A 57,671-nucleotide genomic window follows, 5' to 3' on the forward strand; every position below is an offset into this window, starting at 1 on the left:
TTCCTGCACCGCAGGACTACCCCTTGCACACCGACGTGGTGAGCACCACGTTCTGGGTTGGCGAGATCTTCGATGATTCCCTCGAGGATGGTTCCCAGGTGTGCTCCACCTATGATGGCCAGTGGGCGTTCAACCACACCGGCACCAAGCTCGGCACCAGGCAGCCCAGCGCTGAGGGTTGCCCCGGCAGCGTCTTTGGTGGCTGCGACGGTGTCAGCTGATCCCCTGGGCCGAGGTGGACAATGCTGCCACCGGCGTGAACCACTGCTCCGACTCCAACTACAGCTGAACGGCTGTCTTGGCTTCGCCGATCTCGACGGCGACAACGACCACGTCTCGTGGCGGTTCATCGACAGCGGCAGCGTTCCCGCCGGTCCTTGGCGGAACGTTGCCACCTCCTCGGGTGTGGCTTCTTAACGCGCGCAACCATCACGCATCGATGGAGGCTTTGCTTTGCGCCCGGCGCACCGGGCTGACCCACACACCGGTTGACTTTGAGGAAAACGCGGTGGGAAGTGCCCGAAGACAAATGGCGGCATCAACGATCCGCATGATCGGGAAGAACGGAGCCATGAGCAGATACATCGGCTTGCGCACCGTGGCAGCGGCCAGCAGCGTCAATATCAGGTCGGGGATGAACACGCCGAGCAGGAGGTCCTGTGGGCGAAGAATCCCGGCAAGGAAGACAAGCTCCGGGGCACTCTCGCCGAAAGACACCAAAAGCGTGCTGATCAGTGAGAGCAGGAACGCAGGCACCAACAAAATAAAGAACAAGCAGCTGAGCACCAGCTCCAGGATGTAGAAACCCATCACTACCCAAAAACGGCTCATCCGCACGTTGTGCCGCCGGACCGTTTGCCAGAAGCCAAGAATCCACCGGTGCACTTGTTTGCTGTAATCCCGGAAAGTGTCCGGATCCTGGGTGTAGGCAATGGCGGCTTTGGGGTGGAAGGCTATCCGACCCAAGCGCTTGGCATGGATTTCAAAAGTCATGTTGAAGTCTTCAATGACCAAGCCAGGGGCCACGATGTCGATCTGGCGCAGCGCCCTGGTGCGGTACATGCTGGCGAAGCCGGGAACAATGGGCACCACGTTGGCAAAACGCGCGGCCTGGCCGTACTTCAGCATCAGCTGCACCACTACATAGAGCCGTTCCCGGTAGTACACCAGGAACCGTCCCAACCACGTGGATGCCGGCGGGTCCATGATTGACTTGGCCCGCCCGGCCACTGCAGCAACATCCGGATCGTCAAAGAGCGGCAGCCCCGTCTCGAGATAGTCGGCTGCCGGTTGCGTATCCGCATCAAGCAGCATGACGGCGTCAAAGCTGTCACAAAGCTTGAAATGCTCGATGCCCGCGGCCAGCGCCGCTGCCTTCCCCCTATTGGGATCCAGCTCGAGGACGTTGACCCCCGCCCCCCGCGCAATAGCCGCGGTGGCGTCGGTGGATTTGTCCGAGATGATGTGGATGTTGTGGAGCGGAACGAGGGCCGACACCGTTCGGATGGTGTCCCGAATAACCAATTCCTCGTTGTGGGCGGCGATCAACACCGCAACTTGGGACGGCTTCATCCTCGTCGAGACGGCACGGTGCACCGGTTCCCTGGTGGCGATCTGAGATTTCCTGTTCTTGCCCCCCGGATTCCCTGCGGCCAAGCGGGGACGGTGTCCGCGCGCAGGCATCCGGGGGATGACCCTGCCCAGCCAGTCCGCCGCGTCTCCGGCCTTCTCCGAAGAAGCCCGCGCCAAGCCAATGAGCGACCAGAATATGGTGCTGACACCAAGGACTAAAACTATGTAAACAAAAATCATGGCGCAGGGACTCCCGTGGTGTCGATCATGCTGTAGTTGTCGGTAACCAAGCTGCCGTCGGCGAAGAGGTTGAATCCGAAGCTCAGCGCCTCGGCCCCCTTGGGGATGGGCGGAGTGGCCCAGGAATATTGGACAGCCGCTTCGCTGGGCGCAAACCAGGGACTTGCCGTCCAATAAGTCCATTGGCCCGCCGCGTCCCTGAGGTAAACCTCGATTTGGGTGACGGCGGTGGAGGTTAGCGTGGCACCCAGGGAGTAGCTGTGCCCGGGTACGACGGCGGGCGAGCATTGGCCCAGGTCAAGGGTGGGAAGAATCTTGGCGTCGCCTGAGACAAAGTCCAAGACATCCAAGCGCGCTGCGGTTTCCCCGTCAATGCCCGGAGACAAAATGCCCGCAGACACGGTGCTGAAGATGGACGAGTTCTTGCCGTACGAGGATTTTTGCCAGCACTGGGGCAGATTCCATTCGCCGGGGGTTTCCAGGCCCGGGTTCACCAAGGCGTTCACCCCTGGGGGCGCGGGGGCCCTGGTGGGTCCGGAGACAGCGGGAGCGGAGCGGTTTCCAATGATCTCGTGGACGGTCCGGACCGTGACGCCTCGGTCCGACTGGTCCGCCAGCCAGGCGCAGAACTCCTCAAACACATTCGTGGGAATGGCTTTTTCGCCATGGATTTCGTCGCCGGAACCAAAGACCAGCTGCAGCCAGCTTCCCTTCGCTTCGCTGTCCCTGACGGCGGCCTGCAAGTCGGCCAGGGTCCACCGCGAGTCAATGCTGGCCGTGGCCCGGGTTGCATACACATCCTGGGGAATGACAGTCTCGGCCGCGGCACAAGTGTCGCAGCCGAACTTTCCACCCACCGTTCCCGAACTGCGTGCACTGTTGTATCCGCAGTCCGCCGCCATTTTCTCAATGGCGGCGTTTGTGGCACCAAACGGGTAGGAGAAAGACGTGGCCTTGAATCCCCAGCCTGTCAGCTTGACTCGATCATGGCATATCTGGCGTTTGGCTTCATCTGCGCCCAAGGCGGGCAGGTTCCCCAGCGTGAACGTGTGTCCGCCGACTTCCTGGCCGTCGTTGGCCAACTCCTGCAGATCATCTCGGCCCATGTAGCCGTTCGCCCCGACGAACCCGCTGTTAATGAAAAACGTTCCGCGCAGGCCATGGGCGGCCATGATCTGCGCCTGCTCCATCTGGCTGGCGGTGCCGGAATCAAAGGTCAGGCTGACATTAAAAACGGCCGAGGCCTGGGGCACCGCCACCGGGACGGGTTCTTCGGATGCGGCCAGGGTGGCCCCGCCGCCCACCAAACAGGCGATCACGGCCACAACGGCGGCTCCCCATGGCCATTTCCTGCGCCCGGTCCTCACGTTTCCGCTTTGCGTGCTTGTTCCAGCACTGTCTTCATGCCATGGCTCCACGCTTGCCCCCCAGGGTGATTCGTTCTGCTGATTCAGGCCACAGCCAGCGACCCCACGTCGCGGACCACACTGGCGGTCGATGAGAGACCCGGCCTTCCGCTACGGACCATGTCGGTAGTCGGCTTGGCCAGTCTATGAAGCATGCAGGCACAGGACACGAGTGCTCACTACTCGCTTTTCGAGGGACGCCGGCAACCGTCGTTTCAGGAACACGCGCATCCACCTGTGCAGCTACCTGTCCACACTTGTTTCACCACCCGAGAAACGTTTGCTGCTGCGTCCGCCGCCCGTGTCGGCGTCGACCATGCCTATACAATGCAAGGTAAGTCTCCTGGCCCGTGGTTGGAACGGGAACTTCCACAACGACTACCGGGCCGGGGTGAAACACAGCTGAGACCTGAGGGGATGCTTTGACTGATGGCAAGCACAGCTTCAGGCTGCCGGACCCGCGGAACAGGCTCCCTTTCCGCCTGGTTTCCGGCCTCATGTTGGTGGTTGTGCTGACGGTCCTTGGAATCTCCGCGTTCCGAACCACACTGCCCCAGGCCGAGCCTTGGTTTGCAGGCTATGTGGATGTCACGGTGTCGCCGGCGTACCCGTTCGAGACCCCCGCGTCCGACGCCGCCAAGAACGTCATTCTGTCCTTCATAGTGGCCGGGGCGGCCAACCCTTGTGAACCGCGTTGGGGACCCCACCACACACTGGATGAAGCAGGTACATTGCTGGGCCTTGATGCCAAACTGGCCACCCTGCGCGAGAACGGAGGGCAAGCAGCCATCTCCTTCGGCGGGGCCGCGAACACGGAACTGGCCACGTCCTGCACCGACCTTCCCTCCTTGGAGGATGCGTACCAGGGCGTTGTGGACCGCTATGGAGCATCAACACTGGACTTTGACATTGAAGGCGCGAACTTGGGGCATCCCGGGGCGGGCGCTCGCCGGGCCAAGGCCATCGCGGCCGTGCAGGAACACCAGCGGAGCCACGGCAAGCAGCTGGAGGTTTGGCTCACCCTTCCCGTCTCACCGCGCGGCCTAACGGACGACGGCGTTGCCGAAGTCGAAGCCATGCTCCAGGCCGGCATCGAGCTGGCGGGCGTAAACATCATGACCATGAACTACGGCGAAAGCCGGAGTTCCGGGCAGGGCATGCTCGAGGCCTCCGAGACTGCGGCGGCCACCGTCCATTCGCAGCTGGGCATCATCTATCAAAGGGCAGGGCAGGAGTTGGACAGCCAGGCACTCTGGGCCAAGCTTGGCTTGACGCCGATGATTGGGCTCAATGAAATTTCCACCGATGTCTTTGACCTTGAAACTGCCAGGCAATTCGCAGAATTTGCTTCGGAAAACAAGGTGGCCCGCCTGTCCATGTGGTCCCACAACCGGGACAAGCGCTGCCAGCCCGGCAGCCCGGACCCCACAGTGGCGTCCCATATTTGCAGCGGAACGGCCCAGACCCCAGGAGCTTTTGCCCAAGTACTGGGCGCGCCGTTTGCCGGCACGTTCAGGTAACTGCCTCAGTGGTTGACCTGGCTGGTGGTGACGATGGTCCGCCACGGCCCGTCCGGGACCTCCGACTCATCCACAAATTGCCAGTCCACACGGTCATTTTGCCCGTTGAGATCGCTGAATCCCAGGCAGCCGTTGATGGCGGGTGAGACGTCCATGCCCGCCCCGTTGAACTTCTTGTTTGCCGGCCGGGCGTCATCGGAGCCGAAAACGTAGGCCGAGTCGTGGTACTGGCCGGGGCCCGCGTCCTGGATCTGCCCGTAACAAACACGATCCTTGATCGCTATGCGTACCCAGCGGTTCTTCATGTAGCTGAAATTGCCGTTCGTCGCCTGGCCTGCATAGCCCGGATCGTTCGCCCACGGTATGACCTTGGCGCGCTCGGCGAACGCCGCAGGGTCGTTGATGTCGTCATAAGGCAAGTCAAGGTAAAACGGGTTTTCCATAGGCGTCATGGAACTTGGCATGTAGCCGTTCGCCGCAGTTCTGGGCTCGGTCTGGCACGCGGGCGTGAGAACTCCGTCGCAACCCCCGTAACGGGCCTGCCAATCGTCGTCGTAGGTTGAATACACTTGACTGCCGTCGGCGGCCGACGGATCAAAGACCTCACCAACCCAAAAAGTGGTGGCCACAATGTCCGTGTGCCACGGGTACTTGCCGCCCTCCCGGGCAGGGCCCCTGCCCGAACAGCCCGAGGTCACCACGAGCACCAACACCAGCACCGCAGCGTGCCACGGCATGGCCCGCCACCGGCGGGGTGCGGGCCCGGCCCTGTCCATACGCTCATTCACAAAGTCCCGTTTCTGGTTAATCCCGAACAACGGGGCGCGCTTGCCGCCCCGGGAAAAATCCCGTGGCACCAAACACACCCCGTTGCTGATTGACGCAATCCTGCTAGTTTACTGAGGCGCCAACCATTATGCCGGCGCCCTGCTCCTGCGCCGCTCGGCGTTGGTCATCAGCCACGTTGATGATGATCTCATCAAGGGTTGTTTGAGGATCAAAGCCGACAAATGCATGCGCCTTGCCATTGTTGGGCACACGCCGGCGCATGTCCTCATATCCTTCCGCGTAGGCCTCCTCGTAGGGAACGAAGATGATCTCGCTCGTGCTGTCCAGCAGTTCAATGATCCGCTGGGCCAGCGACAAGATGGAAATCTCGTAGCTGCCGCCCAAGTTGAAGACGTCGCCATACGCTTGGGGTTTTTCCGCAATTTTGGTCATCGCCGGCACCACATCGGCGACATAGGAAAAGCAACGCGTCTGCAGGCCGTCCCCGAACACTGTCAAGGGCTCACCAGCCAGGGCCTGCTTGATCAGCCGCGGCACCACCATGCCGTAGCGGCCTGTCTGGCGGGGACCAACGGTGTTGAAGAGCCTGACGATCGCCACGCGCAAACCAAATTCTTTCCAGTACGAGTGAGCAAAGGCTTCGTCTATTCCCTTGGCTGCGGCGTAGGTCCACCTGGATTTCAATGCCGACCCGAGGATGCGGTCTGCTTCTTCATCCAGGCTGTCCGAGGTGTTTTTGCCGTAAACCTCGCTGGTGGACGCCAGGAGCAGGCTCGCCCCCGCATCAAGAACCGCGTCCAGCACTACCTCCGTGCCGTGAATGTTGGTGCGCAGGCTCTCCAACGGGTTCTCCACGATCAGGTTCACGCCAACGGCGGCAGCCAGGTGGAACACCCTGTCGGTTCCCTTGACCAGCTGGTCCACGGCCGCACGGTCCAGGATGTTCCCCTCGATGAACCTAAAACGAGGATGGTCCATCACACGGTCCAGGTTCTCGATCCGCCCCGTGGACAGATTGTCCAAGACTGTCACTTCATCACCTTGGGCGAGCAAGTGCTCCACCAGGTGCCCGCCAATGAAACCGGCACCGCCGGTAATAGCTGACTTCATAATAAATCCTACTTTCCATTGATTCAAAAAATTGTGGAACCGCCTGGGAACGCCTAGAGCCTGAAGACGTTCGCTGCGCTTGGCAGCCGGTATGTGGTGTCCAGGACCACGGGAACGTCCTTAAGCCAGGAGAGGTCCACGCCGTCGTGGCGGGTGTGGACAATCACCAGGTCCGGACGCCAGCCAACTGGATCCTCCAGCGTGGTCAGGACCCCGCCATTGCCGTCCGGCGCCGTGCGGCACCAATGGTCCATATAGGCCACGTCGGCGTTTTCTACTGTGAGTGCGGAAATGATTTCCAGGGCCGGCGACTCGCGGAGGTCCTCGACGTCGGGCTTGTAGGCCACCCCGACAATCAAGACCCGCGCTGAACAAAGGCCGTGGTCACGGTCGGAGAGGATGCGCCGGGACCGCTCGATGACCTGCTGCGGCCGTGCTGCGATGCCGGCCATGGCGCTCTCGATGACCGGGCTGGCAAGCCGGGACTTGCGCAATTGCCACAGCAGGTAGTGCGGGTCGCAGGGGATGCAGTGGCCGCCCACTCCGGGGCCGGGAGTGAAAGCCATGAACCCGTAGGGCTTGGTATCGGCGGCGGTGACAACGTCCATGACCTCAATGTTCAGGACACGGCAAATGTCGGCGAACTCATTGGCCAGGGCAATGTTGACAGCACGGAAGGTGTTTTCCACCAGCTTGGTCATCTCGGCGGCGTCTGCCGTCGGAACCACGTGGACTTCCTTCGTCAGCGTCTTCAAGAAGTCCTCGGCCCTCCGGCCGCATGTCTCGGTGACACCCCCAACCACCCGGGGGACTTCTTCATGCGTGTGTGTTTCCACACCAGGGTTGATTCGTTCCGGGGAAAAGGCCACGAAGATGTCTTCTCCCGCAACGAGCCCGCGTTCGGCCAAGGGCCCCGACAACATGTCCCGTGTCGATCCCACATACGTGGTGGAAGTCAACACGAGCAGCTGCCCGGCAACCGCATTCTCAACGACGGAGGCGCAGGCGGAGCGCAGAATGCTCAACTCCGGCACCAGGTGGGAGTCCACGGGCGTCGGGACGCAGACCACCACGGCGGCGGCTTGGGAAATGAGGGAGAGATCAGAGGTGATCACGAAGTTGGGATCATCCAGTGCACTGCGCAGGCGGGCCTTGTCGGACTCCAAAAGGTCCGCTCGAAGCGACTCGATCACGGCCAGTCTGCGCTCTGAAACGTCCAGACCCAGGACCTTGTGTCCTGAGGCATTGACTGCGAGCGCCGTGGGAAGCCCCACATAGCCAAGTCCCACAATGGCCACATCGTAGGTGAACTGTTTGTCGGTCTGCAGCGGCAGGACCTGGCCGCCCAACAGGTCGTTCATCCACTCCGTTTCGACAATTGAGGCCTGGACAACCGGCCCGTGTGCTGCCGACACCCTGCTGTGGGTCTTCTCCTTGGTGTTGTATGCCATTGCTCTCTGAACTCCCCTAAAGTTTGTGAATTGTTTCGATTAATGCAGCCGGCCGGTCATCTGTCATGTCCCAGCGAGGTACTTCGCGACATTGGACATGCATGCAAGCCAGGCTGGCGGCCGCACCCGCTGATTTTCAGCAAAGGGCGCCCTGAACTGCCTTGGTCTTTCAAAGGTTTGCTTCGGTGGCAAATAACGGGAAGCGGCGGTTCCTTGATTCCGGTCGCCCCGAGATTGCAGTGGTGGCTGGCGCGGTCATCCCTCTACGGAGACGCTGTCCTTCCACACTCTTTCCAAGACCGTTCCATCCCCATGCGATTCATTGCTAAGACCAATAAATTCAGCCTAGGAAATGAATCCCTTCCGGGCACGAGTGCGGCTTACCCGTCTTTGAATTGCAGCTCTCCGGTTTTTCCCAGGCATACGCGACCTCCGCCTTCGCAGCACTCGTTTTCTACTTGGGCCGGTGAATTGTAGTGGCTTGAAGCAAGTCATTTCGTTGAATTTCTTGGTCCACCCTGCTGCACGAGAAAGGACCCGGCGGTTTCAAACCGCCGGGTCCTTCATGGCACCGTAAATGTGTCAAATAGAAATGTGGTTTTGACGCGAATCAAATCAAAACTGCCACGAATCCAGTCCCGTATTTGCTATTTCTGTTCTGTCGGATATTCCAAGCTTGGCAAATATGCGGTAAAGGTGGCCTTCGACCGTCCGCAGCGAAAGGCCAAAGGCCGCGGCGATATCCCTGTTGCTGGCGCCTCCATGGACCAATGCCGCCACTTTCCGTTCGCGCCGGGTCAACTGCGGCCCACTGCCCAACCGTTCCGACAGAGGAATGTGCCCGTGGACCAACCCGGCCAGGCGGCGTTTGGCCAGCCGCTGGGCGTTGTGGAGGCGGTTTCGGTCCCCCCGTCGACTCAGGAGGGTCACCGCGTTGGCCGCGCTCCAGGCGGCCTCCAGTTCCCGACCCTGGCCCTGTGCCTCATCGCTGAAAGCCAAAAGTGCCGTGGCGTCCCTGTCTGAGATTGCCATGGCGTAGGCAGCTGCATATTTCGCGGCCTGGCCTTCGCACCGCAGCGCAACTGCTTTCAGGCGCAGGGCCAAACCCAGGTCGCCGGCATGAATACCCAGCCTCAACACCTCCATTTCCACATGGAGCATGCCCAGGGCTGCAGCTTCATCTGCGACCCGGCGCAGACTCGGGCGCGGATTTCCCTCGAACATGCCTCGCGCTGCAAGCAGGTAGGCACGGGATCGCAGGCGCGTCGCAACGTCACGCCCCGGGGCGGCAGCCTCATACAACGTCGCGTACTTCTCCGCGACCGATTCCCTCCCCAGCACCGACGCAGTGTAGGCCGTGGCAGCCAGCCCCAAGGGCAAATCGTTTCCCGGATCTGAGACCTGCAACGCAGCGACCGCCTGCATGAGTTTGTGCAGGCCGTCATTCATGGCTCCTTGGCCAATATCGCCAAGTCCTTTTGCCAAGTGAATGGTTCCACCGTAAACAAGCAGCGACAGCGAGTGGCGCTCCGCCTCTTGGTTGACGAAGCGGCACAGTTCATCGAATTGTCCTGCATGCCACAGGGCCGAAAGGTGGCGGCGGGTCACAAATTCGTGCAACTGGGCCAATCGCCCGTCGCCCTGTGCCAACAGCTGTGTGGCGAGGGCTGATGATTTGAGTGCCTCAACCGCCCGTCCGGTTGCCGTCCTCGCCTCGCACAGAAGCGTTGCCGAGACAACGCCGTTCACAGTTCCGGCAACTGCGGAGTTCTGGAGCTCCACCAGCTCCTGTTCCGTGCCTTGGTAGTTTCCCTGCGTGTGCATTCCCTGGATTTCAAGCAGGCGAAGACCCGTGTGATGTTCTGCGCGCTCGGAGTCTCCATGGAAGGCTCCGCTGCGCTCAAGCCTGTGCACGGCCTCCCGCCAGGAGACAACCAGCTCGGCGATGGCAGCGGTTTCCAGCCCGGGGCGCAATCCCACATGCCCGCAGACCCCGGCAGCCAGTTGGACAGTCTCAGGATCCGAGGACTGCTCCAGTATCTCGGTGATCATAAGGGAGAAACGCCTGCGATCGCCGCGCCACAGCATGGCTTTGGCCGTCTCCAGCCGGGCACCGCCGCTCAGCCCCGGCGACGTCACCGCGGCAGCCGCCCGTTCGGCCACATCGGACAAGAAATGCTCGTTGCCCTGTTGGGCCGCCAGCAAGGCAACACTGTCAGGGATCTGAAGCCCCGCTTCCAGCGCCCAGCCCACGTGGCGGACAAGGCTCTCTCCACGTTCGCGGTTTAGATCCACCTTCGCAAGCAGGCGACGCCGCAAGAACAGGCTTCTGGCCGTCGGGAGGAGTTGGGCAGCAACCGCGCCCATGCGCGGGCTGGAGAAGCAGACGCGACGCGAGGGTACCTTGGAAATGACAATGAGCCGGGCTTCCTCCAAGTCATCGACGGCGGCCCTGTCCGCCACTTGGTAGAGCGTTTCCAAATCAAGGCTTCCCGCCAACGCAACATGCTCCAAGGCGTCTCGTGACGTTCCGGCAAGCTGCTGCAGCTGCGTCCCGACCGAGTCCCTCATCCGAGAAGTTGAGCCACTCGGGATCCGGGCAAGAAGCCAGACGCCGTCGACTTCAACCAGGTCACCACTGTTGCGTGCGTGGCTGATGAGTTCCAGCAAGTACAACGGGTTCCCGTCCGCGAGGCGACATAACATGGCGTTCGTCCCGGGAAACACCTGTTGCCCCAGGACGCGCAAGCAAAGTTCGTGCATGGTTTCCGGGGACAGCGGCGTCATTTCAAGGAACTTGAGCAGTCCGTCGGAACACATCGCCCACAGTTCGGCGGGGGCAGCCGGAAAGGGCGAGCAAAGGAAGATGAACTTTGTTCCACTGGCCACCGCCAATTGGGCCAAAAGGGCGGCGCTGTGTTCGTCAAGGAACTGGGCGTCTTCAATCACGAGCACGGCGCATTCATTGGCCTCGGTCCGGAGTGCAGCAGCCAGGGTTTTCAGGACCGCCTTTGGCGAGTCCCCGTGCTCCATCGGCAGCCCTGCAAGAAAGGGTGCCAGCGCTCCATACGGTTCGCCCGAGAGCACCGGGGAGGCAAAAGCATGAAAACCCCGCAGTCTCCCCTGGCCAAGCTCCAGCACAGCCGCAGCCACGGTGGTCTTGCCCATTCCGGGATCGGCCATGATCAAAGAGCCGTGCCAGTCCGGGCCCCGAAGTGAATTCATCACTTCGTCGATGATGTCGCGCCGGCCAAGGAGCGCTTCCGGCAATTCGCTGTTTCTCATGACCTGTCCCCCACAACCTGCTCAAGAACGACTGCCAGGTCAGAACGGTCGGAAATGCGCAACTTCCCAAAAATCTGGTACAAATGTCCTTCGACAGTTCGGATGGACACGTGGAGACTGATGGCGATTTCCTTGTTGCTCGCACCGCTCGCCGCCAATTTGGCGATTTCCAATTGTCGAGCCGTGAGCGGCTGTTTGTCACCTGCCCGCAGGCTGCTGATATCCATGTTCCGCCGACTCGTTTCCAAACGGGCGGCCAGACTGCGGCGTTGATACAGATCCAAGGTCCCCAGCGCCAGGCCCATTTCAGCCGCGTCGACGACGGCTGCATCGTTGCCCGCATCCGCGGCGAGCTCCGCAGCAAGGGCGAGAAGTCCGGCGTCGCCCTTCAGGGTACCCTCGGCCAGTGCACGGTAAAACGAACACGGGCCATCAACGAATTGCTCGGTCGCAGCCAACAACTTCCCGGCCACGCCGACCGCACCGAGCCTCAAGGCAAGACCCAACGACACCATTTCCCAATGGTTCCGCCCGGAGTCCCTGTCGGCCTCGGACAGGGACAGCAATTGGGTGACGCTGCCGTCGCGGTCCCCTGACATTCCCCTGGCCGCCAGTTCAAAGTGGCGCCCCATCCGCTCCACAAGCCACGGTGCGGCAGCGCCGCAGCCGCCCAATTCCGCAAGGTACCTGCGGCACGAATCGACGTCGCCGGACAGCGCAGACGCGTAGGCCGCCGCAGAGAGAGCCAGCGCCAGAGCCCCGCACTGGTCTTTCAGGCGCAACTGCGCAAGCTCTGGCCTCAGGAGAGACAGGCAATGCTCGCCGTGCCCCCTGGCAGCGGCGAGTATTGGCAGGGCCAGATCAGCGAAGACCGTGCCATGGACCGCGACTTCCTGGGCCATGCTCCGGCCATGGAACCCACGGGCCGATTCTTCTGCAGCGTCAAGCCTTCCCGCTATCAAGTAGGTGAAGAACAGAAGCTCCCGAACCTGTTCCGTTCCTGCCGGCGCGGCATCGACTTGGTCCAGTGCCGCCGTCAGCCCGTCGGCGAGCTCGAGAGCCTTGTCGATGTGGCCTGCTGCAGCCGTGGCCAGGCTCAGCTGGCCGCCAAGCATCAGGGCGTTGGATCCCGCATGCTGTGTTTCGGCCAACATACAGTGGTTGAGCTCGTCAAGAACGGAAGAATAATTGCCCGACCACCAGGCCGCCCCCACCCCGGCGAGTGCCAATTGGCTGCGGAGCGGGCCAATGCCCGCTCCTGTTGGAACGATCCCGCGATCCTGGGGGTCGGGGTAGAGTTCCGTGCGGACTTTATCCAAGTTCGCATCCGCTTCCTGCCAGGTCTCCCTCGAGGTCACAAGCATGCTGGTCTCCGCCAGCTGGAGCTCCACCCAGCTATCGAGGGTGGGTTCCTCGTGTGTGGAGCAGTAGAAGGACCTGAGCACATCATGAACAGCGGAAACTTCGCCCAGGATCATGTGAGAGCGGACTTGTTCGACTGTCACGGATGTCAATTTAACCCCAGGATCCTGCGACGCCAGCAGCCACAATGCCTGCCGCGGCCGCATCCTGTTGTTCTCCGTTCGGGCGGCGGCCGCCAGCGCCACGCCGTCGCCCGCCGGCTGGCCGCACTCCAGCGACCAGACCGCCATGCCCACGGCAGCTGGGCTGGATTCCTGCGCCCTGGGCAAGTGCAAGTTGACCGCCTCCCACAAGTCACGGCTACGTCCTGCCGGAACCCTGCTGCGGACAACACGGGCCAGCAGCGGACTGCCGGTCCGGACTATGTGCCCGGTATCGATCCTGAGGAGGCCCTTTTGCTCCAAGGCATCAATTTCATCGCCCTCCACCAGGGCCAGCAGGGTATTGATGGGAATTCCCCCTGCCAAGGCAACGATTTCCAGGGTTCGGGCCTCCGCAGAACTGAGCCTGCCCAATTGCTTCGCGAACAACCTTGCAGGGATTCGTTCGTCTTCTTCAACCGACTCATCCAGACACCAGACGCCGTCACCACTCACAAGGGCCCCTGACTTTTGCATGTCTTCCGCGAGCACGCCCAGATAAAATGGATCCCCCCCACTGGCATTCCACAACCTCCGCCCGGCAAGTCGGGACAGGCTTCCGCCCAAGCGTGCTTCAAGTGCATTGATTGCCTCAAGAAAAGACAACGGCTCCACCGCCAGCTGCCTGGCGCTACCATCCTTCACAAGGTCGGAAAGTTCCCGGGGCAGGAAGCGGGAGGCCGCGCATGTCAAGAGCAGGCGGACGGCGCCTACCCTGGCCAGTTGGGCAAGGATGACGGCAGAGCGTCCGTCCAAATCGTTGGCGTTGTCGACATAAAGGCAGACGGCCTTCCCTTCGGCCATGCATTCCAAACGCCGTCGAGTTGCCGCCAACACCTGGACCGGGTTGTTGGCGTTCCCCCGGCCCTCCTCCCACAGAAAAACAGCCAAGGCCCCATAGGGTTCTTTCGACGTGTGTGCGCTGGTGTGGAGTCGGATCACGTGCAAGTCGGGTTGCAGACGCTTGACAGCTCCAGCAGCCAAGTGGCTCTTGCCAATCCCAGACTCCCCCGTCAGCACGACGCTCTTCCCCGCGCCCTCCGTTCCATCGCCTTCACCTTGAGGCTTCAGCGCCTCAACAATCTCCGCGACAACAGATTCCCGACCACTGACAATCCACTGCATCGACACAGAATTCCGCACGAACGCTCCCCATTGGTATTTAGACACCAAATACTGCTTGCAAGTCACAGCGGTGCCGCCGCACCATGGGTGGCTGCGGCGGCACCAGTCAACATTGCCAGCACATCTGAAAGTCATTGAGACACAAAAAAATTCAAACACTTCCGGCAGGCCCGGCCCCAGTGGTCGGTTTCTGCCAATGCCTCACGGTATCCAGCGGTATTTTCGTTTACACGAGTGCTGGCCACTCGTATTTGGCACCGGGGCTACTCGACTACGCCTGCGAGTACTCATTTTGGACGTGCGCCAAGCAGGCAAGGTGACTGTGGCAGGGTGGCCGCTCGAGGCTCAATGGCAACAACACTCGGTTCCGGTTGCCGTGGCACCTGCTGTCATGAGGGAGCACACTTCCATGGCACAGCCGGGAAACACAAGCAGACATGGTTGGGCCAGGAAGTTCCATGCTCCGAGTAGCAAAGCAAGTAGCAATCGGGATACTCGGCGGGACGGAACCGGCCTTTTCGCATTCCAGATGAAACAGTCGAGTGGTCAACACCCGTGTTTGTGCCGTCGGAAAACGATTTACTAGAGCTACGTACACCGGCAATTGCTGCGCTGGAGAGCTGAAATCGGCTCGCTGGCACATGCTGGCGTCGTTCCCCGATGGGGCCCCACACCAGAGCTCAGGTCAACAACTTGGACTTCATGGCGACCCGACCCATCAAAACTGCACGGTGATGCCACTGTTGTCATCACCGTGCCCCCGATCGGAGCCGGCGGCGGATAGGCCTCTTGAGACCCAGGCCTTCCCCCAGCCGTCGTCGGCTCCCCTTTAGTCCAAAAGCTCAAGCAGGTAGCTGCCGTAGCCGCTCTTGACGAGCTTTTCAGCCCGCTGCCGCAAATCGTTGTCACTGAGGAAGCCCATGCGCCAGGCAACTTCCTCCGGTGCGCCAATTTTCAAGCCCTGGCGGTTTTCCACCGTTCGGACAAAGGTGGAGGCATCGTTGAGGTCGCTGAAAGTTCCCGTGTCCAACCAGGCCGTGCCGCGCGGAAGCAGTTCAACATGCAACTCACCACGGTCAAGGTAGGCGCTGTTGACATCGGTGATCTCCAATTCTCCACGGGCGGAAGGCTTGAGGTTCCTGGCAATGTCGATGACGTCGTTGTCATAAAAATACAGCCCAGGGACAGCGTAATTGCTGCGCGGTTTCTTCGGCTTTTCCTCCAGCGAGACAACTTTCCCTTCAGCATCAAATTCCACTACACCGTAGGCGCTGGGGTCCTTGACCCAATACCCAAAAATGGAGCCGCCGGTGAGGTACTCGTGCTTTTGCAATTGGGTGCCCATACCGTGGCCGTAAAAGATGTTGTCGCCCAGCACCAAGGCCACTGTTTCGTGGCCAATATGGTCCGCGCCGAGCACAAAGGCCTGCGCCAGACCGTCCGGGGAGGGCTGCTGGACATAGCTGAGATTCACCCCGAACTGGGAGCCGTCGCCCAGCAGGCGCTGGAAGGCTCCTGCTTCGTGGGGCGTGGTGATGATCAAGATGTCCCTGATGCCGGCCAGAATCAGTGTGGACAAGGGGTAATAGATCATCGGCTTGTCATAGACAGGGACAAGTTGCTTGCTGATGCCCAAAGTGATCGGATGCAGGCGGCTGCCCGTCCCTCCGGCGAGAATGATGCCACGCATTGTTACCGTCCTAACATCGAGATCAACCGCACTGCCACTACGCTGGGGTGATGCGCAGACTTTTGGTTACCGGGGGTGCTGGTTTTATTGGGGCCAACTTCATCCACTATGTCATGGCTCACACTGATTTTCAGGTGACCGTGCTGGATAAGTTGACATATGCAGGGCACGAATCCTCGCTGAAGGGGCTGCCACCGGACCGGTTGACCTTTGTCCATGGCGATATTTGCGATGAAGTCCTCGTCGACGCGCTGGTGGCGGGGGTGGACGCCGTGGTGCATTACGCTGCGGAGTCGCACAATGACAATTCGTTGGCTGCTCCGCTGCCTTTCCTGCAGACAAACATCGTGGGCAGCTACGTGTTGCTTGAGGCGGTGCGAAAACACGGGAAACGCTTCCACCACATCTCAACTGACGAGGTGTACGGCGATTTGGCCCTTGACGAACCACTTCGGTTCACCGAGCACACCCCGTACAACCCCTCCAGCCCGTATTCATCCACAAAGGCCGGCTCGGATCTGCTGGTGCGGGCCTGGGTGCGCTCCTTCGGCGTGGAGGCCACCATCAGCAACTGCTCCAACAACTATGGCCCGTTCCAGCACGTGGAGAAGTTCATTCCACGCCAAATCACCAACATCATTGACGGCATCCGGCCCAAACTGTACGGCTCGGGTGAAAATGTGCGCGACTGGATCCACGCCGACGACCATTCCGCCGCCGTGCTGTTGATTCTGCAGCGCGGCGTTCCCGGGGAAACGTACTTGATCGGCGCCGACGGGGAAAGGAACAACAAGGACGTCATCGAAGCGATCCTTGTCGGCATGGGCCGCCCCGCCGATGCCTACGACCACGTCACCGACAGGCCCGGACACGATCTCCGCTACGCCATCGATTCCTCGAAGCTGCGCACCGAACTGGGCTGGACGCCGTCGAAGGCGGACTTCGCGGCGGGGCTGGCCGAAACCATCCACTGGTACCGGGACAACGAGGACTGGTGGCGGGAGCAAAAAGCCGCCACGGAAGCGAAGTATGCGGCCGCCGGGGAGCAGCTGGCCGGAGCAGCATCCAGGCAGGGCCGCTAAATGCCGGGCCCGGAGTTCGGCAAGCCCTTGGCCGCCCGCAGCACCCCCATCCCGGGCGTGCTGCTCCTTGACCTCCCCGTGCACGGGGACAACCGCGGCTGGTTCAAGGAAAACTGGCAGCGCGAAAAAATGAGGGCCGCAGGGCTGCCCGACTTTGGCCCCGTGCAAAACAACATTTCCTTCAACGAAAGTGCCGGCACCACCCGCGGCATCCACGCCGAGCCGTGGGACAAGTTTATTTCCGTCGCCACCGGGAGCGTGTTTGGGGCCTGGGTGGACCTGCGCGAAGGCCCCTCATTCGGGGCCACATTCACCGCCATTCTCGATCCTGCAACGGCCATTTTCATCCCCCGCGGGGTGGGCAACGCTTTCCAAACCCTCGAGCACAACACCGCCTACACCTACCTCGTCAACGACCACTGGTCGGCCGGCGCCCAGGGCCGCTACACGTTCTTGAACTTGTCCGATCCCGCCGCCGCCATTCCCTGGCCCATCCCGTTGGAGCAGGCCGAGCTGTCCGAGAAGGACCGCGCCCACCCCTTCCTTGACGATGTTGCGCCCATGCAGCCGCGTAAGATCCTTGTGTTGGGTGCCAACGGCCAGTTGGGCCTGGCCCTGCGCCGGATGTATAGCGGGGCGGCGAACGTTGAGTTTGCCACCCGGACCGAGCTTGACCTCGCCGGGCCGGACCCCTTTGCCGAGTGGGATTTTTCCGAGTACGGCACCGTCATCAACGCGGCCGCCTACACCTCGGTGGATGCTGCGGAAACCCCTGCCGGGCGGGCCGCGGCCTGGGCCGTGAACGTCTCGGCCGTTTCCGCCCTGGCCCGGCACTGCACCGAGCACCGCATCACGCTGGTGCACATTTCCAGCGACTACGTCTTTGACGGCCAGCTGAGCGAACACGGCGAAGACGAACCGTTTTCCCCGCTGGGCGTCTACGGGCAGAGCAAGGCGGCTGGCGACGCCGTGGTGGCCACAGTCCCGGCACACTACATCCTGCGCACCAGCTGGGTCATTGGCGAAGGAAGCAACTTTGTTGCCACCATGGCCTTGCTGGCCGCCCGGGGCATCCAGCCCTCGGTGGTCAACGACCAGTTCGGCCGCCTGACGTTCACCCGGGACATTGGCGCAGCCATCAAGCACCTGCTCGAAGTTGGCGCGCCTTTCGGCACGTACAACGTGAGCTGCTCGGGCCCCGTCCAGTCCTGGGCGAGCATCGCTGCGGACGTCTACGAAATCCTGGGCCACCGCCGCGATGCCGTCACCGGGGTGAGCACTGCAGAATACTTTGCCGGCAAGGACGCCGCACCGCGGCCCGTGCACTCCGCCCTGGCACTGGGGAAGATTCAGGCCACCGGCTTCGAAACACCTGCCCCGTCATGCCGACTACTTGAGTACCTCGACCAAGGCGGGCTCTGATGGCAAAGCTGCGGGCCGCCGTCGTTGGCGGGGGCATTGTGGGAGTGGCGGTGGCGCGCGAGCTCCTGCTCTCCGGCAAGGCAGCCGAGGTGGCCCTGTACGAAAAGGAACCCTCCCTGGCCGCCCACCAGACCGGGCGCAACTCCGGGGTGGTCCATGCAGGGCTGTACTACGAGCCCGGCGGACTCAAGGCCACGCTGTGCCGGCGCGGGGTGGGCCTGCTGCAGGAACTCACCGCACGGCGCAATGTCCCGTACGAGGAGTGCGGGAAGGTGGTGGTGGCGCGCGACGACGTGGAGCTTGCCCGGCTGCGCACCCTTTTTGACCGGGCCGTGGCCAATGGCGTGCCCGGTGTGCGCATGATCGACGGCCCCGAGCTGCGGCGCATTGAACCGCACGCCCGGGGTATCGCCGCCCTGCACTCCCCCACCACGGCCATCACCAACTACGCCGCGGCAACACGGGCCATGGCAGAGGATTTCACCGAGGCCGGCGGAACAATCTTCCTGGGCACCAGGGTCACCGGGATTGACGACGGCGGCACGCACGTTTCGGTGCTCAGCGAAGCAGGCTCCAGTTCCTTCGACTTGGTGATCAATTGCGCCGGCCTGCAGTCCGACCGGCTGGCCAAAGCCTCCGGGGACTCGGCAAACCCGCGCATTGTGCCGTTCTTCGGCGCCTACTTTCTGCTGCGCGAGGACCGTCGCAGCCTTGTCAACGGCCTGATCTACCCCGTCCCGGACCCTCGCTACCCGTTCCTGGGCGTGCACCTGACGAAGCGAATCGACGGGGAAATCATGGTGGGGCCCAACGCTTTCCTGGCTGGCGGGCGTGAAGCGTACTCAGGGCTGGAACTGATGCCACGGGACCTTGCCGCAGTGGCAGGCTTCGGCGGGTTCTGGCGTTTTGCCGCCGGGAACATTCCAGCCGCCCTGCGTGAGGGGCGGACCGTGCTCAGCCGCAAGGCGTTCATCGAAGCGGCGCGGGCCTATGTGCCCGAGCTGGCAGTGGCCGACGTGGTTCCCGGCAGCCGCGGTATCCGCGCCCAGGCCATGAACGGCGACGGCAGCCTGGTGGACGACTTTGTCATCACCGGCAATTCACGCATCATGCATGTCCGCAACGCGCCCTCCCCCGGCGCCACCTCGTCCATGGCCATTGCCGAACACATCGTGGTGCTCGCCACCACCTGCTGAGCCCGCAGGCAAGTAGTTCGTCCAATTAATCTGAGTACCTACTGCGCTTTGTCGCGCCTTCCCACTCTAGTGAGAGCCTCCCCCGGGTTCTAAAGTCAGCTGGAGCTGGCCCGTCCGTCGTGCCCCCACGGGTTTTCCCCGTTCGTGGTTTCCTGAACGGGTCCGCCTCTGCGACAACTACTAGCACGGGGGTTTTGATGTGTAGCCGGACTTTTGAGCACTTGGCGGGCCAGTCATGAACGATTGGTTGGATCTTGCACGATCCACGCAATTCGCCCCAAGCAGCGCTGTTTTCACCGCCCCAGAACCGGAAGCCGCCCGCGCCATTCTTGGCGGGGCGTACGTTGACCTCAGATGGTTCGACGAGGCTGTCCTTGAGATCATGGCTGCCACCAGGGACCCCCGCCGTAATCCGCTGGGTGTGGTGTCAGCCAATCTAGACCATGTCATGCACTTTGGCGAAGGCAGCCGGTGGCGCGGCACCCTCAACTCCTCCACGTCGATTGACTGGCTCACCTTGCTTGACGGCGCGCCGCTGCGCGCCAAGGCCACGGCGCTGACCGGCCAGCAATGGCCCCGGCTCGCCGGCAGCGACCTGATCAATCCGCTGCTTGACGAAGCAGAAAAAGCGGGATTGTGCATTGGCTTCCTCGGTGGAACGGAGGCCACCCACTCACTTTTGAAGGAACAGTTTGCGCGGAACCGACCGAACTTGCGGGTTTCTGGTTGGTGGGCGCCGGACCGCGGTTCGCTGGTTGATCCGGCCGTCTCCGAACAGCTGGCCCGCGATGTTGCCCGGTCAGGGACGGACATGCTCGTGGTGGGTCTCGGAAAACCACGGCAGGAGCTGTGGATCGCCCAATACGGCGCCTTGACCGGGGCCTCGGTGCTGCTGGCCTTTGGCGCCGTTGTGGACTTCCTTGCCGGCAGAATTCAGCGGGCACCCCAGCCCGTGGTTGATGCGGGCATGGAGTGGGCTTGGCGGCTGGCCCTGGAACCCAAGCGACTCGCCAAACGCTACCTGGTGCAAGGGCCGGAAGCCTTCATTCGCATGAACCGGCACAGCAGCGTGGGCAGTTCCACCGTGCGGGCCGGTGCCACCCGCAATCCTTTCACTGCGCGTGCGCAGGAGGTGGCGGCGGCCATTGGCACTGCCTTGGATCAGGTGAGTGAACCGGTGCCCGGGGACGGCAGATTCATGCCCCCAGACATGCTCGCTGATGTCACCGTGGTGCTGGTGACATACAACAATGTTGATGACATTGACCCGCTCTTCTCTGGCCTCCGTGAGGAGACGGCAGGGCAGTCCTTGAAGGTGGTCATCGCCGACAACGGATCAGTGGACGGCACAGTTGAGCGCATAGCCGCCCATGCCGACGTGGTCTTGGTCAAGACAGGCGCCAACCTTGGCTATGCCGGCGGCATCAACGTCGCCTTGGCGGAGGCCGGCCCCTGCCACGATGTGCTGGTACTCAACCCCGACCTGCGCATCTCCCCCGGCGCCATCAAAACCTTGCGCAGCCGCTTGATCACGTCCTCGGCAGGGATCGCAGTGCCCAAACTCCTGGACACGGACGGCACCACCTACACCTCGCTGCGGCGGGAACCCAGTCTTGCCAAGTCCATGGGAGACGCAGTTTTTGGCAGCAAGGCCCCGGGCCGGCCGGACTGGCTTTCAGAGATCGACTACAACACTGAAAGTTACCAATATCCGCACCCTATCGAATGGGCCACGGGTGCCGCACTTCTCGTTTCCGGCGAGGTACTGGCGGACGTTGGGGAATGGGATGAACAATATTTCCTCTACTCGGAGGAAACCGACTACTTCCGCAGGGCCCGCTACCACGGGCATGCGATTTGGTTCGAACCGGCAGCCACCATGGTGCACAGCCGCGGAGGCTCCGGAGCCTCGGCTGATCTGGTTGCGCTCATGGCTGTCAACCGGGTCCGGTACGCTGCAGCCCACCATTCCAGGGGCTACGCTGCGCTGGCACGAACCATTGGAGCCACTGCCGAGCTGGCCCGAGCCTACAAACCGGGAAACCGCAAGGCCTTCCTGGCCCTGGCCGGCGTGCACCCCTGGACGAAGCTCCCGCAAGCAACGCCGGCACCAGTTCCCGAACCTGCTGCTGCGCCCACCACAGATTTCCCATCGGGTGCCGTCATCATTCCGGCACACAACGAGTCTGCAGTTCTGGCCAGGACGCTCCAACCGTTGGCTGCTTTGGCGGCGTCGGGAGCTATTGAAGTGATCGTGGCATGCAACGGCTGCACCGATGACACCGCGGCCATTGCGGCAGGCTTTCCCGGCGTCACGGTGCTTGACCTGAAGGAGCCTTCCAAAACGGCAGCCCTGAACGCCGCAGATGCAGTTTGCTCACGCTGGCCCCGCTTGTACTTGGATGCCGACATTGAGATCACGCCGGAAGCCGTGGCGCAGGTCTTCGAGCACCTGGCGGGCCCGGGGGCGTTGGCCGCACGGCCCGCGTTCCGTTATGAAACCACCGGTTCCGACCCGCTGGTGCAGGCATATTACCGTGCCAGGATGCGCATTCCAGCAATGAACGAGCACCTGTGGGGTGCGGGGGCTTACGCTGTCAGCGCTGCCGGCCACGCACGTTTTCCGCAATTCTCCCCGGCCACAGCGGATGATGTCTTTGTCGACTCACTGTTCGGCGCTGGCGAGAAAGCGGTGCTGCACACCGACCCTGTGGTGGTCCGAGTCCCGCAAAACACCCGCGATCTGCACAAGACCTTGCGCCGGATCTACCGTGGGAACCATGAGCTGCAAGCGGGAACAAAACAGCCGACGGGACTGGGCCCGGTGGTACGGAGCATTAGCGGCCCGCATGCCCTGGTGGATGCCGGGGTCTATGCATCGCTGGCGGTCTCCGGCAAGGTTCGCAAGGGAAAATCCTTGACAACGGGGGGCGGATGGGACCGGGATGCAAGCAGCCGAAACCACCAAGTATAGGGCCCCAGTGCACGGATCGGCCCGGGGCGACGATGCCGACGCATGTTACGATTTGATACCAGGGGGAGATTGCCTAGGTCAAATCGACGCATATTCAGGACTATCCCACAATGAAGAAATCATCCGCGACAGCGCAGTCCCAACGGATTCAGCACCGTTCCGGCCGCGGCGTCCGTTCCAAGACCACTCTTGCCTCAGTGGCGACGTTGGCACTTCTCGTGCCGTTTCTCGTGACCGCCACAACGGTAAATTCACCATCCTACGCTTCCAACGTGTCGGTGTTGGAAAACGACGTCCCCAAGACCCTTGTTGACCCGGACACGGTCTCAGTTGAGCTCGGCGCAAAATTCACCACAAGCCAGGATGGCACCGTCACAGCCATCCGGTTCTACAAGTCACGCGAAAATTCCGGACCGCACGTGGTCAAGTTGTGGTCTCCGACGGGGAGGGTCCTTGCCACGGCGACACTTCCCGCGAGTGCAGGGAAGGCAGTGGGCTGGCAAACCGTCAAGTTCCCTGAGCCTGTCAAGATAGCCAAAGATCAAAGGTATCTTGCCTCGTACATTGCTCCCAACGGTCGCTACTCCTCCGACGAGCGCGGCCTGGACCAAGCGAAAACAGAAGGTCCGCTGACCATTCTGGCTGGTGGCGGCGTGTATGCCTACGGGGACGGCGGAAGCTACCCCTCCAGCAACTACAAAAACTCAAACTACTTTGTCGATGTCGAGTTCACCCCCGAGTCGGTCACGGGCCCTACCACCCCGGCACCTACTGCTCCGGCGCCCACGCAGACGGCTGAACCCAGCCCGACTGCGACAGCGATGCCCCCTACAACAGCGCCCCCCACCGCCACACAACCCTCGGCCCCGCCGAGCGGCTCTTTGCCTCCCGGTGTTTCCGTCCGTGCCGTTGATGGTGGGGCTGGCTACTACCAGCAGTTCAACAATCCACTGCCCAGTGGCGCCGACTATTTCCCTGTTGGCGTCTGGTACGAAAGTCTTGTGGACACCGCTGACACAGTGAAGGACAAAGCGGCGGGGATCAACACTTATGTAGAGCTCACCTCGAATTCGGATGCGACAATCGCTACAAAGGCCGGCATGAATGCCATCACTACGTGGAACGCTCCGGGACAGTCAGGTTCATTGATGCCTGATGAAGTTGACATGTGGGCGGGTCCAGGAAATGCGCCATGGACAGGCAATTGGCCAGGACAGGGTGAGATCTGCGAGCCTGCTGGCGCACAATGCGGATACACCATTCAGGCAGCACAAAAAGCTGCTGCTGCAAAGGGCAGCATGATCTTCGCCAATTATGGCAAGGGAGTGACTTTTTGGGAAAGCGACAGCCAAGCAGCAAAGTTCGTCAATGATTATCCTGACGTGATCTCAGATGACAACTACTGGTTCACAGATCCGAATATTTGTGGGATTAGCGAAGGTGGCAATCTCGTTTCCCCCCGGCGACAGCTGACTCAGGACGAGTGCAGGAAGGCATCGAACTACGGATGGACCATCGACAAGATCCGTTCCTTGGTTAGCCCAGAGGCCTCGAAGCCCGTGTGGGCGTTCGTAGAAGTTGGCCATCCATTCAGTGAAGACTGGGCCCCTACGATCACGGCGCCACAGATCAAGGCGGCGGTGTGGAGCAGCCTAATCCATGGAGCCCGCGGAGTCATCTACTTCAACCACAACTTCGGCGGAAATTGCCTATCCCAACACGTTCTCCGCGACAACTGCGGTGCCGACGTTCGCCCCGGCGTCACTGCTTTGAACGCTCAAATCACGTCCTTGGCACCCGTGTTGAATGCACCCTTCCTCGACGGCGCGGCCACCTCGAATGGTTCCGTCGACACGAGCGTGAAGATCCACAATGGAAACATGTACGTTTTTGCCGGTTCCACGAAGAATGCTGGCCAGCAAGTCGCGTTAACGGTCAAGTGCAGCAATGCCACATCGGCAACTGTCCTCGGTGAAAACCGAACCGTGCCAGTTATAAACGGCATCTTTGGCGACTCGTTCGCCGATGGGAACGCTGTTCATTTGTATCAGCTCAATGGTTCCAATACCTGCGGATTGTAAACTTTGATCCTTACCTGCAGTTCCGCCGCAGAACTGCAGGTAAGGATCAAAACCCGCTAACGAGGCTCTTCGCGTTTCGTGGTGAATGATCCCGCTGAGATGAATTCATGCCACCGTCCGGTCGGGACTTCTTAGCCAAATACATCATTGATAGTTGATTGGGTTGCGGAACCCGCGGGCAATTCGTTGGATGTTTTTGATCAACGTGGTAGCGGCCTGGACCTGCCGTTCAAAGTCAGCTTTGCAGTCCGGCGCGCTGGCGGAATAGCTATTGGAGCGCATCAGGCGCAGGGCTTTTTTCATGCCCTGAGGCGGCGACGAGTTCCTGACTCGGCTCATCGGTAGCGAACACGTCGTCTACTCGTCTCTTGCCCGCGTCGGAGAGCGTGTCGTAGCCCAGATTCACCACGAACCGTGAAGAGCCGTTAACGAACGCATCTCTCAATCAGAGCTTGGTTCCAACCCGGGACTGTCGCTTTAGATAGTCTTCTTTGCGGTTAGCTATCAGCTGTCTGGTATCGGCGGTCTTCCGTTGCCGGCTGTCCCACTCCCGATCCGGGTCTGGACCATGCTCTGCTGATAGATCGGCGCGACGGTTTCGATCCCCGCGTGTGCGACTACGCAAGTTGCCGAGCTTCTCCCTAGCCTCGCGTCTGCGGTCAAGCGCTTGGGCTGCAGAAACTGACGCAAACAGCAAAACAACACCTCCAGCGCCGATCATGATGACAGACCGGAGCCTGCTCGAGAACTGCTCTGTTGCCTGGTCCCCGCTCGTAACGGCCAGCGCGGTAAACAAAAAGCGCTTGTCTGCCCCATTGATTTCCTGCATGGCTTCGAGCTCCTGCACCAGGAACTCCCCAAGAACATCGACCGTGGACATGGCCTGATCAGGCGAAGATCCAATCGCGTTGATCTGAACCATCAGTCCTGTACCAAAACTGCCGGCCCTTTCTACCGAGTACTCGGTTCCGAGGCCCTTCATCTCCAATAACTTCGCCACCTCCTGAGTGCCGAGTCTTGTGGTCAAAGCTTGCGCAACCAGTGTGTTATCCGACGACCGAAGATAGGGGTTGTTCGAATTTAGTTTTCCTAGTGAAGGATCCTTCAGAATCTCTTGCTCTGTCGGTACCAGCGGATTCACCAAGGCAAACGTCGCTGTTGACTGATAGGTTCTGGGCCCCAAGGCAAATATATAGGCGGCGGCGAGCAGTGTCACCAGCACAACTGGAATCAGAATTAATTTGTGATGCCACAAAGTTCTGGCAACTGAAAGCGGGTCCACGCTACTCCTTTGATCTAATGCTTCGGTTGGATGCCTGATCTACCGTCAGCATACCCAAACCTTGAAATTGAGCCGATTCGCTCTTCACCATGATCCAAACAGCACCGCCTAGCCCCACTATCAATGGGTATAACAACGCAAACACTGGAAAGGAGAGGGAATCGAAAGTTGCGGAGGCCGGAGCCGCGACGAGCGCAGCACCCGCCACAGCTCCCGCGAGACATCTTAGCGAAGGATCTGCGGCATGCCGGGCGGCCTGCAGGGTTGTCAATCCCGGAAACGTGAGATAGACGAAAACGGCAATTGCGCCAATGGTCCCCATTTCAACAGCAGTATGCAGGTATTGGTTGTCCAAAAGCTCCAAGGCATTTTCAGGCATGTAAGTGCCTGGCCCGGTGCCACCGATCGGTCGCTCAAGGAACATGGCTTCCACACGCGGATAGTTGTTCAGACGTGTTGATATCGAGGGATCGTCGGAACTGACGGTCGTCGCTCCAAGCAACGTTGCCATCAAGCCAGGAACAGCTACGAACAGTCCTGTTACTGCCGCAGGAATAACCAACAAGGCCCACTGCCTTCCAATTTTGGGCAAGAAGAAGACCGATACCAATACAGCAACCGTTGCGGAAATCATGCCGGAACGGGAAATGGTGGCCGCTATTGCAAATACCAGCGAACCTGTAATGCACCAGTGCATCCATTTGCGTCCCACCCTGTCGAACATGCAGCGCCAGACAGAAATGGGCAGCACCATCGACGCCACCACGCCCAGTTCTATGGGCGTAAAAGTTGTACCAGCAACTCGCATCAATCCACCCCTGAGTTGAAACGTGGTATTACCTCCGTTGTCAGTAAACCCGATCATGAATTCCTGAATAGTTTCCATGGGATTCGTTCGGGTGACGAATTGAACGGCAGCGAGAAGACAACAAAAGAAGGCCCCACGCAGCAACGCGCGCACTAGGACCATTGCGTGGTCAGTTGTCTTCACAACTTCAGCTGTCACCAAGATGAGACCTGCCGATCCTGCCATTAGCAGCACCCAGCGATCAGCGCTGGCGCGCCCCGCGATGGTGCTGGTACCGCTGAAATCCGAAAACAGCATCACGTAGGTAATGCATGTGGCCAGCAGCATCATTCCCAGCGCAATTCGACCTGGATGCCGAAAAAGAGCTGACTTATGCAAGCCAAGGAGAAGGGAAACGCCCCAAAATACGAAAAGTAACAAGGACAAAAGCATGGCCACGTGACCCGCCGCGCCCAAAGGTTTGAGCACCATGTTGGCTGGAAACGCGAAAATTGCGAAAGCAGTGAATCTCAACAACCACGGCGGCTCTTCCCCGTTGGCTTGGCTAGGTCTCGGAGTGAAAATACGAGCGGAATCGAAACCATCTGCTGCTTTTCCGGCAACAATCACGATACCTCCCATCGTCCATGTCTGCTCATCATCACGTCGGTTTTCGTCGATACATACAAATTCATGATAAGTCACGGCCGTTGCAAATTGACCTACCCACGAGACGCTGCTTCCAGCTGGGCAAGTATTTCATGTCGTACGGACAATGGGGTATTTGACTTCGCCGAGATCATGGCGGCAATCTGTTCGGGACCAAATTGACGAATAAAGGCATGGGATTCTTCTTCGGTCAACGCAACTTCGTCAAAATAGTTTAGACACAGCATGTCGTCGGTGACTGGAGTATCTTCCAAACCAATTACCTGCTCAGCATATACACCGTAGAGGATCATTTCCGAAAAATGCAGCTGTCTTCCCACAGCAGTCTCCCAGGGACAGGAGTTCACCATTTCGATCCGTGCCAGCATGTTGCGGACGACCTCGGGGTCCCACGGGCAAGGACAGCAAATATAATCGGTCAGCGGGAACTCAACGTGAATTGGCAGCCCCAATAATTGCTGGGCCGTCTGCACCCACAGTTGATGGCGAGGCAGCGATTCATCGATTCCGTTGGGACGCCTAAAAAGCACCACGGCTTCATCGCGCACGAAGAGCTCTGCTGTGGTTTGCCGAAGCAATACCAGGTCAGAGTCGACCATCAACACCACGCTGGCAGTTGAACGCCTGGCTGCCTCGAGCTTGATGATCTGCTGGCTTATCCACCCCCTGACGGGCGGCCATGGTCTGCGTACGTTAATCCACATATTGGCAGCCGGGACCTTGACCATTTGTGCGGGCAGGAACTCTGCGGCATCGTGAATTGTAGTACGCGGCCCTCCCAACTGCCTGAACTGCGCAAGATCCCTGTGTGGCACAACGATAGTGTGCCTCACAGAGGAACCCGTCATGCGTTTGACTGAGATGTTCAGATCAGCGCAGAATTCGAAGTCGGGTGCGTAGCTCGGAGTGACTATTTCCAGAGGCAAGTCGGATTCATGGATGGACATTCGATTCTCTCCTTAAGTAGTGGGATGCCTAGGCCCCTCGGATGTTCAACGCGCCAGCAGGTTTCGTAGAAGTTCGGCACGATCTTTCCAAGTGTGAGCTCTGGCCTGTTTCGCCTGCTCTTCACGCTCTGCGTCTGTTGGCCATCTCGCAGAAACTTCCGTAACGGTTTGGGCGAATTCCGCCGCATTGCTCGCCACCCGAACTTTTGCCGCAGGCTCGAACTTCGATGCTGGCAGGTCAGTGGCAACTACGGGAACACCTGCTGCCACATATTCGAGTGTTTTCAGCGGGAAGCTGGACCGATTGAACCGGGTGTCTGTATACGGAGTGAGCCCGACGTTGGAGTCCGCCAGCAATGCAGCAACTCCTTCACTGTTCAACACTCCCTTCCAGTGAACGTTGGGCCGGGAGAGGAAGCTGTCGAGCTGCAAAAGTCCCTTTACTGACTTGGCTGTCTTCGGACCGGCAACCTGGATGTGAATCCCGGTGTCAGCAACAGCCTTTAGGACTTCAAAGTCCAACCGCTCATTGAGCTGACCGACAAGAGCCGCCTTCGCGAATCCGGGATCCTGGACATATATGGGTTCACCCATATTGCACCCATTGGGCACTACTTCCACCACTTTTCCGCCCAACACTTCGGACAAGTCCTGCCCCAGGTGGCCGGTAACCGCGGCAACCACTGTTGCCTTGGTCGCGTTGGTCCTGAGAACACGCCTGATATTGCTCTCTGAAAATCCCATGAGGTCTGACCCTGAAATCCAGTCGTCAGTAACGAACAAAAGACGATTCCCACCGACGTTCTTTGCGAAGGTCATGATTGGGGATGCACAAATGGTGCCATCGACGTCCAAACCGAGAAACTTGATGGCAGACCGAATGTAATGGTGGTAGGCAACCTTTGTCCACTGGCGCAGAACCGGTCTTGTCACCCCGGGCGGACCAATGGTGCGCAGCCGCACAATGCCCTCACCCACTTCATCCAGTAGTTCCGTCACTCTCGTTATCTGCTGCAGGCGAGTTGTCCGCAGCATGGATATGGGGGGATCCACCCAAAGCACTTGCCCTCCCCGTCCCAGTGCAACTGCCAAGTTTTTATCTGTCCCAGTCACCGAGTCCCAAGAGCTCCCGGCCTGATAGATTATCGTCTCCATTGTCAAGAGCCTCCTTGTCGAACGGATGCCATCTGTGCCCGCGCAGCAACAGGTGTGGCATTGAAGTCATCACTCGCATGTCGTCCCGCCAGCTTGGACGAAGCCTGCTGCCCCTTGTACATGGCAAACCTCCACACAGCCGCACAGGTACCACGGACATCGCCTGCACCGCCCTGCAGCGCCGCGGATTGAACCCTTTCGTAGAACTCCGCCTGTTGGGCCGCAGCCCCCGTCAAGGAAAACCGTTCCAGCACAAGCGCTCTGGCAAACGTGCCCAGGTGGGCGCGCAAGAGGGGTTTTGCCATGAGCTTTTCAACAATGGCCATCAGCTTCTCCTCGGCATCCTCCGGGCCCGAACCCGCGCCGTACCAGCCCTGCCACAGGAACGTTTGCACGGAGTCCTCGTCGAGGAGCTCCCAGAAACCGTTCTCGCCTTGGACTATCAGCGGACTGCCGAACGCCATGGCCCGCAGCGCAGAACCGCCCATGCCAATGCTGGCGTCCGCACAGGCATAGGCCGGCCGGGGGTCCTCCAGTTCGCCAGCCAGGAAGATCCGCTGCACGCCCAAGGCCTGGTTGCTGGCGGCCGCCTGCTCCGCAACCTGGTCCCGGGCCGGTCCGTCCCCGGCGATGACAAGTTGAACGGGCAGCCACTCATTCAGCCGTTCAATGGCTGAAATGGCGCAGAGGATGCCTTCAAGCTTCATTTCATGGGCCAGCCGGGACACTATCGACACGGTGAAGATGTCCGCACCGGCACCGAGCCCGGCCAGAAATTCCTCCGTGGCAAAGTCCAAGTCAGGATTGTTCAGCGATGTGTCCACGGGGGGTTCCAGCAACTCCACAAATTTTCTGCCAAACTCCCGCTCGGCAGCGGCAATTTGTTCAGTACCCACCATCAAGGGCACATTGCGGGGAATGAACGGGGCAACAGACATGGACATCACCGTCGCGCAGACAGCGGCCCCGCCACGGCCGGCACAGGCAAGCGACGCTTCAAGGGCGGGCGGCCACTCGTAGGCGTGCACAATGTCCACGCGCCGTTCCTTGATGGTGCGGCGAAGGTGTGCCGCCACGCCCGGCGTGGGCCGGCGATGCACTGGCGGGGAGGGAAGAAATTCAAGGCCCAGTTCCTTCACCCGTTCCACCAACGGCCCAGGCTGGCCGTAAACAACCACCTCATGGCCAAGCTTCTTCACTCCGGCGGCAAGTTCGATCGCATTGAGCTGGCTACCGCCAATGGCCATGTCGTGCGGGTAGACAAGGATTCTCATGCTGTTTCCTTCGGTTCTCTGCCCCAGCTGCGGATGGCGAGGAGGTCTTTTCTGCGGACGAAGAGCAGGACGGCCATGGCGAGAGTTCCCAATGCGGCGGCTGCCAGGACCGCCAGCCAATCTGCGCCCAGGCCCATCGCCAGAAGATAGCTCCCAACAGCCACAGGCACGGCCAAGGCAACGGGGGGCCACACCTTGGCGAGGAAATCGCGCACCTTGAACCCTTGTGCTGTGAGCATCTTCAAGTAGATGGGCAGGACGAACAAGGCCGCAACCACCACGGGGGCTGCCGCGAGCCCGGCCAGTCCACCCCAGGCCGCCCCGGCCAGCAAGGCTGGGATGAGAACAACCAGCCAGACGATTTGAACCTTGAATATTGCCGCTGAAATGCCCAACACCACCAGGTAGTCGTAAACCAGTTCAAACATGATGCGGAAGGCTGCAAAAAGTGCCAGCCATACCAGCGCGGCCGCAGCAGGGGCCCAGGCCTTGCCGTAAACGAACGTCACCAAGGGGACGGCAACCCCGGCCATGACCGCGACGACGGGAAACACTGCAGCGGACACCACTCCGACAAGGGAAAGCATGGCGGAACGCATGGCCGGCGGATCATGCTGCAGTTTGGCGAACACAGGCGGTGCCACGGACCGCAGGGGCTGGGAAAAGATGCTGGTGGGCCAGCTGGACAGGTTGAAGGCCAGCACATAGAGGCCCAGGGCCACGGCCCCCAGCATTCTGCCGGCAACGATCTGGTCTGCATAGCCAACGGCAAAAACCACAATGCTGGAACCAGCCAGCGGCAGCCCAAACATCAACAGCGGGCGCAACTTCTCCTTGTTGTAGCCGAACCTAATGGGCAGCGGCGAGTACTTGATGAACAAGATAGCTGCCACCAAGCTTGCCGACACGCGACCAATGGCCAGGCTCATGGCTCCCATCCCGGCAACAACCAACACCACCGAGACGATCGCTCCCAGCCACACGTTGACCTGGTCAATGATCATCCGGCGGCCCTGCAGGAAATCCCTTTGCATCAGTGCTGCCGGAGTTGCAACGGCGCCGTTGATCACAACACAGGTGGCGATGACCCGCACGACGTTGGTTGCGGCCGGATCCCCCATGGCTGAGGCAAAGTACGGTGCCCCGAGATACGCACCAATAAAGATCACCGTGCTGCTGACCAGTGAAATGGTGGTCACAGTTCCTGCGATTTCCTTGGGGTCCCCCGGCCAGCGCACAATGGCCAAGCTGACGCCGAGCTCATTGAAACTCAAAATGGCAATGAGTGCCACGAAGGCGATGGCGTAGGTGCCAAATTGTTCGGGCCCCAACAGCCTCGCCAGCACAATGCCGATCCCGATGGTGCCGAACCGTGAGATGACGGTGTTGAGGATGCTCAGGATGAAGGCCCGCGACGCGGTAGGCGTCACGGGGGTTTTGGCCCGAACAGTGGTCATTGCTTCCTCACCTGTCCAGCAACGCTGCAGCGAGGGCGGCAACAACGCGTTCCTGCTGCTCCACCGTGATGTGCGGGAAGATGGGCAGCGACAAAATACGCGCAGCGGCGGCCTCCGTCACGGGAAAGTCGCCCTCTCCCCTGCCGAGGTAGGAAAATGCCTTGGTCAAGTGGATGGGGGTGGGATAGTGGATGCCGGCACCAATGCCGGCGGCATCCAGCTCCGCCAAAACGGCGTCGCGGTTCTCCACCTGCACCACATACAAGTGCCACGCATCTTCGTAGCCGGCCCGGGTGGCAGGAAGCACCACCCCGGGAACTGCGGCCAGCATGGCGCCATAGCGGGCGGCCGCCTCCCGGCGCATGGTGTTCCAGCGCGGCAGCCGCTGCAGTTTTGCGTTCAGCACCACTGCCTGGATGGTGTCAAGGCGGGAGTTCATCCCCACCACTTCGTGCACGTACTTCGTGGAGCTGCCGTGGGCACCGAGTGTGCGCACCATGGCGGCAATTTCCGGATCGTTGGTGGTCACCGCTCCGGCATCACCGGCGGCGCCCAAGTTCTTCCCCGGATAAAAACTGGTGGCGGCGGCATGCCCGAATGAACCGGAAACCTGCTCACCCAGTCGCGCGCCCTGGGACTGGGCCGCGTCTTCAACGACGGCCAATCCCGCAGCCTCGGCGATGCTCATGAGATCAGGCATGGGGGCAAGCTGGCCAAACAGGTGGACGGGAACAATAGCCTGAGTTCTACTCGTCAGCGCCGCGGAAACCTTGGCGGGATCAATGAGCAGGTGGACGGGGTCAACGTCCACCAACACCGGCACGGCTCCCATGCGGGCCACCGCCTCGGCACTGGCCACGAAGGAGTTGGCAGGGACAATGACTTCCCCGCCGGCTTGAACCCCGCAGGCCCGCAGCGCCAGTTCAAGGGCATCGGTGCCATTGGCCGCCCCGACGCAGTGGCTGGTTCCCGCGAACTGTGCATACGCTTTTTCAAATCGCGCCACGGCCGGACCGCCAATAAAGGCCGCCGACCACAGGACGTCGTCGATCTCGTCCCGAATGTCATCGGCAATTTCGGCTTGTTGCACTTGCAGGTCAACCAAAGGAATCGCTTCCATGTCAGCCCCTTCCATTTTCAGTGCCTGCACCCGGCTGCTTTTTGCCGGCGTGCACGGAGCGGGCCGGCACCCCCACCCAGGTGGCGTCGTCGGGCATGTCCCTCAGCACGACGGCGCCCATGCCGACAGTGGCCCCGGAACCCACCGACAAGTGCTCGCGCACGGCAGAGTTCATGCCCAGGTAAGCGCGGCGACCGATGTGGACGCCGCCACCCAGGGAGACGCCTGCGGCGAGCGTGGCAAAGTCGTCCACTTCGTCGTCGTGGGTGAAGGTCACGTTGGGCATGGCAACAACGTGGCTGCCCAGCCGGACCCCTGCCGTCAGGACCACATTGGCCAGCAGGATGCACCCGGCGCCAATGACGGAGTCCTCGGAAACCACGGCCGAGCGGTCAACGAACGAGGCGTACCTGACGCTGCCAATGCCCATGCCTGCCAGCACGAACGCGATCTTTTCCCGCGTGGATCCCTTGCCTGCGCACAACACAAAGGAGGCGGTGGGAAATGCCGTGGCATCGGTAATCCTGCCCAGCACCGGAAGCCCGTCAAAGTGCTCTCCGGCAAGGGCAGGGTCGTCGTCTAGGACGCCGACCACATTTGAACTGCCGGACGTTCGCATGGACGCCAACACTTCGCGCGCCAATCCGCTGGCTGCGACAAGGATCAATTCGGGCATTTCTAGCTCTTCCCCCCTGAGCCCACAGCGTCAATAACACGGTCCTGGTCTGCTCTTTCCAGGTGGTGGTAGACGGGCAGGATGATGGTGCTGTCAGTTAGTTGTTCGGTGACGTCCAGGTTGGCCGAGCCCGTATCATGGCCGGCATAGGCCGGCTGGCGGTGGGATGCCATGATGCCGCGGCGGGCTGAAATGCCCTGGCGGGCCAGGTGCTCCAGCAGTCCTTCCCGGCTTGTGCCATATTCCGGCAGCACTTCAAGCCAGAACGACTGGAAGTTGCTGGTTCCATGGGCAGGATCGCCGGAAATTCTCAATCCCGGCACACCGTGCAGCTCCTGCGTGTAGCGGGCGACAAGGTCGCGCCGGCGCTGCACGGCCTGTGCCAGCCTGCCCAATTGCACAATCCCGACGGCGGCCTGCATGTCCGTCATGCGGAAGTTGAAGCCGATTTCGGTATATTCCTCCGGCGGGGCCAGCACTGCTGAATGCCGGCTGGTTGCGGAAGCGCTCATGGCGTGCTCGCGCAGCCCTGCCGCCCGCTTGGCCCAGTCCGCACGGGAGCTGGTGAGCATGCCACCCTCCCCCGTGGTCAGGATCTTGCGGGGGTGGAAGGACCAGGCAGCCAGCTCGGCGCCTGCCCCGACCGGCTGGCCGTGGTAAGTGGAACCGGCCCCGCAGGCGGCATCTTCAATGACAACGATCCCCTGCGCATCACACAGTGCCTTGATGGGGTCCAGATCCACCGGCATGCCGCCCTGGTCCACCACAATGACGGCCCGGGTCTGCGGGGTCAGCGCCGCAGCAATCGTGGCCGCCGTGACATTGCCCGTTTCACGTTCGACGTCGGCAAACACCGGCCGCGCCCCGACATAGGTGGGGGCGTTGGCCGTGGCAATGAAGGAAAAGGAAGGCACGACGACGTCGTCCCCCGCCTTGATGCCAGCCACCACCAGGGCGAGGTGCAGCGCCGTGGTGCAATTTGAGGTCGCCACAGCGTGCCGGGCCTGTTGCGCGGCGGCAAATTCGCTTTCGAACTGTGCCACTTTGGGGCCCTGGGCCACCCAACCCGAGGCGATGACGACTGCCACGGCATCGGCTTCCTCCGTGCCAAGCCACGGCAACATGACATTGATGCGTGGCAGCTCCTCAGCTGCCGGTGGCGTGGCCGGGGCTGCTGCGCTGGTGCTTGCCTCGAGCGTCACTTCCCACCACCTGATCCGGAGCCGACAAGACGGCCGGCGGCAATTTCTTCCCGCAGCGGCGCCCACCAGGAGACCAGCTGGCGCAATCCGTCCTCAAGCCCCGTGGTTGCGGTGAACCCCAGATCCTGCTGCGCGGCGGAAACATCGGCAAGGCGCCGCGCCACACCGTTGACCGCCCGTTCCTCTCCGTGCTCAACGGGAAGGGTGGACCCCATCGCTGCCAGCAGCGCCTCGGCCAGGCCAAGGAGGCTGGTTTCCGAGCCGCTGGCAACGTTGTAGGCGCCCTCGGTGATGTTGCTGGCCGCGGCCAGAATATTGGCCCGGGCAATGTCTTCCGTGAACACAAAGTCCATGGTCTGGAGCCCGTCGCCAAAAATCAACGGAGGCCGGCCATCGGCTATGCGTTCCATCCACCGCACCAGCACCTCCGTGTACAAGCCGTGGACGTCCATGCGCGGGCCGTACACGTTGAAGTAGCGCAACAGCACGTAGTCAAGGCCGTGCATGGCCTTGAAGCTGCGTGCCATGCCTTCGTTGAAGGATTTCGCGGCACCATAGAAGGTGTCATTGTTGTGGTGGTGGTGCCGTTCCGTGGTGGGAAACGCCTCAGCCATGCCGTAGACGGACGCGCTGGAGGCAACAATGATCTTGTCCACCTTGTGGGCTGCTGCCGCTTCCAGCACGGTGAACGTGCCGTCCACCAGCACTTCCAAGGCCAGCCGGGGTTCCTCGGCGCACTGGGTGATGCGGATGGCTGCCTGGTGGAATACCAGGTCCTTGCCGCGTGTGGCGTCGTGAACAAAGTCCCTGTTGCGCAGATCGCCCTCCACGAGGCTCACTTTCCCGCTGGCAAGGGCCTCGTCCAAATTGGCTTTCCGGCCCCGCACCAAGTTGTCCAGCACGTCGACGTGTGCCACGCCTGCTTCCAACAGCTGGTCCACAATGGTTGAACCGATGGTGCCGGCCCCTCCCGTGACGAGCACCGTGGCTCCTTGTAGATTGCTCATCTTGTTCCCTCCAGTTGAACCTCAAAATCAGCAACGGGACTGTGTTCACCGTCTGCTGCCAAACTCCTGCTTGCTGCTTCCAACACCGAGAGCACCCGCAGTCCGGATACGCCGTCGGTCCGTGAAGGCCGGTTCCCCAGAATGCTGTCGGAAAATTCCTGGACCATCATGCCCAGCGCTTCCTTTTCCGGCAGGGCCGGAGACCAGGTGTCGCCGAGCCGGTACGACACTGCCTGCTCCTTGCGCTGGGCGGCCGTGGTGGATGCCTTCTCAAAGTTCACGCCCCTGTCATAGACGCTGATGCGCTGTTGCGGATTGAGATCGTCCCAAACCAGGGTGCGTCTTGAACCGCCCACCACCAGCTGCCGAATCTTGGTGGGGCTGAGCCAGTTCACATTGATGTGTGCCATGGCATTGTTGGGCAGTGCAAAAGTCAGGTGCCCCACGCAGGACTTGCCTGTGCCCAGCGGATCAGCGCCCTGTGCTGCGACCGTTTCGGGCCGGAGTCCGCCCGGCAGAATGAAGTCGATGACGGAAAGATCGTGGGGGGCCAAGTCCCAGAAGACGTCCACATCGGGTTGGATCAGTCCCAGGTTGATCCGGACCGAATCAATGAACAGAATCTCCCCCAGCGCGCCCTCGGCAATGAGTTCCCTGATTTTCAGGGCTGCCGGGGTGTAGCAGTAGGTGTGGTCCGCCATGAGCGTCAGCCCGTTGGCTTCGGCAAATTCCACCATTTCCACACCTTGTTCCCGGGTGGCGGCCAACGGCTTCTCCACCACCACGTGTTTTCCGGCGCGCATGGCGGCCATGGCAACGCCGTGGTGGGTGCGTGCCGGTGTGGCGATGGCAACGGCGTCCACATCGCACCGTTGGAGCAAGTCGTCAAGGGAGGAAAACACGGGAACATCGCCCAGCGGGCCGGCGATCTTCAGCGCCCGTTCCGTGTCCATGTCCACAATGGCGCACAGCTCCCAGGCCGGACTGGCTTTAAAGTTCCGTGCCAAGTTCGGCCCCCAGTAGCCGGCGCCAATCACGGCAACTTTCAGGACGGTTTGTTCCTGCAACAGGTTCAGCTGTTGCATCGTGTGGGGAATCGAGACCATTGCATTAATTCCATTTCGTGTTCAGTTGTTCCCCCTGCATGCGTGAGCATGCGGGGCTAGTAGGCGCCCACAGGCGCAGTGACTGCTTTGAAGGTGCGCCACAGGATGACAATGTCCCCCGTAAGCGACCAGTTCTCCACGTAGTACAAGTCCAGCCGAACCGCCTCGTCCCATGCGAGGTCGGACCGTCCGCTGACTTGCCACAAACCGGTGATGCCGGGCTTGATGAGCAGCCGGCGGTGGGCGGTCCTTCCATAGCGAGCCACCTCGTCCGCCAGCGGCGGTCGGGGTCCCACCAGGCTCATCCGGCCTGTCAGCACATTCCAGAACTGCGGCAGCTCGTCCAAGGAAAATTTGCGCAGCCACCGCCCGCTGCGGGTAACCCGGGGGTCGTTGGCCATTTTGAAGAGCACGCCGGCTCCCTCGTTTTGCTCGCCCAAACCGGACAGCCTGGCTTCTGCATCAACCACCATGGAACGGAACTTCACCATTTTGAACTTTCCGCCGTTGCGTCCCACCCGTTCCTGGAAGAACAAAGCCGGCCCCGGCGAGTCGAACTTGACGATCATGGCCAACAGCAGCAGCATGGGCGCCAGCACAAGCAACGCCGCGGACGAGAGCACCATGTCCATGACGCGTTTGACCACATGCTTTCCACCCGAGTACTGCGGCAGCTCAACATGCATCAACGGCAGGCCTTCCATGGGCCTGAAGTGAACTCGAGGACCTGCAACGTTTGTCAGGCTGGAGGCGAGGACAAGCTCCGTTGACATGTCTTCCAACCGCCAGCCAAGTTCCTGAATTGCTTCAGGCCCGCCTGGCAGGGCCCCTGCCACCACCACGGCCTCGGCACAGGTCTTGTTGACCACATCTGCAATGTCGGCCAGCGAGGAAAGAACAGGGATTTCGTACCACGGCGGCAACAATTCCATCTTGGGCTCAAGGGTGGTCAGGGCGGCCCCGGCAACCCGGTAGCCGGATGCCAAGTGGTTGCCCAGGTGCCCAATCACGTACGCCACATCTTGCGGAGTGCCCAGGACAACAACATTTGAGAGTGCTTTTCCTGCCTCGCGTTGGCTGTTCAGCCACCGGCGCCACATCCACCGCTGCCCGAGCAGCAAGATCACGCCCGTCGGCAGCGCCACGGCAAAAAAGCCGCGGGAAACCCCAATCTGGAATACGAGCAGGACCATGGCCATGATGCCGAAGGTACGGAGCGTTGCCTGCACCACCCGCTGGTATTCGGTGACGCCGGATCCGAAGATGCGCTTCTCCCTCGAGCGGCACCACTCCAGGTCCACATTCCACAGGACCACGATGGCCAAACAAATCCACACGTAGCCGAGCTCGGAAACAACGGTGGCGCCTTGGCTCTCCGTGGCAACAAACCGCCACAGGTACGCCACACCAACCACGACCGCCGAGACCAGCACATCGCAGAGCCGCAACCTGTTGGCATAGCGTGAAGACCAGCTGACCGTGCTGCCTTGGCCGGCTGTTGCAGCACTTGCAGCGCGGGCGTCCCACACGCTGTGCTTGGGGCCGATCCCCTTGTGGTTGTCATCCTGGTTGCCATTGACGTCTTCGATGTGCCTGAACGGGGGCGTGTGAAGTTGCGGATGAATCCTCAGCTCAGTCACAGTGTGTGCCCCTTCCGGGCGTCTTGCCGTTCTTTCTCACTGGATCTTGCACCGCAAGGGAAAGGAGCCGACGGCGGCTGGGGGAAAGCCTTGGTCTCGAAAGGCTTATCCGCCGCCGACTCCGAATGTGGAGTCCAACTTTTTATGGAGGACAGTGTGCCCGGTCGCTGGGACCGAACTTGCGGTGCGGGGGTGGTTGTACCGCTGTTCCACGAGACAAAGAACTCGCCGGTGACAGGGCTGATTGCCGCTGAAGAAGTGAAAACCATCGTGAGACCTTCCGTGCTGAGACCATCGAGACCTTTGGAACAGTTCCAGTCAACGACAGGCGCAACACCAATACACGAGTAATCCCTACTTGAACTTCCACTCAGGCAAGTACTCAGTTTTGCCACGGGTACCTAGATGCGCGGTCCCACTACTGGGGTGAAACGGCAAAGAAGCCAATACTTGCATTATTAATGCAAGTATTGGGGTATGGCTATGCGGCTATAAAGGTGCGCCTGTCCGGCAACAAACGGTGGTACGGGTCAGCGGCGTTGGACCGCTTCCAGGACAGCAGCCAAATCATCCCGGCCGGAAATCCCCAGTTTTGTGTACGTCCTGTACAAATGGCCTTCAACGGTGCGCAGGGCAAGAGTGAGCTCCGCTGCAATGTCGCGGTCGCTCATGCCGCCGGCGGCAAGGCTGGCCACCTGCCGTTCTCGCTTGGTCAGCGATTCCCCGGCGTCTCCGGATCCGCCTGTCGAATCGAGGCTGGCCGCCACTTTGTCGAGGCGCCGGCGCGCCTTCAATGCATCCGCGCGGGCCCCCGTGCCGCCGAGCAGGCTGGCTGATTGCGTGAGGGCAAGCCGGGCGAAATTAAGCATTTCCGCTTCGCTCAACAGCTCTCCTGCCTTCGCCAGGGCATGGCCGTCCTGGCTCTGGACGGCCTCGGCGTACTTGGCGATGCCTGCTGCCCAAGGCCCCTCCACGCGCGCTGCCACCTCCGCCGCACGCTCCGCGATGGCGCCCTCGCCCAGCTCCAGGGCCAAGGCCAGGGCGTTCAGCTCAAGCATGGCCGAACCGGAGCCCCTGGCAGCGTCAGCCTGGGCCAAAAGCTGCGCCAGCCCTCCGCCGTCGGGCTTCAGGACATGGTTTGCAGCGGAAAGGTAGGCAAGTTCATGAGCCACGACCACGAACATGCCGGTGCTTTCCACATGCTCCGCCAAGAGCCGGGCGGCCAGTTCCGCCCGGCCCAGCTGCGCAGCGGCATAGGCTGCCATGGCAGTGCAAGATCCCAACAACTGCTGCGGATCACTAAGCCGCAGCGCTTGAAGTCCGGCATTCAGAGTATCCAGCGCCTCGAGCAGCTTGCCGGCACGCAGCATTGACAAGCCCCGCACCACGCTGGCCCCGCCGCCAAAGGAAAACACCACGGGACCGTCCTCCAGGGAAAACTGCTCCATGATGCTCGTCGCCGAAGCCCAGTCGCCCGCGCAGAGCACAGCCGTCAATTGGCGCAGCAGTATGCTCTCCGGCAAGAAGAAGACATCGTTTTCTTCGCCGTGTTCAATGGCAAAGGCTTCGGCCGCCCGGCGCACGCCCTGCAAGGGAAAGCCCTGTGCCGTCAGCCGTTCGGATTCCATGGCCAACGCCATGCTCAGCGTGAGTTTTTCCGAGTCTGTGGACGCAGCCTGCTCGATGAGCAACTGCGACGTCAAGGCTGTCATTTCCGCATATTGGCCTGCACGTGAAAGTGCCAGCAGCTCAACCATCATGGCCCCGCCCTGCGAGCGCGCACGGATCGCTCCGGCATCCGCCGGATCTTTCCGGGCCAATTGCTCGCCTACTTCGCGCAGTTCCTGCGCATCGTCCCACAGCGTGGCAAGCGGCATGCCCAGTGCGGATCTGGTGGAGGCGCGCAACAAGCTGCCAAAAAGCATGTCGTCAATGTTGCCTTTTTTTTCCTGCAGTCCTTCCAAAAGCGTGAATGCCGCCTGGTAGTCGCCCTCGTTGTATTTGGCCCGGGCCTTGACCATGGCGGCCCGGAGCTTGAACTCGCCATCGCCAACGTGGTTGGCCAATTCGATTGCGGTGGCGGACTGGAACATTTTGCTGGCCAGAACGGCTGCCCTCAACATGGTGCGGTCGTCCACCTCGGCACCCACCTCCACAGCCCACAGGACTCTGCGCAGCAGCGATTCCCTGCTGCCTGGTGCATTCTTCAGCTCTCCGACGAGCTGCTCGTGGAGATGACGGCTTTGCGTTACCGGAACCAACTCTCGGATGACTTTGCCATAGATGGGGTTGGCGAGCGTCAGGAACCCGGATTCCGGTGGCTGGTAGTTGACAAGCCTCCAGTCGAGCAGTTCCTTGAACACCTCCTCCGGGATCAGCGCGCGAAATGAAGTGGCGTCCAGCGGTTCCGAGAGCGCCACGAGGTTCAGTGCCTGTTGCCCCTCCGGTGACAGCCCTCGCAATACTGCCCTGACGGCATCCTCCAGGCCATGGCTGTGAACTTTCAACTCGAGCTGGCCGACCCACATTTCACCACGTTTTGACAGTTGCCCCTGTGCCACGGCCTCGGTGACAAGCAGGTACAGAAACAGGGGGTTTCCGGCCGCCGTGGACCAGTAGTGCCAGCTGCTGGCTGGGAGGACCGGGCCATCCAGCATGTCCTGGCAAAAAGCATGTCCTTGTTCCTGGTTCAGCGGCCGTAGAACTATATTCTCCGCCACTCCGGCCGCCCACAATTTGGGCAACGGTGCAGGCAGTTCGTTTCGGCTGGAGTGGGACACCACCACATTGATTGTTCCTGCCATGGCCAGGACAACAAGCACCTCGGCTGTTCCCTCGTCAATGGCATGTGCGTCGTCAACCACAACCAGCGGCAAGTCCCCGTACTCGGACACCCCTTCCTCGGGGCCGTCCTTCAGATTGGCCTTGAGCCTTTCAATCTCCGCCAGCAGCTCCCGCAGCACCCCCAGCCTGAAACCTTCGGCCGGGGCGTCCAACCCGGTGAGATACGGTGCCAGCACCCCATAAGGAATTTTGGCCAGCGACTGTGAACCGTGGACTGACAGCACGGGGACGTGTTCCCTGGCAGTTTCCACCAATTTCCGCAAAATAGTGGAGGCGCCGAGACCGCTGTCGGAGGTGAGAAACACGGCTCGGCAATCCTCGGCTCGAATGGCTGTGAGAATGTCTGCCAGCTCCGCCTTGCGGCAAAACGGCCGTTTCAAACTCTTGCCAGCCGCTGCCGTTCCTTCCGCGACTCCCGCGTTCAAAGATTTACCCACTTTTCAAGTTCAGCGCGCGAGGTGATGCCCAGTTTTGCGAATACTTGATACAGATGCCCTTCCACTGTACGCACGGAAACACCAATTTTGCTGGCAATCTCCCGGTTGGCCATGCCCCGAATCGCCAACCGGGCCACCTGCAACTCCCTGGGCGTCAACGCCACCACGACACTCTCAGCCAGCTCACTGTGCTCCGGAGTCCCTGTCTGGAGCCTGCTCTTGGCTTCTCGAACCACACGCTTCTCGCCTGCAGCCTTGGCAAGTCTTAGCGCTCGTTCGTTGGCGTGCTGCTGAATGGCAGGCAACTCCAAGGCGCTCGCCGCATCAGCTGCCTCGAGTGCAAACTTTGCTGCTTTTTCGTTGTGCGCCCGCGCCAAGAGGATGCCGATACCAGCCAAGGGGCCCTGGCAACGTCGGGACGCCTCTTCCAGGAATTCATACTGCTGCTCGGACCCTGCCATGATCGCTCCCAGCAGGCCTGTCGATGCCGGTGTGGGCCGGCCCTTGCACCAATCTTCCTTGGCGGTGGACACCAGCAACTGCGGAGCGGCCGGATCCCCCAAGGCGTGCCGGGCCAGTGCTTGAAAATAGTCGGACAGGGTTCGGTTGATCCATGCCGTATGCAGTGTGGCAGCGTCTGCCAATGCCAGGTATTTCTGGGCTTGCTCGGGCTCATCCAGCTTGGCGTACACACAGGCCAGGGCCGAGTACACCAGCACCAGGCTCTTGTAGGTGTCCCTGACCTCCAACTGGGCTGCAGCAGTGAGCAGCACGTCGGCGGACTGCATGCGCCTGCCGGCAAATGCGTACACCACCCCCAGAGCCAGTTCCATGGCTCCACCGCGGTAGTGCAGGGCGTCATTGGAATATTCAATGGCCTGCCGCAACACCGCCTCACAGCTGCGCCATTGCCCGCTCCATGTCAACGCAAAAATTCGCCCATAAAGATGCCAGTCATTCATGCGCAAAACAACATTGTGCGCGGTGCTCTCAGCGTCGATTGCCCGGGAGAGTTCCACCGCGTCCATTTCACGGCCCGTTGCTGCCCATGCCATGGTCAGCATGCAGGCACAGTTGAGCCGGTACTCGCGATCTCCGGACTCCCTGCTGGCAGCCTCAAGGTCATCCAATACCGGAGAGAATTCGCCCCTGTGGACATGCACTTCAAAACGGGCCAGATTGAGGAACTTTTCAGCGGCCTTCTGCTCCCCTGCCGGCGCTTCCTGCTTGCGAACTTCAGCGTCTGCCAAAACCTCGGCAATCCTGTCTGCACGCTGCGGGACCCATAAAAGGGCAACGGCCAAGTCCAGCGTCCACGAGGCGTAGTCCGCCGCCGAGAGTTTCCCCAGCACGGCTGGTTCAATTTCTTCAAGAACCTCTGCCGCCTTGACATAGTTTGCCATGACGTAATGGGCCCGACTACGTTTTTGCACCGCCTGCACCGCAAGGTGGTGCCCGGCTGGAACATGGGCGCTGTAGGCAATGGCCAGCTGCGGATCAAAATAGTGCAGGGCGGCCTGGGCCGCAGCAAGTGCCATGGTCGGCTGCATGACCATGCCCGCACCATGAATCCAGGCGGCAAATGTCAGCCGTTCCTGCATGTTCATGGCCTCGGTGTCGAGGGTAAGCACACTGCTCAGCTCTACGAAGTAGGCGGCCTTCTGCGCAGTGGTGAGCTGATTGCGCACAATCTCACCAATGTACGGTTCAGCGAAAGCCACCGTCCTGTGGCGGTCTGTTGCGACGGTCAAAAAGCCGCGTTCTTCCATGCAGCTGAGTGAATCCACACCAAGCGCCTCTATGGCCAGGGCCAGCGGGACGGTGTTTACAAGGGAAAATTTCTCCACACTTCGGCGCACTGCTTCCGATTCGCGCGCCAGGCGGGCCTCAACCAGTTCAAGCAAAATGTCATCCGAAACCTTGTCAAGGCGGCCGAAAGGCACCCAAATGCCGTCATAGCTCCGCAGCAAGCCACTGTCCCTGTATTCATGCACCAAAGCTTGCAAGACCAACGGGTTTCCAGCGCTGGCGGCATGGAGCGAGGCGACCACCGATTCGGCAACGGGACCGCCCAAGGCCTTGACGAGCAAGGTGCGCACTTCCGCCCTGGAGAATGGCCCGATGCGGTGTTGCGCCATGAGCCCGTCCTTGACCATCCAGACCAGGTCTTCGGGAAAGTCCACTGCGCTGCGGGCCACCACGAGCAGCTTTGCCTTCCTGCCGAGTACAAGGTGCATCAAGACACCCATGCTCAACGTGTCGATGCCAGGGAGCTCGTCAAGGACCACCACAATGGGCCGGCCGCGGGCCTCGCGGAGGATCTGTTCCACCAAGCCGGCAAGAACCGCTGCAGGGCTGTCTGTTTGCTGGGCGTTCAGCTTGGCCAGGTAAACGGAAAAAATTGCATAGGGAACTTCGGTGGGGACACCCGAGCCAAAAAGCCGCACAACATGGCTCGCCTCCCCCAAACGCCTGACTACACTGCGCGCCAGCGTGGTTTTCCCCACGCCTCTGGGGCCCAAGATGACTGAACCGTGCAATTGCGCTGAGAGGAGAGAGGCCAATACCGTGTCGATGTCCTCTTGCCGCACCAGCGATGACCAGCGACGTCGTTCGGCAGCACCCAAGGCACGCCGTTGGGGTCCGGTGTCCCCCCGCGTGGCCTGGTGGGACCCTGCGGCTCCCGAAACATATGTCATATTCGACCTTCCCCTGGGTCACGTAGCCCCCACGCAGACTGCTTTCGATCCGCACGGCCGAGACTTAGGGCGATTCTAACAGCGATTGTGAACTGGGTCTCACGAGTGGCAGGCCGCAAGCACCGCAATTCGCGCACCGAGGGCGGGACATCCCAAGAATTTGGCATCTCACACAAGCCGCCGACTGACTGCGCCGGCCCGCCTTGCATGTTTGTTGCCCGGGGCTTTGTTTGGACCAGGTCGAGGGGCGCGACACACCCCTTTTCTGCAGGGAACGGGACGATACACTGGCCCTGAACTTCACTGGGCAGGTTGAGCTGGAATTTTAGGGGGCAGCAATGCGCATTTCGGTCATTGGTTGTGGATATCTTGGCGCCGTCCATGCTGCGTGCATGGCGGATTTGGGGCACCAAGTAGTGGGAATAGACATCGATGCTGCCAAAATTTCCGCCCTCAGTGACGGGCACGCACCGTTTTACGAACCGGACATGCCGGAAATGTTGGCCAAGGGACTGGACTCCGGGAGGCTGAAGTTCACCACCGATGTCTCCGCTGCCGCTGACTGCCAGGTGCATTTTCTTGCCGTGGGAACACCGCAGCGCAAGAACGAGAATGCGGCCGACCTGCACTTTGTCGACAGCGCCGTGGACAGCCTGATCCCCCACCTTCGGCCCGGCTCGGTGGTGGTGGGAAAATCAACTGTGCCAGTGGGCACGGCAGCAAGGCTCACCGAACGCATCCACGCGGATTCCCCCGAAACCGTCTTGATCTGGAATCCGGAATTTCTGCGCGAAGGCTACGCCGTGGCGGACACCCTGGCACCGGACCGGCTTGTCTACGGCCTGCAAGCCGGGACCGAAGACTCAGCCCTTGTCCTTGATGAACTCTATTCCGCGGCGCTGGGCACCGGCACGCCGAGAATCATCACCGACTTTGCCACGGCCGAGCTCGTCAAGGTGGCCGCCAATGCCTTCCTGGCCACAAAGATCTCCTTCATCAACGCCATGGCGGAAGTCTGCGAGGTGGCCGGGGCCGACGTCGTCCAGCTGGCCGACGCAATAGGGCACGACAGCAGGATTGGCCGGCGCTTCCTCAATGCCGGGCTCGGCTTTGGCGGAGGCTGCCTGCCCAAGGACATCCGCGCGTTCATGGCCCGCGCAGGTGAGCTGGGGGCAGACCAGGCCCTGACGTTCCTGCGGGAAGTCGACTCCATCAATATGCGGCGGCGTTCGCGCACCATCGACTTGGCTAGGGAAGTCTGTGGAGGAAGCCTGCTGGGCAAGAGGATCGCGGTCCTCGGGCTTGCCTTCAAGCCAAATTCCGACGACGTCAGGGACTCGCCGGCACTGAGCGTTGCGGCACAATTGCAGCTTCAGGGGGCCTCTGTAGTCGCGACGGATCCCAAGGCTGTGGCCAATTCGGCAAAACGCTTCCCGGAGTTGGTATTTGCAGACTCCTTGGAAGAGGCCGTCAAAGGCGCGGACCTAATCATGCTGCTGACCGAATGGCAGGAGTACGTCGACGTGGCCCCCCATGAGCTGGCCGCTTTGGTGTCCTCCCCCGTCATTGTGGATGGACGCAACTGTCTGGATCCTGACAAATGGCGCGCGGCAGGCTGGACATACCGGGCCCTCGGACGCCCGTGAGCCTTGGCGATCCGGCGCCCGTGAGATGTGACACTTTGTGACAAGCATGTTTACCGGAACTACGGGCCCTATACCCGAAAAAGTCAAAAATTAATAGCACCGAGTTTGTGTTTGCGATAACAATCGGGTTACGGTCGTTCACGTTGCCATTTTTCCAGCGTTAAGGACCCACACTTTATGCCCCGCTCCACCCAAACCCGCATGCCCAAATCCAGGAAAGTTGCCACGGCAGTCTTGTCCGCGGCCGCCATGAGTGGCCTGCTGCTCAGCGGAATCTCACCAGCCGTGTCCGCCACCAGCGTTGTCACCGCAAAAGATTCATTCAACCGAACTGTCACCACGGGTTGGGGCACGTCGGACTCCGGCGACACCTGGTCGGCACCGGCAGGACTCAGCCGAGCCAACGGCAGCAGCGGCAACCTGGACATCAAGAAGGGCCAGGGCTTCTCAAACACCCTTGCCGGCTACAGTGCCCGAACTGCCGACCTGCAGGTCGCATTCTCACTCAACAAGCTGCCCACCGGAGCTGACACCTACCTTTACGTCACGCCGCGAAAAGTTGGCAACAACGAGTACCGAGCCAAAATCAAGGTAAGCCCCAATGGCGCAGTACGTATTGACGCCACCCGAATTGTCAACGGAGCTGAAACCGTCCTGCAAAGCCACTCGGCGGGGGTTATTGCAAAGGCCGGTGCCACCCTCAATGTGAAGATGTCGCTGAGCGGTGCCGACAAGACCACCATCGCTGCGAAGATTTGGGCTTCAGGAACTCGTGCCCCCGGCAACCAGATCAACGTCACCGATGCAGAGCGCTCACTGCAGGCTTCCGGAACAGTTGCCCTCGGCGGGTACTTGGGATCCCGGGCCACGAGCCCTATCACAGTTCGCTATGACAACTTGGTGGTTTCCGGCGCCAAGGACGGTGCAGTCAAACCCCCAAGCCAGCCAAACCAACCCAGTGCAGACGCGTCAAGGAACTCGCTCGTCAACGGCACCTACAAGCCCAGCAACACCACAGCAGGCGTTGTTCGCGGCACAGCACTCAAGCCTTACAACACCAGCGGCGCAGATCTCATCATCACCAAAGATGGAACGGTCCTGGACGGGTTGGAAATCTGGGGCGACATCAAGGTCCGCGCAGCCAACGTGACCATCAAGAACAGCCGCTTGCATGGCGGTTCGTCCATTCCCAGGTCCAACACCGGAATCGTCGATGCCAATGATGGACGAGTCAAGAACCTCGTAGTCCAAGACTCCACACTCCTGCCACAGCGTGCTTCCTACTACCGTGACGGAATTGTGGGACACGACTTCACGGCCCTACGCAACCACATCACGCAAACCAACGACGGACTGGGCATTTTCAACCGTCCAGGGGGACCCGCAGCCGCGAATGTAACCGTCAAGGGCAACTACATCCATGGCCTGACCTACTGGTCCAACGATCCCGCCCACCGCGACGGATCCCACAATGACGGCATCCAGGTCCAAGGCGGGGAAAACATCCTCATTGCGGGGAACACCATTGTTGGCGACATGGTCCGCGGCGCCGGCAGTGCTGCACCGCCGCGCGGCCTGCACACCACGACTGCCATGCTGCTGCAACAAAACGTCGCCAAGCTCAAGAACGTCGTCGTCGAAGGCAACCACATTGACGGTGGCTTGACCTCGGTTACCGTCGACAGCACCAAAAACAAGCAGTCTTCGCTGCAGATTACGCTGAAAAACAATCATTTCGGTCACAATCAATACGCTTGGGATGGCGCAAAGTACCAAATCCGGGTCATCGACCGTTCGGCAAGCACAATCACCGGGCTGTCGACAAATAAGTGGAGCGACACCTCCACACCCCTTGCCGAAGGCAAGAACAAGGGCATCTACTACACCAACGAGTAGAACCACATTAGATAGAACCACTGCAGTTGGAACCACCGCAGTTTGGTTGTGGGGCGGAGGAATTGGATTCCTCCGCCCCACATTTGTGCCACCGTCCTGCCCGCATAGCCTCGCTCAGCAACCATGCACTACCCTGTTGCACGGGCGCACTGTTTTTTGAAGAATTGGAGATTCAGTGCCATTTCCGCCGAACGGGGACTATTTTGAATGCAACCGACTACGAATCAGTCGTCATCGCTGTTTTGACCTACCAGCGACCGGACGAGCTGAAACTCATTGTGCCTCGTCTCTTGGAACAGGCTGCTTCAGTCCCCGTCGAGGCAACGGTGCTGGTCATCGACAACTCCCCCGAAGGGAACGCACGAGGCATAGTTGAAGAATTTGATGCCTGGAACCTCCACTTTGCGAACGAAGTCCAGCCGGGTATTTCCGCCGGACGCAACAGGGCACTTGCGGAATCAGCCGACGTTGATCTCCTGGTTTTCATCGATGACGATGAACTGCCGTCAAAGGAGTGGCTGCGCGCATTGCTCGTTCAATACGGCAGCTGCGGGGCCGCCGCTGTTGTGGGCCCTGTCGTGGCGGATTTTTCCCACGAGCCTTCCCCATGGATCGTGGATGGCGAGGTTTTCACGCGGCGCAACTTCGCCTCCGGTACCCGGCAGGATGCCGCCGCCACGAGCAACCTGCTGCTGGACCTGCGACAAATCCGGGCCATGGGGCTGTCTTTTGACGAACGCTTTGGCCTGAGCGGCGGATCAGACACGCTGTTTACCCGGCAACTGGTGGAACGTGGCGGGAGCATAATTTGGTGCCACGAGGCAATCGTCGTCGAACCTGTGCCTGTTGGCAGACTTACTCGCGAATGGGTGCTCAGGCGCTCTTTTCGCAGTGGGAACTCCTGGAGCCGGGTTTCACTTGTACTGGCTTCCAGCAGTGGGGGCCGATTCAAGACCCGGATAGACCTCTCCACCCATGGAGGCGCTCGCCTGCTGGGCGGGGCCAGCCGGTTCTTGCTTGGATTGCTGCTGCGGAACGTAAAGCACAGGGCAAAGGGCTTGCAGACCACCGCCCGTGGCGCCGGCATGATTTCAGGCGCTTGTGGCTACGTATATAGCGAGTATCGCCGCAAAACCGGATAAAGCTCATGGAACGGTTCAAGGACAGTCTGTGTACGGGCATTCGCCCAATCGAATTGAGGGGTTCTGTTTCCTTCGCGTTGGGAGGCGATCTTCACCTCCGTGGAGGGTACATCCGCTGTGCTAGGCTCAGCGTTGTCTGAGACTGCAGAGTCAATGCACCGACGAAGGGAACCGCGATGATCAGGAAAAGTGGGGAAATCGCCACAGGCACTTCTCCTGCGCGGACACCCGTCCCGGCCAGCCAGAAGCATGCGACTGGTTTCGCACGGAGCCGGTCAATCCGGCTTTCAGGCAGCCACGCGACCCGGCTTCAGCTTTCAGTTGCTTCAGCAGCGACTTGCCATTGGAACTTCATTTCACTCAATGATGCACCTGTCCTGGCAGCCATGGCCACGGCAGCCAGGTGATGGCGGTTGCGACGGTTGTTGTGCCCGTCAGAAATATCAAGAATATCTCGGTCGTTGCGTCGGCGGCCAGAACTCCGTGCCGGCTGGGTCTCCACCAGCCCTCGTCGTGAAGTCAAAACGGCGGCCGGACCGTTCACACGCAATTCGACCAATTCGCTGCGCTGCTCAGTGGTCTCCGTCAACACCATGTCAAATGAGCGTGGGTCCAAGGAATGCAGCGACTCTGACCTGAACCCTGCGCTGGCCATGTTGAACCTGCCGGCGCGTCCTGCCATGAAAGTCAGAAGCGGCGATCGACATCCGTTGGCCGCACAGATAATACGCATGGAGTGGATCTTCGAAACATGCTTGGCGCAGGCGTCGTTCTTCACAGCTGGCCGGCACTCATCGATGATCCCACCAAGTTGGACAGCGCCATGACTGACGACGCCCTTCGCATTCCGCTCCTTGCCGGCATTGGTTTGGCGGCCTTCGCCAATGCCTTCATTCTCATGCGACTGTCCCCTAGAACACTCATGGTGGCCTGGACACTCGCCTTGTTCTTTGTACCCATCTGGGCCGGTGCACAAATCGGGATTTATTTCTCGGTCATTACCGTCGTCACGATTCTGGCAATCAGCACCTCGTCGCTGCATTTCTTCAAGTTCTCCAGCGTGGACGCATTGATGGGTTCTTTCGTGCTGCTGCTCCTCGTTGGTTGGATGCTCGGTTTGGTCCAATGGGGGCACCTCGTCTTGGTCCTGACAGGATGGATGATCCCCTATCTTGGCGGTCGGTTTATCGCATCGAGGGTCGAGCTTAAGTGGATTTATGGTTGTCTGGCCGCCGGTGCCGTCGCCGCTGCCTGCTTGGCCATCGCAGAATTCGTCACAGGAACCAATTTCTTCGTGCGCCTAAAGATGAGCAACAGTCTCTACGCAACATGGCATACACTTCAATTCCGGGGCGGACTGCTGCGCGTGGAAGGGGCTTTTGGCCATTCAATTGCCTTGGGAGCCAGCCTGGCAATGTGTTCTGTGTTTATCCTCGTTGTGGCGTGGCCGCAGTGGTTGCGGATTGCCTCCTTGCTCGTTGTTGCGATTGCAACGGGGCTGACTTTCAGCCGCATAGGCCTTATTGCCCTCGCCTTGACCCTCGTGGTGGGACTGGTTGCCCTGCGGCATGACATCGTCGCATCGCTGCGGTGGAAGATCTTTGCGCTCGTCGGACTTGCTGCCGCCGTGGGGCTTCCCTTGCTTCTGTCGGTGTTCACTTCTGCAGGGAACGAGGCCTCGGGCAGCGCTGAGTATCGCACCGACCTTCTTCCACTTTTGGGCACGGCCTCACTTGTGGGGATTGCGAAGAGCCGGGAAGTGACAGCGGCCGGTACAACCTACTACGGCACTTTTCAGTCCATCGACAGTGAGGTGGTTCTCACCGCGTTGAGGTTCGGCCTCTTGCCACTGCTCATCCTTCTTGCTGCCCTGGCGATCTGCTGCATTGCTGTCCTCCGGGGCCGCGCCACACCCGCCTCCGTTGCGATCGTTGGAATGATTCCGGCATTCGCGACCGTGGCCCTGATCACCCAATACACAACGTTGGTGTGGTTTCTGGCGGGCTTGGCGGTCGCTTGCCACCACCAACGACTACATGGAGCCAGCCCCATCAAAACTGTTGTTGCATTCCAACCAACCCAGACAAAAAACCAACGGGAGGTATCCAAGTGGCTGTGACGAGAAGTGCCGGGACAACACTGTCAGCACGCATTGTTTCAACAGTGGCAAAACGTTGGTATGTGATTGTTATGGCTGCGGCAATCGGTGCAGTCGGCGCTTTTGCAATGTCGGCCACGGTAACGCCCAGCTACACTTCGAGCACGTCGTTGTTCTTTTCGCTGAACGCAGGAGACTCCGCTTCGGACTTCAACCAAGCATCCGCCTACACACAAAGCCAGATGCTTTCGTATGCCCAGCTGGCAACTTCTTCCGTTGTTCTGGATCAGGTGGTCAAGGACATCGATTCCAAGCTTGACAAGGAAGAACTGCGGAAAAGAATTGCCGTTTTGACCCCACAAAACACGGTCATTATGGACATCAAGGTTTCCACGACCGATCCCGACTTGTCGGCCCTCATTGCCAACAGCACTGGCAAAAACCTGAAGTTGGCTGTTTCCGCCATCTCCTCCGGAAAAAGCGGCGGTCAGTCGGATTTGCAGGCCAATGTCATCGAACCTGCCGTGCCAGCGGACTTCCAGTCCTCACCGGACAAGAAGAGGGATGCTATTTTCGGAGGAATCCTCGGGGTGCTCGTTTCGCTCTTCGCGATAGGTCTCTCCGTTGTCATCGACACCAAGGTCCGCTCCGAGGAAATCTTGAAGTCCATGACAAACCTCCCGCTGCTGGGCACAGTTGAGCGGAATCGGGCTAGCCAAGACGGCAGGCCTGTTGCCCTCAGCGCACCGAACGGTCCTGCCACCGAGCGATTCCGCCAGATCAGGGCCGGGCTGAGATTCGCGTCGGCCGGCCATGAAATGACGACGATTGCCATCACCTCGGGATCCCCGTCCGAAGGCAAAACACTTACTTCCATGAATCTTGCCCTGGTGATGGCAGAAAGCAAGGAGCGCATACTCCTGATAGACGCGGACCTGCGTCGACCCAGAATTGCCGAGTGCATTGGTTTCGAAGGGGCCATCGGACTAACGACTGTCTTGGTTGGCGATGTGAGCCTCCAAGACGCCGTGCAGAAATTTGGAAATACAACCCTGGACATCTTGACCGCGGGTGGAATTCCTCCAAATCCGGCCCAACTGCTCGGATCAATGCCGATGCAGAATTTGCTGGAGCAGGCCAAGCGGGACTACGACTTCGTAATAGTGGACACCGCACCAGTTCTGGCAGTGGCCGATGTGGCAGTCATTGCCGGCGTTGTCGACTCTGTGGTTCTTGTAGTGGACTCCACCAAAGTCAGGCAAGCACAGTTGGAACAAGCCATAGAGGCGTTGGAAACCACTGGAGCGCACATCTCAGGTGCCATCCTCAACCGTGTCAAACCGTCTAAATCACATGACGTCTATTACCAGAAACCAGTAGCCGGACCACCCCATGCCAAGAAGAAAACATGGCTTGAAATGGTGCCTTTGGCCAAATCCGGGGCACATAGCCTCGAGAGCACGGACTGACCATGGGCTTCGCCTTCGCCAACACGGTACAGCGGTTGGGCATTGTTCCTTGCACACGTGGTCCGTTCACCCCCCGCCGGCTCCAATAAGCACATGGACCCAGCAGGTGAGCCGGTCAACGCCCTCCAGGGACTGGGCCGTCGGGCTGTCCGCGGGGCGACTGTCACGGCGGTGGGACAGTTTGGCCGGATCCTGGTGCAGACTCTTTCCGTGGTGGTCTTGGCCCGGCTTCTCACCCCCAACGAGTATGGGCTGTTCGCCATGGTCCTGGCCGTTGCCGGCATTGCCGAAATATTCAGGGATTTTGGGCTTTCCCAAGCAGCTGTCCAGGCTCGGTCGCTTTCCAAGGAACAGCGGGACTTGCTGTTCTGGATCAATTCCTCAATAGGTGCCGTGCTGGCTCTTCTAGTATTTTTTGGATCATGGGCCATCGCAGGATTCTTCAGACACCCTGAGCTCCTGCCCTTGGTCCAGGGGGTGTCTGTCATCTTCCTGCTCAATGGAATCACCACCCAGTTCCGGGCCAGCCTGACCCGATCCCTCCGGTTCACTGCCTTGGCAGTGAACGACTTCGTCTCAACAGTGGCTGGGCTGGCAACGGCCATCGTGCTGGCGTTGCTTGGCTTCGGTGTCTGGGCGCTTGTTTTCCAAGTCATGGTCCAGGCCCTTGTGGTACTGGTGCTTTCAGCTGGAATGTGTCGCTGGATTCCCGGACCGCCCCGCCGAGGTACTGAAATTCGCAGTTTCCTGACATTTGGTTGGCACATGGTTGCCGCGCAAATGGTGACTTATGTTGGGAACAATGCCGATACCGTCACCATTGGCTTGGTGTTCGGGGCGGCTCCGCTGGGGAACTACAACCGGCCGTATCAATTGGTCATGAATATTGCCAATCAATTGCGGTCGCCAATTTCCAATGTCGCCATCCCTGTGCTGTCGCGACTACAGGACGCAGGGTATCGGTACTGGGAATTTGCCCGTGTGGGACAGGTTGCCTTGGGTTACACACTGGTGGTCGCGTTGGCATTGGCAACGGGTGCCGCGCTGCCTGTCACCAACATTTTGCTGGGTCCAAAGTGGCTTGCCTCTGCGCCGATCCTCTCGATGTTGGCTGCTGCCGCCATCTTCCAGACCCTGGCCTATTTTGGATACTGGATCTATGTGTCCAAGGGAATCACGAAGGCGCTGTTCCAGTTCAATTTGGTGGGCGTGGCCGTGAAAGTTGTCTGCTTGGTGATTGGTGCATTCTGGGGTGTCAATGGCGTTGCTGCGGGCTACCTCATTTCCACGCTGTTGAAATGGCCGCTTTCGCTCTACTGGATTGCGCGCTCTGTCAGCAACATGCCAATCCGTGTTTTCGTCGTCGGGTTCTTGCGGATGTCTTTGCTTGCGGGACTTGCGGCAGGCGGTGCTTTTCTGGGAACCCTGTGGGCTGGCAATTTTGGATCGTGGGTGCAGTGCTTCGCAGCATTGGGAGTGGTTATGTTCGTGTATGCCGCTTCGGCCACGGTCCCTGCAGTTCGACGGGACATGGCAGATCTGGTCTCTGCCGCGTCCAAGATCCGACGCGAACGCAAGTGATTCAACAGGCCGGGCAGTTCCTCATAAACGCATGTTCTTTCTCCGACGATAAGCACCTTTCGCGGTGCGCCACGACTCTCTGGGCTCCGGCAAGGACATCCGGAACAACCCGAATCCTTCGAACCGAGGAATTTTTCCTCCGGCAGCCACCACTCCCACAAGACGGGCAAAGAGGGTCGACCGCCGTTTGCGCTGCAGCGGCTGTACTGTTGCCAGCGCCTTGAGATCCAAGGGGGCAAGGATCAATATGCCTGCTGCGGCCGCCTCCAGTACCAGGTCGCGGCCGCGTTCCGTTCGTGCAATCAGTGCGCTTATGCCCGCTTGGTCGGCGAACAAGGGATACCCCTGTGCATCAGTCCGCCAAAAATCCCCTGCAGTGATGTCGGCACTTTCCCCAATCCCGTCCGGGCATATTTTGCATCGCCATTGGGTGGTTGGTCCCAAGTACTTGCCCCAGGATTCCTCATAGCTTGTCGTCTTGGTGGAACCGTCGTTGCGGGTTATGGAAAACTCCCCCGGCCACCCGTTTCCCCGATACCGCAAATCAACGATGTCTTCTCCTTCGGACACGCCCAACTTTTCAGCCAACTGCCCGGTTGAATTTTGGCTCGGCGTGCCTGCGCAAAAGAAGGAAAGCAGAATCGGGGACTTGGCGCCGTCGGTGGTTCCCTTGCTGAGCCCACGCAGGGCAGAGACTTCACACGGCTTGCCGATAAAAGAAGTGCCAGGTGCCAACGCCTCCTTGTGGGCAGCATTGGAAACTGGGGCGTACCGGGATCCTGAAGACGCGAGCGCCTCCGCCTTCGAGGTAATCCGCACCGTCACCGTCCGGCGGGCATTCTGCGGGTCGCCTTGCGCTCCAATGACCCGGGTTGAGTGTCCAGCCTGCAGCAGCCACGCGGACAATGCTGTCAGGGTCCCACCGCTACTGCCCTTGTGGCGTATTTCCGGGTCGGCCGACCAAGCTTCCCAAGCTTGCACCACGGGTCCGAGTTGTGCGTCCCGGCGAGATCCCCGCGGGCGTTGGGCACTCACCCGAACGCCGGGGCAAGCCCTGCCAAATGCCTTGACGGTACCGCTTCCACTTGTAGGGCTTTCGGGTGGCCGGTGCCGCACCGGCCGCATGTAGCCCTCGTCGTCCAGCTCCATGCGAAGCCCCTCATCCAGCAACGCACAGGCACCGCACCCCGAACAGTTGCCGGCATGAACCACTCGCTCTATGGCCGCATCGAGGCCGGATTCTGAAGTCATATCAATTTCCTTAATGATTCTTCTGCCAGCAACAACGACTCATGGGCCCTCGCCTGAACCGCGGGCACACCGGCAGCAAGGTCTGTCGCTGCGAGATGACGCAGCACGGCATCCACTGGATCCGTCGTCTTGTCTCTGAGGTCAACTGTGTGGTTCCATTGCATTCCTCGAAGAAGCGGCTCAAATTTCCGTGAATACGCCATCGGAATTGCCGGCGTTCCCACTGACAGTGCGTTGAGGCACGCATGCATTCGCGAGCCTATGACCACATTGGCGGAAGCAACCACGCTTCGGACCTCATCAAGGCCCTTTGGTATGCAAACTTCCGCCATAGACCCAGTCAAGTCGACAAACTCCTTGATCGCCGGGACATCGTTGTCGGCATTTCCGGAGTCGAGAACGTGGGCCAGCAACGTTATGCCGCGGCCCTGCGTCGTCAAAACCTCATGCAGCTTGCACACGGCGTTGCGATACCGTTGGAAATCGACGTGGGGATTGGGGTTCCACAGCAGTCCGGAAATATTCAGGACAACATCGCGGGTTGTGTCCACTCTCGGGACGTCGATGGCGAAGACAACATCCGTGGCCAACACACAACGTGCACGGTGCAGCTTCTCGGCTTCGGCCAGGCTTTCGGCGTCGCGTGCCATGACCAGGCGGGCCCCCCGCAACGAGCCTCGCGCCAAGAGTCTGCCGCGCACCGTGTTGAATGGGCCAATCGTCTGTGGACCGAGCACCACGGGGACCCCCGCCCGAACCACGCATGCAGCCACGGCCGACATGATGGTGTGCCTTTTCATGCCATAAATATCGGAGAAGCTGTCCCCTGATCGAGTGTCGATGACAAGGTCAAAGCCTGAAAGCCATTTCTGCATCCCATGGCGTCCGGATATTTGTTCACGCACCAGTGAACGGAGGCGGCCAAAAGGCATGTGCGGCGACCGATGTCCATAGTTTTGAAACGTCACTTCTGCACGTGGCCAGACGCGGCGCACCAAGGCCTCGGTTCCCCGGCCCAGTGCGCGGACGCCCAAGTTCGGCGAAGAGTCGTCGGCCCACAGCACCAATACCTGTATTTCGCGTTCTGCCGGCATCGAGTTGAGTATCTTCACCGCATCCCCCATGTCCAAGTTCTTCACGTTTGTTCATTGCCGCATTGCTAGAGGCGCTTCATGTCACCAAACCACTTCACGGAAGCCAGTGCCAAGTACCCAAGATTGGCGGCAAAAAGAATTGAATAAAGTCCAAAGAAGACGATGGGCCATCCAAAGACAACGAATGAAAGACACAGCACACCATAGTCGGTGGGTATCCCCAACAGCGCTCGCAACGGGGTGCTCGCCGTGCTCACAGCCGGAGATTTCCCCGAAAGATGCCTCGACTTGAGCTGGTCATTCAATATTGCCGCGAAGAACGACACTGCTGAAACAACGGAAAATCCGAGCGGCACGAGCAACCAAAGTGGTGAATTCAAATCGAAGTGGCGGAACACTGAAATCAAGACCGCCAAGTGAATTGTTGAACACTTGACACAATCCAGGACGTGGTCCAGCCATTCTCCGGCTGGCGTCCCGCCCCCGCGCAATCGAGCCACTTGCCCGTCCGCGGAATCAAAAGCATAACCAATCACAAGCAGTCCTGCTATAAGAACACCGCTCCACCAAGCTGGTTCAACAACAGCAATAGCCACGATCGCACCAAAAGTGAAGACAGCACTCACCAGACTCACCGCATTGGGTGAAAGTCCCAGGAGGTGGGATGCGGCCGCGAGCCTCCGGCCG

At 60.4% G+C, this 57,671-nt stretch carries 39 protein-coding genes and 1 pseudogene (1 of these 40 running past the window's edge); 13 read left to right on the forward strand and 27 right to left on the reverse strand.

Going from position 1 to position 57,671, the window contains the following annotated elements; translation table 11 throughout:
- Positions 1-221 (forward strand): annotated as a pseudogene (locus tag QMG25_RS03450) (hypothetical protein); the annotation flags it as partial.
- A 208-nt stretch (positions 222-429) separates the two neighbouring features.
- On the opposite strand, the gene QMG25_RS03455 reads toward QMG25_RS03450, so the two are convergent.
- Positions 430-1,812, reverse strand: coding sequence for a glycosyltransferase family 2 protein (locus tag QMG25_RS03455; protein WP_283457379.1), 1,383 nt, complete (start codon positions 1,810-1,812; stop codon positions 430-432).
- Positions 1,809-3,137, reverse strand: coding sequence for a polysaccharide deacetylase family protein (locus QMG25_RS03460; RefSeq protein ID WP_283457380.1), 1,329 nt, complete (start codon positions 3,135-3,137; stop codon positions 1,809-1,811). The genes QMG25_RS03455 and QMG25_RS03460 overlap by 4 nt, the downstream gene beginning before the upstream one ends.
- Positions 3,138-3,640: 503 nt before the next feature.
- On the opposite strand from QMG25_RS03460, the gene QMG25_RS03465 reads away from it, so the two are divergent.
- Complete coding sequence (locus QMG25_RS03465) at positions 3,641-4,738, forward strand: chitinase (RefSeq protein WP_283457381.1); 1,098 nt, start codon at positions 3,641-3,643, stop codon at positions 4,736-4,738.
- Between the two features lie 5 nt (positions 4,739-4,743).
- On the opposite strand, the gene QMG25_RS03470 is transcribed toward QMG25_RS03465, so the two are convergent.
- The 6 genes from QMG25_RS03470 to rfbA form a co-directional block, all read right to left on the reverse strand.
- The gene (locus QMG25_RS03470; RefSeq protein WP_283457382.1) at positions 4,744-5,526 is read right to left on the reverse strand and encodes a hypothetical protein; all 783 of its coding nucleotides are present in this window, start codon (positions 5,524-5,526) and stop codon (positions 4,744-4,746) included.
- A gap of 103 nt (positions 5,527-5,629) precedes the next feature.
- Positions 5,630-6,637 carry a dTDP-glucose 4,6-dehydratase gene (locus QMG25_RS03475; RefSeq protein ID WP_283457383.1) on the reverse strand — a complete coding sequence of 336 codons (1,008 nt, stop codon included), beginning with the start codon at positions 6,635-6,637 and terminating at the stop codon, positions 5,630-5,632.
- A 53-nt stretch (positions 6,638-6,690) separates the two neighbouring features.
- Positions 6,691-8,088 carry a nucleotide sugar dehydrogenase gene (locus QMG25_RS03480; protein WP_283457384.1) on the reverse strand — a complete coding sequence of 466 codons (1,398 nt, stop codon included), beginning with the start codon at positions 8,086-8,088 and terminating at the stop codon, positions 6,691-6,693.
- 615 nt (positions 8,089-8,703) lie between these two features.
- The gene (locus tag QMG25_RS03485; RefSeq protein ID WP_283457385.1) at positions 8,704-11,373 is read right to left on the reverse strand and encodes a helix-turn-helix transcriptional regulator; all 2,670 of its coding nucleotides are present in this window, start codon (positions 11,371-11,373) and stop codon (positions 8,704-8,706) included.
- The gene (locus QMG25_RS03490; RefSeq protein WP_283457386.1) at positions 11,370-14,078 is read right to left on the reverse strand and encodes a helix-turn-helix transcriptional regulator; all 2,709 of its coding nucleotides are present in this window, start codon (positions 14,076-14,078) and stop codon (positions 11,370-11,372) included. The genes QMG25_RS03485 and QMG25_RS03490 overlap by 4 nt, the downstream gene beginning before the upstream one ends.
- An 811-nt stretch (positions 14,079-14,889) precedes the next feature.
- Positions 14,890-15,750, reverse strand: coding sequence for a glucose-1-phosphate thymidylyltransferase RfbA (gene rfbA, locus QMG25_RS03495; protein ID WP_283457387.1), 861 nt, complete (start codon positions 15,748-15,750; stop codon positions 14,890-14,892).
- 50 nt (positions 15,751-15,800) lie between these two features.
- On the opposite strand from rfbA, the gene rfbB reads away from it, so the two are divergent.
- From rfbB to QMG25_RS03520, 5 genes are all read left to right on the forward strand, one after another.
- A complete protein-coding gene (gene rfbB, locus QMG25_RS03500; protein ID WP_283457388.1) occupies positions 15,801-16,832 on the forward strand; it encodes a dTDP-glucose 4,6-dehydratase in 1,032 nt (343 codons plus the stop codon).
- Complete coding sequence (locus QMG25_RS03505; protein WP_283457389.1) at positions 16,833-18,254, forward strand: sugar nucleotide-binding protein; 1,422 nt, start codon at positions 16,833-16,835, stop codon at positions 18,252-18,254.
- Positions 18,254-19,450, forward strand: coding sequence for an L-2-hydroxyglutarate dehydrogenase (lhgD, locus tag QMG25_RS03510; protein ID WP_283457390.1), 1,197 nt, complete (start codon positions 18,254-18,256; stop codon positions 19,448-19,450). The genes QMG25_RS03505 and lhgD overlap by 1 nt, the downstream gene beginning before the upstream one ends.
- A 235-nt stretch (positions 19,451-19,685) precedes the next feature.
- A complete protein-coding gene (locus QMG25_RS03515; RefSeq protein ID WP_283457391.1) occupies positions 19,686-22,424 on the forward strand; it encodes a WecB/TagA/CpsF family glycosyltransferase in 2,739 nt (912 codons plus the stop codon).
- Positions 22,425-22,534: 110 nt separating this feature from the next.
- The gene (locus QMG25_RS03520; protein ID WP_283457392.1) at positions 22,535-24,505 is read left to right on the forward strand and encodes a DUF4082 domain-containing protein; all 1,971 of its coding nucleotides are present in this window, start codon (positions 22,535-22,537) and stop codon (positions 24,503-24,505) included.
- A 144-nt stretch (positions 24,506-24,649) separates the two neighbouring features.
- Here QMG25_RS03520 and QMG25_RS03525 read toward each other — a convergent pair whose 3' ends face one another.
- The 15 genes from QMG25_RS03525 to QMG25_RS03595 form a co-directional block, all read right to left on the reverse strand.
- Positions 24,650-24,808, reverse strand: coding sequence for a hypothetical protein (locus tag QMG25_RS03525; RefSeq protein ID WP_283457393.1), 159 nt, complete (start codon positions 24,806-24,808; stop codon positions 24,650-24,652).
- Between the two features lie 142 nt (positions 24,809-24,950).
- Positions 24,951-25,787, reverse strand: a complete 837-nt coding sequence (locus QMG25_RS03530) for a YveK family protein (RefSeq protein WP_283457394.1) — start codon at positions 25,785-25,787, stop codon at positions 24,951-24,953.
- Position 25,788: 1 nt separating this feature from the next.
- Positions 25,789-27,279: an O-antigen ligase family protein gene (locus tag QMG25_RS03535; protein ID WP_283457395.1), complete on the reverse strand. Its 1,491-nt coding sequence runs from the start codon at positions 27,277-27,279 to the stop codon at positions 25,789-25,791.
- Positions 27,280-27,296: 17 nt separating this feature from the next.
- On the reverse strand, positions 27,297-28,190 hold the full coding sequence (locus tag QMG25_RS03540) for a DUF6492 family protein (RefSeq protein ID WP_283457396.1): 894 nt from the start codon (positions 28,188-28,190) through the stop codon (positions 27,297-27,299).
- Between the two features lie 45 nt (positions 28,191-28,235).
- On the reverse strand, positions 28,236-29,345 hold the full coding sequence (locus QMG25_RS03545; RefSeq protein WP_283457908.1) for a glycosyltransferase family protein: 1,110 nt from the start codon (positions 29,343-29,345) through the stop codon (positions 28,236-28,238).
- Positions 29,346-29,347: 2 nt separating this feature from the next.
- Positions 29,348-30,619 (reverse strand): glycosyltransferase, encoded by a 1,272-nt coding sequence (locus tag QMG25_RS03550; protein ID WP_283457397.1) that lies wholly within the window; start codon positions 30,617-30,619, stop codon positions 29,348-29,350.
- Positions 30,616-32,076 carry an oligosaccharide flippase family protein gene (locus QMG25_RS03555; protein WP_283457398.1) on the reverse strand — a complete coding sequence of 487 codons (1,461 nt, stop codon included), beginning with the start codon at positions 32,074-32,076 and terminating at the stop codon, positions 30,616-30,618. Before QMG25_RS03555 ends, QMG25_RS03550 begins: the two co-directional genes overlap by 4 nt.
- A gap of 7 nt (positions 32,077-32,083) precedes the next feature.
- Positions 32,084-33,196, reverse strand: coding sequence for a DegT/DnrJ/EryC1/StrS family aminotransferase (locus QMG25_RS03560; protein WP_283457399.1), 1,113 nt, complete (start codon positions 33,194-33,196; stop codon positions 32,084-32,086).
- A 1-nt stretch (position 33,197) separates the two neighbouring features.
- On the reverse strand, positions 33,198-33,872 hold the full coding sequence (locus QMG25_RS03565; RefSeq protein WP_283457400.1) for an acetyltransferase: 675 nt from the start codon (positions 33,870-33,872) through the stop codon (positions 33,198-33,200).
- 2 nt (positions 33,873-33,874) lie between these two features.
- A complete protein-coding gene (locus QMG25_RS03570) occupies positions 33,875-34,996 on the reverse strand; it encodes a DegT/DnrJ/EryC1/StrS family aminotransferase (protein WP_283457910.1) in 1,122 nt (373 codons plus the stop codon).
- Positions 34,997-35,070: 74 nt separating this feature from the next.
- Positions 35,071-36,081, reverse strand: coding sequence for an NAD-dependent epimerase/dehydratase family protein (locus QMG25_RS03575; RefSeq protein ID WP_283457401.1), 1,011 nt, complete (start codon positions 36,079-36,081; stop codon positions 35,071-35,073).
- Entirely contained in the window at positions 36,078-37,187 is a 1,110-nt protein-coding gene (locus tag QMG25_RS03580) for a Gfo/Idh/MocA family protein (protein ID WP_283457402.1), read from the reverse strand. Before QMG25_RS03580 ends, QMG25_RS03575 begins: the two co-directional genes overlap by 4 nt.
- 56 nt (positions 37,188-37,243) lie before the next feature.
- Positions 37,244-38,827: a sugar transferase gene (locus tag QMG25_RS03585; RefSeq protein WP_283457403.1), complete on the reverse strand. Its 1,584-nt coding sequence runs from the start codon at positions 38,825-38,827 to the stop codon at positions 37,244-37,246.
- A gap of 530 nt (positions 38,828-39,357) precedes the next feature.
- Positions 39,358-42,108: a LuxR family transcriptional regulator gene (locus tag QMG25_RS03590; protein ID WP_283457404.1), complete on the reverse strand. Its 2,751-nt coding sequence runs from the start codon at positions 42,106-42,108 to the stop codon at positions 39,358-39,360.
- On the reverse strand, positions 42,093-44,807 hold the full coding sequence (locus QMG25_RS03595; RefSeq protein ID WP_283457405.1) for a LuxR C-terminal-related transcriptional regulator: 2,715 nt from the start codon (positions 44,805-44,807) through the stop codon (positions 42,093-42,095). Before QMG25_RS03595 ends, QMG25_RS03590 begins: the two co-directional genes overlap by 16 nt.
- A gap of 338 nt (positions 44,808-45,145) precedes the next feature.
- Between QMG25_RS03595 and QMG25_RS03600 the strand changes: the two genes are divergently transcribed.
- From QMG25_RS03600 to QMG25_RS03610, 3 genes are all read left to right on the forward strand, one after another.
- Positions 45,146-46,453, forward strand: a complete 1,308-nt coding sequence (locus QMG25_RS03600) for a UDP-glucose dehydrogenase family protein (protein ID WP_283457406.1) — start codon at positions 45,146-45,148, stop codon at positions 46,451-46,453.
- Between the two features lie 177 nt (positions 46,454-46,630).
- Positions 46,631-48,349 (forward strand): right-handed parallel beta-helix repeat-containing protein, encoded by a 1,719-nt coding sequence (locus tag QMG25_RS03605; protein WP_283457407.1) that lies wholly within the window; start codon positions 46,631-46,633, stop codon positions 48,347-48,349.
- Positions 48,350-48,552: 203 nt separating this feature from the next.
- On the forward strand, positions 48,553-49,491 hold the full coding sequence (locus QMG25_RS03610; RefSeq protein ID WP_283457408.1) for a glycosyltransferase family 2 protein: 939 nt from the start codon (positions 48,553-48,555) through the stop codon (positions 49,489-49,491).
- Between the two features lie 310 nt (positions 49,492-49,801).
- Here QMG25_RS03610 and QMG25_RS03615 read toward each other — a convergent pair whose 3' ends face one another.
- The gene (locus QMG25_RS03615) at positions 49,802-50,173 is read right to left on the reverse strand and encodes a hypothetical protein (protein ID WP_283457409.1); all 372 of its coding nucleotides are present in this window, start codon (positions 50,171-50,173) and stop codon (positions 49,802-49,804) included.
- A gap of 54 nt (positions 50,174-50,227) precedes the next feature.
- Between QMG25_RS03615 and QMG25_RS03620 the strand changes: the two genes are divergently transcribed.
- From QMG25_RS03620 to QMG25_RS03630, 3 genes are all read left to right on the forward strand, one after another.
- The gene (locus QMG25_RS03620) at positions 50,228-51,610 is read left to right on the forward strand and encodes a hypothetical protein (RefSeq protein WP_283457410.1); all 1,383 of its coding nucleotides are present in this window, start codon (positions 50,228-50,230) and stop codon (positions 51,608-51,610) included.
- Positions 51,607-53,058: a tyrosine-protein kinase domain-containing protein gene (locus QMG25_RS03625; protein WP_283457912.1), complete on the forward strand. Its 1,452-nt coding sequence runs from the start codon at positions 51,607-51,609 to the stop codon at positions 53,056-53,058. The genes QMG25_RS03620 and QMG25_RS03625 overlap by 4 nt, the downstream gene beginning before the upstream one ends.
- Positions 53,059-53,151: 93 nt before the next feature.
- Positions 53,152-54,639 (forward strand): lipopolysaccharide biosynthesis protein, encoded by a 1,488-nt coding sequence (locus QMG25_RS03630; protein WP_283457411.1) that lies wholly within the window; start codon positions 53,152-53,154, stop codon positions 54,637-54,639.
- A gap of 21 nt (positions 54,640-54,660) precedes the next feature.
- Here QMG25_RS03630 and QMG25_RS03635 read toward each other — a convergent pair whose 3' ends face one another.
- The 3 genes in view from QMG25_RS03635 to QMG25_RS03645 are tightly spaced (at most 20 nt apart) and all read right to left on the reverse strand, a layout consistent with a single transcriptional unit that may run on beyond the window.
- A complete protein-coding gene (locus QMG25_RS03635) occupies positions 54,661-55,890 on the reverse strand; it encodes a Coenzyme F420 hydrogenase/dehydrogenase, beta subunit C-terminal domain (protein ID WP_283457412.1) in 1,230 nt (409 codons plus the stop codon).
- Positions 55,887-57,029 carry a polysaccharide pyruvyl transferase family protein gene (locus QMG25_RS03640; RefSeq protein ID WP_283457413.1) on the reverse strand — a complete coding sequence of 381 codons (1,143 nt, stop codon included), beginning with the start codon at positions 57,027-57,029 and terminating at the stop codon, positions 55,887-55,889. Before QMG25_RS03640 ends, QMG25_RS03635 begins: the two co-directional genes overlap by 4 nt.
- A 20-nt stretch (positions 57,030-57,049) precedes the next feature.
- Positions 57,050-57,671 carry the 3' portion of a CDP-alcohol phosphatidyltransferase family protein gene (locus QMG25_RS03645; RefSeq protein ID WP_283457414.1) on the reverse strand. 134 nt of this gene lie beyond the right edge of the window, so only the last 622 of its 756 coding nucleotides appear in the window; the start codon falls outside the window, past its right edge; it ends in the stop codon at positions 57,050-57,052.

The organism is Arthrobacter sp. H35-D1, assembly GCF_030063185.1.
Lineage (GTDB): Bacteria > Actinomycetota > Actinomycetes > Actinomycetales > Micrococcaceae > Specibacter.

What these genes read in the sequence shown, in the direction of transcription:
- QMG25_RS03455 (WP_283457379.1), bottom strand. Translation starts at nt 1,812, where the DNA reads ATGATTTTTGTTTACATAGTTTTAGTCCTTGGTGTCAGCACCATATTC.
- QMG25_RS03475 (WP_283457383.1), bottom strand. Translation starts at nt 6,637, where the DNA reads ATGAAGTCAGCTATTACCGGCGGTGCCGGTTTCATTGGCGGGCACCTG.
- QMG25_RS03480 (WP_283457384.1), bottom strand. Translation starts at nt 8,088, where the DNA reads ATGGCATACAACACCAAGGAGAAGACCCACAGCAGGGTGTCGGCAGCA.
- QMG25_RS03485 (WP_283457385.1), bottom strand. Translation starts at nt 11,373, where the DNA reads ATGAGAAACAGCGAATTGCCGGAAGCGCTCCTTGGCCGGCGCGACATC.
- rfbA (WP_283457387.1), bottom strand. Translation starts at nt 15,750, where the DNA reads ATGCGTGGCATCATTCTCGCCGGAGGGACGGGCAGCCGCCTGCATCCG.
- rfbB (WP_283457388.1), top strand. Translation starts at nt 15,801, where the DNA reads ATGCGCAGACTTTTGGTTACCGGGGGTGCTGGTTTTATTGGGGCCAAC.
- QMG25_RS03505 (WP_283457389.1), top strand. Translation starts at nt 16,833, where the DNA reads ATGCCGGGCCCGGAGTTCGGCAAGCCCTTGGCCGCCCGCAGCACCCCC.
- lhgD (WP_283457390.1), top strand. Translation starts at nt 18,254, where the DNA reads ATGGCAAAGCTGCGGGCCGCCGTCGTTGGCGGGGGCATTGTGGGAGTG.
- QMG25_RS03515 (WP_283457391.1), top strand. Translation starts at nt 19,686, where the DNA reads ATGAACGATTGGTTGGATCTTGCACGATCCACGCAATTCGCCCCAAGC.
- QMG25_RS03520 (WP_283457392.1), top strand. Translation starts at nt 22,535, where the DNA reads ATGAAGAAATCATCCGCGACAGCGCAGTCCCAACGGATTCAGCACCGT.
- QMG25_RS03525 (WP_283457393.1), bottom strand. Translation starts at nt 24,808, where the DNA reads ATGAAAAAAGCCCTGCGCCTGATGCGCTCCAATAGCTATTCCGCCAGC.
- QMG25_RS03540 (WP_283457396.1), bottom strand. Translation starts at nt 28,190, where the DNA reads ATGTCCATCCATGAATCCGACTTGCCTCTGGAAATAGTCACTCCGAGC.
- QMG25_RS03545 (WP_283457908.1), bottom strand. Translation starts at nt 29,345, where the DNA reads ATGGAGACGATAATCTATCAGGCCGGGAGCTCTTGGGACTCGGTGACT.
- QMG25_RS03550 (WP_283457397.1), bottom strand. Translation starts at nt 30,619, where the DNA reads ATGAGAATCCTTGTCTACCCGCACGACATGGCCATTGGCGGTAGCCAG.
- QMG25_RS03555 (WP_283457398.1), bottom strand. Translation starts at nt 32,076, where the DNA reads ATGACCACTGTTCGGGCCAAAACCCCCGTGACGCCTACCGCGTCGCGG.
- QMG25_RS03560 (WP_283457399.1), bottom strand. Translation starts at nt 33,196, where the DNA reads ATGGAAGCGATTCCTTTGGTTGACCTGCAAGTGCAACAAGCCGAAATT.
- QMG25_RS03565 (WP_283457400.1), bottom strand. Translation starts at nt 33,872, where the DNA reads ATGCCCGAATTGATCCTTGTCGCAGCCAGCGGATTGGCGCGCGAAGTG.
- QMG25_RS03570 (WP_283457910.1), bottom strand. Translation starts at nt 34,996, where the DNA reads ATGTTGCCGTGGCTTGGCACGGAGGAAGCCGATGCCGTGGCAGTCGTC.
- QMG25_RS03575 (WP_283457401.1), bottom strand. Translation starts at nt 36,081, where the DNA reads ATGAGCAATCTACAAGGAGCCACGGTGCTCGTCACGGGAGGGGCCGGC.
- QMG25_RS03580 (WP_283457402.1), bottom strand. Translation starts at nt 37,187, where the DNA reads ATGGTCTCGATTCCCCACACGATGCAACAGCTGAACCTGTTGCAGGAA.
- QMG25_RS03595 (WP_283457405.1), bottom strand. Translation starts at nt 44,807, where the DNA reads ATGACATATGTTTCGGGAGCCGCAGGGTCCCACCAGGCCACGCGGGGG.
- QMG25_RS03600 (WP_283457406.1), top strand. Translation starts at nt 45,146, where the DNA reads ATGCGCATTTCGGTCATTGGTTGTGGATATCTTGGCGCCGTCCATGCT.
- QMG25_RS03605 (WP_283457407.1), top strand. Translation starts at nt 46,631, where the DNA reads ATGCCCCGCTCCACCCAAACCCGCATGCCCAAATCCAGGAAAGTTGCC.
- QMG25_RS03615 (WP_283457409.1), bottom strand. Translation starts at nt 50,173, where the DNA reads ATGGCAGGACGCGCCGGCAGGTTCAACATGGCCAGCGCAGGGTTCAGG.
- QMG25_RS03630 (WP_283457411.1), top strand. Translation starts at nt 53,152, where the DNA reads ATGGACCCAGCAGGTGAGCCGGTCAACGCCCTCCAGGGACTGGGCCGT.
- QMG25_RS03635 (WP_283457412.1), bottom strand. Translation starts at nt 55,890, where the DNA reads ATGACTTCAGAATCCGGCCTCGATGCGGCCATAGAGCGAGTGGTTCAT.